General features: G+C 70.3%; 48 protein-coding genes and 10 pseudogenes. 22 read left to right on the plus strand and 36 right to left on the minus strand.

Annotated features, from left to right (window positions below; translation table 11 throughout):
- The first annotated feature begins 820 nt into the window (after positions 1–820).
- Complete coding sequence (locus ABTZ58_RS33105) at positions 821–1063, plus strand: hypothetical protein (RefSeq protein ID WP_351365050.1); 243 nt, start codon at positions 821–823, stop codon at positions 1061–1063.
- A gap of 175 nt (positions 1064–1238) precedes the next feature.
- Here the strand turns inward: ABTZ58_RS33105 and ABTZ58_RS33110 are convergent.
- Positions 1239–1659 (minus strand): annotated as a pseudogene (locus ABTZ58_RS33110) (ATP-binding protein).
- Between the two features lie 161 nt (positions 1660–1820).
- Here ABTZ58_RS33110 and ABTZ58_RS33115 point away from each other — a divergent pair.
- Positions 1821–2189, plus strand: a complete 369-nt coding sequence (locus ABTZ58_RS33115) for an STAS domain-containing protein (protein WP_351364901.1) — start codon at positions 1821–1823, stop codon at positions 2187–2189.
- Between the two features lie 682 nt (positions 2190–2871).
- Here ABTZ58_RS33115 and ABTZ58_RS33120 read toward each other — a convergent pair.
- Positions 2872–3720 (minus strand): helix-turn-helix transcriptional regulator, encoded by an 849-nt coding sequence (locus ABTZ58_RS33120; RefSeq protein ID WP_351364904.1) that lies wholly within the window; start codon positions 3718–3720, stop codon positions 2872–2874.
- A gap of 139 nt (positions 3721–3859) precedes the next feature.
- On the opposite strand from ABTZ58_RS33120, the gene ABTZ58_RS33125 reads away from it, so the two are divergent.
- Positions 3860–4639 (plus strand): NAD(P)H-dependent oxidoreductase, encoded by a 780-nt coding sequence (locus ABTZ58_RS33125; RefSeq protein WP_351364907.1) that lies wholly within the window; start codon positions 3860–3862, stop codon positions 4637–4639.
- A gap of 121 nt (positions 4640–4760) precedes the next feature.
- Here the strand turns inward: ABTZ58_RS33125 and ABTZ58_RS33130 are convergent, their stop codons facing one another.
- Complete coding sequence (locus ABTZ58_RS33130) at positions 4761–5813, minus strand: tyrosine-type recombinase/integrase (RefSeq protein WP_351364910.1); 1053 nt, start codon at positions 5811–5813, stop codon at positions 4761–4763.
- Between the two features lie 319 nt (positions 5814–6132).
- Positions 6133–7164, minus strand: a complete 1032-nt coding sequence (locus tag ABTZ58_RS33135) for an aldo/keto reductase (RefSeq protein WP_351364913.1) — start codon at positions 7162–7164, stop codon at positions 6133–6135.
- A gap of 153 nt (positions 7165–7317) precedes the next feature.
- Between ABTZ58_RS33135 and ABTZ58_RS33140 the strand changes: the two genes are divergently transcribed.
- The gene (locus ABTZ58_RS33140) at positions 7318–7911 is read left to right on the plus strand and encodes a TetR/AcrR family transcriptional regulator (RefSeq protein WP_351364916.1); all 594 of its coding nucleotides are present in this window, start codon (positions 7318–7320) and stop codon (positions 7909–7911) included.
- A gap of 185 nt (positions 7912–8096) precedes the next feature.
- Here the strand turns inward: ABTZ58_RS33140 and ABTZ58_RS33145 are convergent, their stop codons facing one another.
- The 5 genes and pseudogenes from ABTZ58_RS33145 to ABTZ58_RS33165 form a co-directional block, all read right to left on the minus strand.
- The gene (locus tag ABTZ58_RS33145; RefSeq protein ID WP_351364919.1) at positions 8097–9491 is read right to left on the minus strand and encodes a Tn3 family transposase; all 1395 of its coding nucleotides are present in this window, start codon (positions 9489–9491) and stop codon (positions 8097–8099) included.
- Positions 9492–9683: 192 nt separating this feature from the next.
- Positions 9684–11195: a DUF4158 domain-containing protein gene (locus tag ABTZ58_RS33150; RefSeq protein WP_351365026.1), complete on the minus strand. Its 1512-nt coding sequence runs from the start codon at positions 11193–11195 to the stop codon at positions 9684–9686.
- A 147-nt stretch (positions 11196–11342) separates the two neighbouring features.
- Positions 11343–11555, minus strand: a pseudogene (gene tpg / locus ABTZ58_RS33155) (telomere-protecting terminal protein Tpg); the annotation flags it as partial.
- A 276-nt stretch (positions 11556–11831) separates the two neighbouring features.
- Entirely contained in the window at positions 11832–12179 is a 348-nt protein-coding gene (locus tag ABTZ58_RS33160) for an ANTAR domain-containing protein (protein ID WP_351364923.1), read from the minus strand.
- Between the two features lie 601 nt (positions 12180–12780).
- Positions 12781–13239 (minus strand): winged helix-turn-helix transcriptional regulator, encoded by a 459-nt coding sequence (locus tag ABTZ58_RS33165; protein WP_351364926.1) that lies wholly within the window; start codon positions 13237–13239, stop codon positions 12781–12783.
- A gap of 109 nt (positions 13240–13348) precedes the next feature.
- On the opposite strand from ABTZ58_RS33165, the gene ABTZ58_RS33170 reads away from it, so the two are divergent.
- The 3 genes and pseudogenes from ABTZ58_RS33170 to ABTZ58_RS33180 all read left to right on the plus strand — a co-directional run.
- On the plus strand, positions 13349–14506 hold the full coding sequence (locus ABTZ58_RS33170; RefSeq protein ID WP_351364929.1) for an MFS transporter: 1158 nt from the start codon (positions 13349–13351) through the stop codon (positions 14504–14506).
- Between the two features lie 53 nt (positions 14507–14559).
- A pseudogene (locus tag ABTZ58_RS33175) lies at positions 14560–14855 on the plus strand (helix-turn-helix domain-containing protein); the annotation flags it as partial.
- Positions 14828–14932 (plus strand): annotated as a pseudogene (locus tag ABTZ58_RS33180) (IS5/IS1182 family transposase); the annotation flags it as partial. The pseudogenes ABTZ58_RS33175 and ABTZ58_RS33180, both read left to right, overlap by 28 nt.
- A 126-nt stretch (positions 14933–15058) precedes the next feature.
- On the opposite strand, the gene ABTZ58_RS33185 reads toward ABTZ58_RS33180, so the two are convergent.
- The 8 genes and pseudogenes from ABTZ58_RS33185 to ABTZ58_RS33220 all read right to left on the minus strand — a co-directional run.
- Positions 15059–15406, minus strand: a complete 348-nt coding sequence (locus ABTZ58_RS33185; RefSeq protein WP_351364932.1) for a hypothetical protein — start codon at positions 15404–15406, stop codon at positions 15059–15061.
- 1491 nt (positions 15407–16897) lie between these two features.
- The gene (locus ABTZ58_RS33190; protein WP_351365029.1) at positions 16898–17488 is read right to left on the minus strand and encodes an isochorismatase family protein; all 591 of its coding nucleotides are present in this window, start codon (positions 17486–17488) and stop codon (positions 16898–16900) included.
- A 40-nt stretch (positions 17489–17528) separates the two neighbouring features.
- Complete coding sequence (locus tag ABTZ58_RS33195; RefSeq protein WP_502996168.1) at positions 17529–18437, minus strand: urease accessory protein UreD; 909 nt, start codon at positions 18435–18437, stop codon at positions 17529–17531.
- Positions 18434–19132, minus strand: a complete 699-nt coding sequence (gene ureG / locus ABTZ58_RS33200; RefSeq protein WP_351364937.1) for an urease accessory protein UreG — start codon at positions 19130–19132, stop codon at positions 18434–18436. The genes ABTZ58_RS33195 and ureG overlap by 4 nt, the downstream gene beginning before the upstream one ends.
- Before the next feature lie 30 nt (positions 19133–19162).
- Positions 19163–19837, minus strand: coding sequence for an urease accessory protein UreF (locus ABTZ58_RS33205; protein WP_351364940.1), 675 nt, complete (start codon positions 19835–19837; stop codon positions 19163–19165).
- A 75-nt stretch (positions 19838–19912) separates the two neighbouring features.
- Positions 19913–21751, minus strand: coding sequence for an urease subunit alpha (locus ABTZ58_RS33210; RefSeq protein WP_351364943.1), 1839 nt, complete (start codon positions 21749–21751; stop codon positions 19913–19915).
- Entirely contained in the window at positions 21735–22397 is a 663-nt protein-coding gene (locus tag ABTZ58_RS33215) for an urease subunit gamma (RefSeq protein ID WP_351364946.1), read from the minus strand. Before ABTZ58_RS33215 ends, ABTZ58_RS33210 begins: the two co-directional genes overlap by 17 nt.
- Positions 22398–22710: 313 nt before the next feature.
- Positions 22711–23085 (minus strand): annotated as a pseudogene (locus ABTZ58_RS33220) (hypothetical protein); the annotation flags it as partial.
- 485 nt (positions 23086–23570) lie between these two features.
- On the opposite strand from ABTZ58_RS33220, the gene ABTZ58_RS33225 reads away from it, so the two are divergent.
- The 4 genes and pseudogenes from ABTZ58_RS33225 to ABTZ58_RS33235 form a co-directional block, all read left to right on the plus strand.
- Complete coding sequence (locus ABTZ58_RS33225; protein ID WP_351365035.1) at positions 23571–24248, plus strand: TNT domain-containing protein; 678 nt, start codon at positions 23571–23573, stop codon at positions 24246–24248.
- A gap of 14 nt (positions 24249–24262) precedes the next feature.
- Positions 24263–24508, plus strand: coding sequence for a hypothetical protein (locus ABTZ58_RS33230; RefSeq protein ID WP_351364951.1), 246 nt, complete (start codon positions 24263–24265; stop codon positions 24506–24508).
- Positions 24509–24723: 215 nt separating this feature from the next.
- Positions 24724–24891 (plus strand): annotated as a pseudogene (locus ABTZ58_RS40310) (transposase); the annotation flags it as partial.
- A 15-nt stretch (positions 24892–24906) separates the two neighbouring features.
- Positions 24907–25427: pseudogene (locus tag ABTZ58_RS33235) on the plus strand (transposase); the annotation flags it as partial.
- Positions 25428–26355: 928 nt separating this feature from the next.
- Here the strand turns inward: ABTZ58_RS33235 and ABTZ58_RS33240 are convergent.
- The 4 genes from ABTZ58_RS33240 to ABTZ58_RS33255 all read right to left on the minus strand — a co-directional run bounded on the left by ABTZ58_RS33240 (position 26356) and on the right by ABTZ58_RS33255 (position 29603).
- Positions 26356–26622 carry a putative antibiotic biosynthesis monooxygenase gene (locus ABTZ58_RS33240; protein WP_502996169.1) on the minus strand — a complete coding sequence of 89 codons (267 nt, stop codon included), beginning with the start codon at positions 26620–26622 and terminating at the stop codon, positions 26356–26358.
- Positions 26623–26711: 89 nt separating this feature from the next.
- On the minus strand, positions 26712–27746 hold the full coding sequence (locus tag ABTZ58_RS33245) for an NAD(P)/FAD-dependent oxidoreductase (protein ID WP_351364957.1): 1035 nt from the start codon (positions 27744–27746) through the stop codon (positions 26712–26714).
- Between the two features lie 426 nt (positions 27747–28172).
- Entirely contained in the window at positions 28173–29153 is a 981-nt protein-coding gene (locus tag ABTZ58_RS33250) for an MFS transporter (protein ID WP_351364960.1), read from the minus strand.
- Positions 29154–29468: 315 nt separating this feature from the next.
- Complete coding sequence (locus tag ABTZ58_RS33255; protein ID WP_351364963.1) at positions 29469–29603, minus strand: hypothetical protein; 135 nt, start codon at positions 29601–29603, stop codon at positions 29469–29471.
- A gap of 381 nt (positions 29604–29984) precedes the next feature.
- On the opposite strand from ABTZ58_RS33255, the pseudogene ABTZ58_RS40315 reads away from it, so the two are divergent.
- Positions 29985–30191: pseudogene (locus ABTZ58_RS40315) on the plus strand (transposase); the annotation flags it as partial.
- On the opposite strand, the gene ABTZ58_RS33265 reads toward ABTZ58_RS40315, so the two are convergent.
- Positions 30185–30781: a helix-turn-helix domain-containing protein gene (locus ABTZ58_RS33265; protein ID WP_351365041.1), complete on the minus strand. Its 597-nt coding sequence runs from the start codon at positions 30779–30781 to the stop codon at positions 30185–30187. The pseudogene ABTZ58_RS40315 and the gene ABTZ58_RS33265 sit on opposite strands and share 7 nt — an antisense overlap.
- Before the next feature lie 535 nt (positions 30782–31316).
- Here ABTZ58_RS33265 and ABTZ58_RS40320 point away from each other — a divergent pair.
- A complete protein-coding gene (locus ABTZ58_RS40320) occupies positions 31317–31898 on the plus strand; it encodes a YsnF/AvaK domain-containing protein (protein ID WP_502996170.1) in 582 nt (193 codons plus the stop codon).
- A 586-nt stretch (positions 31899–32484) separates the two neighbouring features.
- Here ABTZ58_RS40320 and ABTZ58_RS33275 read toward each other — a convergent pair.
- Positions 32485–32685, minus strand: a complete 201-nt coding sequence (locus tag ABTZ58_RS33275; protein WP_351365053.1) for a hypothetical protein — start codon at positions 32683–32685, stop codon at positions 32485–32487.
- Between the two features lie 814 nt (positions 32686–33499).
- Positions 33500–33979 (minus strand): ATP-binding protein, encoded by a 480-nt coding sequence (locus ABTZ58_RS33280; protein WP_351364966.1) that lies wholly within the window; start codon positions 33977–33979, stop codon positions 33500–33502.
- 163 nt (positions 33980–34142) lie between these two features.
- Here ABTZ58_RS33280 and ABTZ58_RS33285 point away from each other — a divergent pair, with 163 nt between their 5' ends.
- Both ABTZ58_RS33285 and ABTZ58_RS33290 read left to right on the plus strand, forming a co-directional pair.
- On the plus strand, positions 34143–34520 hold the full coding sequence (locus tag ABTZ58_RS33285; protein ID WP_351364969.1) for an STAS domain-containing protein: 378 nt from the start codon (positions 34143–34145) through the stop codon (positions 34518–34520).
- A 590-nt stretch (positions 34521–35110) separates the two neighbouring features.
- Positions 35111–35797: pseudogene (locus tag ABTZ58_RS33290) on the plus strand (SDR family NAD(P)-dependent oxidoreductase); the annotation flags it as partial.
- 46 nt (positions 35798–35843) lie between these two features.
- On the opposite strand, the gene ABTZ58_RS33295 reads toward ABTZ58_RS33290, so the two are convergent.
- The 4 genes from ABTZ58_RS33295 to ABTZ58_RS33310 all read right to left on the minus strand — a co-directional run bounded on the left by ABTZ58_RS33295 (position 35844) and on the right by ABTZ58_RS33310 (position 37201).
- Complete coding sequence (locus ABTZ58_RS33295; RefSeq protein WP_351365044.1) at positions 35844–36050, minus strand: DUF6199 family natural product biosynthesis protein; 207 nt, start codon at positions 36048–36050, stop codon at positions 35844–35846.
- Positions 36051–36251: 201 nt separating this feature from the next.
- Positions 36252–36545 carry a hypothetical protein gene (locus ABTZ58_RS33300; RefSeq protein ID WP_351364972.1) on the minus strand — a complete coding sequence of 98 codons (294 nt, stop codon included), beginning with the start codon at positions 36543–36545 and terminating at the stop codon, positions 36252–36254.
- A gap of 66 nt (positions 36546–36611) precedes the next feature.
- Positions 36612–36818 carry a hypothetical protein gene (locus ABTZ58_RS33305; RefSeq protein WP_351364975.1) on the minus strand — a complete coding sequence of 69 codons (207 nt, stop codon included), beginning with the start codon at positions 36816–36818 and terminating at the stop codon, positions 36612–36614.
- Positions 36819–37006: 188 nt separating this feature from the next.
- Positions 37007–37201: an antitoxin gene (locus tag ABTZ58_RS33310; RefSeq protein ID WP_351364978.1), complete on the minus strand. Its 195-nt coding sequence runs from the start codon at positions 37199–37201 to the stop codon at positions 37007–37009.
- Between the two features lie 290 nt (positions 37202–37491).
- Here ABTZ58_RS33310 and ABTZ58_RS40325 point away from each other — a divergent pair.
- A pseudogene (locus ABTZ58_RS40325) lies at positions 37492–37971 on the plus strand (YceI family protein); the annotation flags it as partial.
- Positions 37972–38117: 146 nt separating this feature from the next.
- Here ABTZ58_RS40325 and ABTZ58_RS33320 read toward each other — a convergent pair.
- Both ABTZ58_RS33320 and ABTZ58_RS33325 read right to left on the minus strand, forming a co-directional pair.
- Positions 38118–38750, minus strand: a complete 633-nt coding sequence (locus ABTZ58_RS33320) for an HAD family hydrolase (RefSeq protein ID WP_351365056.1) — start codon at positions 38748–38750, stop codon at positions 38118–38120.
- A gap of 83 nt (positions 38751–38833) precedes the next feature.
- Entirely contained in the window at positions 38834–40189 is a 1356-nt protein-coding gene (locus tag ABTZ58_RS33325; RefSeq protein WP_351364981.1) for an acyltransferase, read from the minus strand.
- 261 nt (positions 40190–40450) lie between these two features.
- Here ABTZ58_RS33325 and rfbH point away from each other — a divergent pair, with 261 nt between their 5' ends.
- Complete coding sequence (rfbH, locus tag ABTZ58_RS33330; protein WP_351364984.1) at positions 40451–41752, plus strand: lipopolysaccharide biosynthesis protein RfbH; 1302 nt, start codon at positions 40451–40453, stop codon at positions 41750–41752.
- Between the two features lie 87 nt (positions 41753–41839).
- Here rfbH and ABTZ58_RS33335 read toward each other — a convergent pair whose 3' ends face one another.
- The gene (locus tag ABTZ58_RS33335; protein ID WP_351364987.1) at positions 41840–43069 is read right to left on the minus strand and encodes a macrolide family glycosyltransferase; all 1230 of its coding nucleotides are present in this window, start codon (positions 43067–43069) and stop codon (positions 41840–41842) included.
- 46 nt (positions 43070–43115) lie between these two features.
- The gene (locus ABTZ58_RS33340) at positions 43116–43724 is read right to left on the minus strand and encodes a dTDP-4-dehydrorhamnose 3,5-epimerase family protein (protein WP_351364990.1); all 609 of its coding nucleotides are present in this window, start codon (positions 43722–43724) and stop codon (positions 43116–43118) included.
- A gap of 187 nt (positions 43725–43911) precedes the next feature.
- On the opposite strand from ABTZ58_RS33340, the gene ABTZ58_RS33345 reads away from it, so the two are divergent.
- Positions 43912–44895, plus strand: a complete 984-nt coding sequence (locus ABTZ58_RS33345) for an NAD-dependent epimerase/dehydratase family protein (protein ID WP_351364993.1) — start codon at positions 43912–43914, stop codon at positions 44893–44895.
- 108 nt (positions 44896–45003) lie between these two features.
- Here the strand turns inward: ABTZ58_RS33345 and ABTZ58_RS33350 are convergent, their stop codons facing one another.
- The 4 genes from ABTZ58_RS33350 to ABTZ58_RS33365 form a co-directional block, all read right to left on the minus strand.
- Positions 45004–45795 (minus strand): AfsR/SARP family transcriptional regulator, encoded by a 792-nt coding sequence (locus ABTZ58_RS33350; RefSeq protein ID WP_351364996.1) that lies wholly within the window; start codon positions 45793–45795, stop codon positions 45004–45006.
- Entirely contained in the window at positions 45789–46805 is a 1017-nt protein-coding gene (rfbB, locus tag ABTZ58_RS33355; RefSeq protein WP_351364999.1) for a dTDP-glucose 4,6-dehydratase, read from the minus strand. The genes ABTZ58_RS33350 and rfbB overlap by 7 nt, the downstream gene beginning before the upstream one ends.
- Positions 46806–46906: 101 nt before the next feature.
- Positions 46907–48154: an activator-dependent family glycosyltransferase gene (locus ABTZ58_RS33360; RefSeq protein WP_351365002.1), complete on the minus strand. Its 1248-nt coding sequence runs from the start codon at positions 48152–48154 to the stop codon at positions 46907–46909.
- Between the two features lie 46 nt (positions 48155–48200).
- Entirely contained in the window at positions 48201–48413 is a 213-nt protein-coding gene (locus tag ABTZ58_RS33365; RefSeq protein ID WP_351365005.1) for a ferredoxin, read from the minus strand.
- 398 nt (positions 48414–48811) lie between these two features.
- On the opposite strand from ABTZ58_RS33365, the gene ABTZ58_RS33370 reads away from it, so the two are divergent.
- The 4 genes from ABTZ58_RS33370 to ABTZ58_RS33385 all read left to right on the plus strand — a co-directional run bounded on the left by ABTZ58_RS33370 (position 48812) and on the right by ABTZ58_RS33385 (position 55838).
- Entirely contained in the window at positions 48812–50035 is a 1224-nt protein-coding gene (locus ABTZ58_RS33370) for a cytochrome P450 (protein ID WP_351365008.1), read from the plus strand.
- 60 nt (positions 50036–50095) lie between these two features.
- Entirely contained in the window at positions 50096–51316 is a 1221-nt protein-coding gene (locus ABTZ58_RS33375; protein ID WP_351365011.1) for a cytochrome P450, read from the plus strand.
- 7 nt (positions 51317–51323) lie between these two features.
- Positions 51324–52706, plus strand: coding sequence for an acyltransferase (locus ABTZ58_RS33380; RefSeq protein WP_351365014.1), 1383 nt, complete (start codon positions 51324–51326; stop codon positions 52704–52706).
- Between the two features lie 273 nt (positions 52707–52979).
- Entirely contained in the window at positions 52980–55838 is a 2859-nt protein-coding gene (locus ABTZ58_RS33385; protein WP_351365017.1) for a helix-turn-helix transcriptional regulator, read from the plus strand.
- The last annotated feature ends 205 nt before the right edge of the window (positions 55839–56043 follow it).

Raw genomic sequence — 56043 nt, forward strand, 5'->3', positions numbered from 1 at the left:
CTCGAAGTACAGCCACCGATCTTCGTCCTCGTAGTAGGTCCGGAACCAGGTCATCATGCCGCAAATACTGACCCACGACCTTGACCGAAGACATAGGGGCACCCCCCCGCCGCCACAACTCCCCGTGCTGTCTTGGTCCTATGGGCATCATCGAAAACCATCCGATCATGCTAAAAGCATGCCCGAAACAGCCATGCCGAAGGTCGAGCTCCCACCGCCAGACCGCCATCGCCAGGCGGGACGAGTGCTGCCATCAAGAAAGCGCCGCCCCCGGCTGCCTGCCACCGCTGGGTCACTGAAAGCCGTGCAAGTCGGCTGACTTACGAGGTCTCCCCGGCCGCCTTCGGCGGGCCACTCCTTCACCACCTGCACTCCACCCGGCAACGTGCGCCTGGCAAGATGTGGACGGCGTCGTGGTTCTCGTGGACAGCCAGCAGGCGCACCAGGCTGCGGAACACGGCGCGGCGTGCGTCTCTCGCCCCTGTGTCCTCGACCTCGTCGCAGAGACCGCTACCGTGCCCCCAGGCGATTGACGCGTACAGACGGCGCCATGCACCGGGCGCGGACTGGGTACGGCTGGTTCCGGTCCATGGCCGACGGCTCATTTCCTGCAGGTCAAACTTCCGGCATCTCGGCCCACACACGGGCGGCCATTGCCTCAGCCTCGTCCTGCGGTGTCCCCGCCCGCACCAAGATGATCCCCCGGGACTGGTCCGGGAACGTGACCTCCCGTATTGCCGTACCCAACGGGCCCGTCGGATCGTCCGACATGACGCCTCCCTTCGGCGGCTGCCGCCCACGTTGAAGGGATGCTGACCAGATGACGAGGACCCTCGCCCAGACGGAGGACACTGGGGCGCAGGCAGCATGGGATCACCTGCATCTGACGGACACCCAGCAGCACGGTTCCGGCAAGGACGTCGCGCTCTACACCACCGCCTCCGTCGACGCGATCGTCCCCGCCCACCCCGAGGTCGACTGGGAGCAGCTGCGCACCGTGGAGAAAGGCCGGCGCTCGCCGCTCGCGTCACTGCGCCCGAAACCGGCACCCGCGCAAGCCTGATGCAGGTGCAGCCCTCCGCACCCGGGTTCGTGGCCGCTCCGGGTGCGGAGAGTGGTCACAAGCAGCGGCTGCTCACCCCCGGGCCCCAGGGCGCGGGGGGTGCGTCGGGGCGCGGGTCGACCAGGGCATGGCCGCCGTACCACTGCGGCTGCCCGGTGGTCAGGACGACGCCGTCTTACTGGCCGGCAATGGCGCGGTCGGGGATGTCCAGGAGGGCGAGGCGGGCGGTGATGCGTTTGCCGACCGGTTCCGCTTCGCCTCGAAGCCCTGGGCGACGGCCAGGACGATCTCCAGGCCGTGCTGCCCGACCCGGCCGGTGTCCGCGGCCCGCGCGATCAGCAGTTCCGGGTCGGAGTCCCACACCACGATCTCCACCGTCTCGCCGGTGACCCGCAGTTCCATCAGCACCGGGCCGGGCGCGTACTTGCGGGCATTGGTAACCAGTTCACTGACCACCAGCTGGGTGAGGTCCACAGCGCGTGTCGCCAGGTGGCGGCCTGGGCGATGACCGTGCCGTCGCCTTCCAGGGCCACCGTGGTCTGCATGGTCTGCTCGCCTGGTGCGGCGCCGTCCTCATCCACAGGGACTGCTTCCATCACGGCCCGCTTTCGCCACCCCGTTCACCCACCGCGCGTACCCGCGCCCGCGCGGTACACGCTCCACTGTCCTGCGCCGGTTCCCCACCGGCACAGGAGCATCGCCCGGACGTGCAGGGCAGCACTTCAGGCGGAAGGTCTTGGTGTGTAAGTATCACCGAATGGCTGAGGGGCGAATGACGGACACCGAACAGGTCGGCGGACTGTCGGTCGTGGCCACCGCCACGGACGGCATCCGCATGCTGAACCTGACCGGGGAGATCGACCACCACACCGGCAACCAACTGCGCCGCGCCCTGGACGTCACCGGCACCGCCCGGCCCCGAATCGTGATCGACATGCGCCGGGTCACCTTCATGGACTCCACCGGCATCAACATCCTCACCGCCGCCTACCAGGCCGTGACCGAGGCCAGCGGCCGGCTCCGCCTGGCCGCACCCACCGACTCCGTCCTGTACGTCCTGCAACTCGTCGGGATCGACGACGTCATCGACTGCCGCGAAACCCTCCGCCAAGCTCTCGGCAAGTGAGCACTCCCCGAGGCACCGCGCAGCGGGGTCCGGCAAGGAGGCCTTGGCCCCCGCAGCACGTGGGGCGCGCAGCGCCCGCAGGGGCCGCGCAGCGAGGGCGGGAGCGCAGCGGACGCCCGGTGCCCCTGCCGCGTGGCAGGCGGCGGCCGGTGCCGCGCCCCGGCCCACCCACCCCGGAAAAAGAGGGCTGTGCCGCCCTGACGCCCTGCTGCGCCGCGGTTGAGCGCAGTTCCCGACCACTGCGCCGCAGGGCTTGTGGCGGGCGTTCAGGCGTCGGACAGGCTCTGGGTGGGGTGATAGTCAAGGGTCGGTGCCGAGGGGCACCCTGGAGGATGTGGTGAGCAGGAAGGCCCCCCGGTGCCGTCAGTGCGGAACGCTTCTTCCCGATGGGTCGAGGAAGAGCCGTCGGTACTGTTCGGCGAGGTGCAGAAGGAGGGCCTGGCGCACGATGAAGGCTCGCCGCGAAGCGATCGAGGCCGACGGGGCGGCACTGGAAGCGCTGCTCGAAGGTCGTCGCCATCCCTGGCCCTGGCTTTGTCCACGAGAACGGACAGCAGATGTACAGCACTTTGGGAGGCACCCTGCCGCACACGGAAATCGAACTGTCCAGCAGACTCGGCAGCGGGCTACACCATCCCGGCTTCTTGCATGGTGGGGGTTTCCGGCGGTGGGGGGCACTGAGTTACTCGCGGATCTGGGCGTTCACCTTGGGATGTGCATCACCGTTGTCCGCGCCCAGGTTGGCGAGCAGGCGTAGTCCGTCCTCGGCGGGGCTGGCGGGGGCCGCGTACAGCACCAGTAGCTCGATGCCTGATTCGTTCGGCAGCGCGAAGTTCTCATGGTGCAGTTCCAGCAGTCCGACCAGAGGGTGCCGGTACGTCTTGCGTCCATGGGTGCGGGCGCGCACGTCCGCGCGGGCCCAGAGACGGCGGAAGCGTTCACTGCCCATCGCCAGCTCGCCGATGAGTGAGGCCAAGCGGGGATCCTCGGGGTATTTGCCAGCGGCCAGGCGCAGGTGCCCGACCGCGTCGAGGGTGCAGTTCTCCCAGCCCGCGTACAGGCCGCGCTCGGCTTCCTCAAGGAAGATGTGCCGGGCGGTGTTCAGGCCCGGCATCGGGCGGCCGTAGAGGAGTTGGGCGAGGCGGTTCCCGGCGAGTACGTCCATGCGGTGATTCATGATCAGCGCCGGTGCGTCAGAGACCAGGTCCAGGACGCGCAGCAGCTCCGGCCGGACCCGCCCGCTCGGTGCCTTCGCGTGGTGGCGGCGCTGTCGGGCAAGCCGGTAGAGGTGTCCGCGTTCGGTCTCGTCGAGGTCGAGGACACGGGCGAGGGCGTCGAGGACCTGCTCGGAGGGCTGGGTCGCGCGGCCCTGCTCCAGGCGTACGTAGTAGTCGACGCTAACTCCGGACAGGTGCGCGACCTCTTCGCGGCGCAGCCCTTCGACCCGGCGGCGGTTGTCGGTGGGGATGCCGGCGGCCGCCGGGTCGACCCGGGAACGCCGGGTCCGCAGGAAACCCGCGAGATCGTCCATGTGCCCAGTATGGCTTCGGCAGGGGCCCGTGAGGGTGGTCCTGCCGTTACCAGGAAGTCCCGTCCGATGGATGAGGAGCCCCTGAATGCCGGACGGCGGGACGTCCAGGATCGGAGGCATCCGATCCGAAGGAGTTCCCATGAAGACGCTGATCGTCTACGCCCACCCAGAGCCGAAGTCGCTCAACGGCTCGCTGAAGGACCTCGCGGTGTCCACCTTGGAGACCGCCGGGCACGAGGTACGGGTGAGCGACCTGTACGCGATGAACTGGAAGGCGGTCGTGGACGCCGCGGACTACGGCCCCCACGCCTCGGACCCGTTGAAGGTCGCCCTCGACTCGGGCCGGGCCTTCGACGCCGGGGCGCTCACCCCTGACGTCCTAGCCGAGCAGGAGAAGCTGCTGTGGGCCGACACGATCATCTTCCAGTTCCCGCTGTGGTGGTACACGATGCCCGCGATTCTCAAAGGCTGGGTGGACCGGGTGTTCACCTACCACTTCGCGTACGGCGTCGGCGAGCACAGCGACACGAAGTACGGCGAGCGCTTCGGCGAAGGCACCCTAGCGGGCCGGAAGGCTCTGCTGTCGGTGACCGTCGGCGGCCCGGAGCCGCACTACGCCGCTCGCGGGATCAACGGCCCCATCGACGATCTGCTGTTCCCGATCCAGCACGGCATCCTCTACTACCCGGGCATTGAGGTGCTGCCGCCGTTCGTGCTGTACGGCGCCGACCGGACGACCACCGAGGACTACCCGGACGTCGCCAAGGCCTGGGAGCAGCGCCTGCTGACCCTGGAGTCGACCGAGCCGATCGCGTTCCGGCGGCAGAACTTCGGCGACTACGAGATCCCCTCGCTGTACCTGAAGGAGGGACTGGAACCGGCGGGCCGCACGGGTTTCGGGCTGCACGTGCGCGGTTGACCGCCAGCGATGGAACAGGACGAACTGAGGCGCGGACCCGAGAGCAGCGCCTAGAGGGGGCGTGACCGAGATTCGGGTCAAAGGGGCAACGGGATGATCTTGAAGCCCTGAGCGCTCGGACTCACTTGCGACGGCGAGCGGCGGGGTCTCGCTCGGCGACGTGTCGGGCGACCGCGTCGACGCCGGGGCGGGCGTACCGCTCCAGGGAGCGGACGGACGCGTGGCGGGAGCGGGCCAGCAGCATCGGCGTGGACGTGCCGTCTTCGGCGTCGTGTGTGAGGGCGCTGTGGCGGAGCCGGTGAAGGGTCCAACCGTCCAGGTCCTCGATGTCTTCGGGTGAGGCGAGCGGGTTGGCCAGCAGCCGGGTGTTCTCCTCGAAGACCTCCTCAGCCCGGCGGTAGGAGAGCCGGGCCCGGCCGGTCTCCGGGCACACGTCGAGCGTCGGTGTCCCGGCGGGTGCCTTGCGGTCGGTGAGGAACAGCGGGCCGCGGGTGCGGCGGGCGATCAAGCGGGGCAGCAGTTGGGCGGTGCCGGACTGCCAGTGAATCCACTCGGTCGCCCTGCCCTTGGCGGTGATCTTCCCGCGCTTGTCCTGCGGGTACAGGTCTTCCACGTTCAGGCACAGCACCTCGTCGGCCCGCGCCGCCGACTCGTAGAGCATCTTCCACTGCGTCTTCTCTCGAATCCCGACGTCCAGGCGCCACAGGGCGGCGATCTGGTTCTCGGCCAGGGCCTTGGTGCGGTCGGGCGGTGCCGGCCGCCGCTCGATGCCGATCGTCGGGTCCCCGTCGATCCAGCCCTGGCGCTGCCACCAGCCGATCGCCTTGCGCGCGATGGACAGTTCGCGGTTGACGGTGTCGGCGTCCATCTCGTCCGCCCGAGCCGCCGCCAGCTCGGCCAGCACTTCCGGCACTGCCGGGTCGTCGATCGCGGCGACGGGGAAGACGGGTGGCTTCGCGCCCCGGCGAGCCGGGCCGGTCGGCGCCGGTTCGCCGGCGAGCATCCACCCCCACGTTGTCAGCGAGATCCGGTAGATCCGCGCGGAGGACTTCGCGATGCCCGCGCCGGTGAGGTAGCGCTCTACCGCCGCGGTGTACGACGCAGGCGGGGCGGACAGGGGCACGACTCGGGCGCGCGGCAGCCGCACCGCGCCCCCGCCTCCGAGTTCGGTCACCGGTTCGATCGTCACGCCCGTCCCGCCCTTCCGGCACTGCCGCAGTAAATGCGTACACCTCACCCCGGCGGCCGGAATCGTCCGCCGCAGGTCGCGACGATCACGGTAGAAGGTCCGCCGCAGTAAATCCGGCATTTACTGCGGCAGATTACTGATGGACCGCCGGGTGATGAAAGTTCCGTAAGCCGACCATGAAGCGGAATTACTGCTACCGCCATCCATTGCCCGTTGGTCCTCATCCATGGCCCAAGGCTGGAGCCTCATGCTGAGCTACTTGTCACTTCGCAGCAGCTTCGGGATGTCGCGCACGTGGAGGCTGTTACTGGGACGATCGGCGGCGCCGCAGGGACGGGTCGAGCAGCGCGGGCGGGGTGTCGTTCTTCTCGTGTGCGGCGAGGTCGGTGCCGGGGGTGACGATGGCGTCGATCGCGTCGAGTACGTCGGCGGAGAGCGTGATGTCCGCGGCGGCAAGCTGCGAGTGCAGGTGGTCCAGTGTGCGGGGGCCGACGAGCGCGCTGGTCACGCCGGGGTGCGTGGTCACGAAGCTGAGCGCGAGCTGGATCATCGTCAGGCCCGCCTCGTCGGCGACCTTGGCCAGTTGCTCGACGGCGTCGAGCCTGGCCCGGTTGGAGGGAATGGCGGTGTCGAAGCGCTGCGGCATGAACGTTGAGCGGCTGGTGGTGATCTCACTGCCCTCGCGGATCGCGCCCGACAGCCAGCCCGAGGCCAGCGGGCTCCATGCCAGCACACCGAGCCCGTACTGCTCGGTCACGGGCAGCACATGGGCCTCAATGCCGCGCTGCAGGATCGAGTAGCTGGGCTGTTCGGCGACGTAACGGCTCAAGTGGTGCTCGCGGGCGGCCCACTGGGCTTGCACAATGCGGTAGGCCGGAAAGGTCGAGGAGCCGAAGTAGCGGATCTTTCCAACGCGCTGCAGGTCGGTCAACGCCGACAGAGTCTCTTCGTCGCTGGTGTTCGGGTCCCACCGGTGGATTTGGTAGAGGTCGACGTGGTCGACGCCGAGCCGACGCAGGCTGTCCTCCAGCGCGGTGACCAGCCAGCGGCGCGAGCTGCCCTGGCGATTGCGCTCGTCGCCCATCGGCATGGTCGCCTTCGTGGCCAGCACGATGTCGTCGCGGCGGCCCGCGATGGCCTTGCCGACCATTTCTTCCGACTCGCCGCCGCTGTACACGTCGGCAGTGTCGATCAGGTTGATCCCCGCCTCCAGGGCGGCGTCGACGATGGCGGTGACCTCCTCTTGGGTGGTGCGCCCGATCTTTCCGAAGTTCATCGCTCCGAGCGCGAGGGTGCTGACTTGCACACCGGTGCGGCCCAAGGTGCGGTACTGCATGGCCGTGTCTCCTTATTTGGGTGAAGCGTGATGCATTGCATGGCTTGGTTGCCGGGCCCTTGCTCTGACATCATGAGCAAAACGGAACCATGTTCCGGAACAATACGGAACCTTGTTCCGCTTTTGCAAGCGGTGAGTGGAAGGAGCGGCGCGGTGAACGACAGCGACGAGGGTGCAGGGCAGGCGGCCCCGGCCAGGCGGAAGGACGTCCGGCGCAACCAGAAGGCCCTACTCGATGCGGCCGCCGCGGTCTTCGTCACGTCGGGCGTGGAAGCGCCGGTACGCGAGATCGCGGCCAGGGCCGGCGTCGGGGTGGGCACGATCTACCGCCACTTCCCGACGCGAGCGGACCTCATCATCGCCGTCTACCGGCACCAGGTCGACGCCTGCGCCGAGGCCGGTCCGGCCCTGCTGGCGACTAGCCCTTCTCCGCACTCCGCACTAGGGCGGTGGATCAACCTCTTCGCTGATTTCCTGGTCACCAAACACGGACTCGCCGCAGTGCTGCAGGCCGACAACGCCAGCTTCGAGGCGTTGCATGCCTACTTCCTCGACCGCCTCGTACCCGTCTGCACCGAGCTGCTCGAAGCCGCAGCCGTCACTGGCGAGATCCGCCCCGACATCGATGCGTACCAGCTCATGCGCGGCGTCGGTAACCTCTGCATCGGCGCGGACAGCGATCCCCGCTACGACGCACGCCGCATGGTCGAACTCCTCGTCGCAGGGCTGCGCCGACCACACCACTGACCTCGGCGACATCGCGCGTGCGGCTCTACTGAATCGCGAGACTCACGCGGCTTGGCCGAGGCCGGCGGTGGTCAGGTCCTGCTCGCGCAACGGGGTGAAGTCGACGTCGAGCTTTGGGTTGTACGCGTCGGGCTGGATGCCGAGCTCGTGCGTGCTGTACTCGCCGAACCGGTTGATGTGCTCGGTCAGGTACGGCGAGATGTGCGCCAGGTCCTCCGGGTCGATCGCCCATCCCTCCTCAGCAGCTGGCGGACGATCTCCGCGATATCCAGGGCGTTGTGGAAGATCACCGCGTTCGTGAGCAAGGCGTTGAACTTCATCGCCTTCTCCTGCTCGATCGGGTCGTTGTCGGCGATGACGCCGCGGTTGCCGAAGCCGATCCACTGGGAGAAGCCGTTGAACGACTCGACCTTGTTGGTCGCCGCGGTCACCCGCCGACGCAGCGGTGCGTCGGAGAGGTAGCGCAGGAGCTGGACGGTGCGGATCACGCGGCCGACCTCGCGGAACGCGGCGTAGGTGGCGTTCTTCCTCGACCCGGAGCGCAGGCACTTGAGCAGTGTGGAGGAGGAGATGGTGCCCTCGCATACGGAGACGGCCACGCGCATCAGGTGGCGGAACTGGGACTCGATCAGGTCGAAGTCGATGACGTGCTTGCCCGGCTCCCCGAACAGGGCGTCGATGTGCACGTACTCCGTCTGCTTGCTCGGCCGGTAGAAGGTCAGTTCCTTCCAGTTTCTGATCCTGGGCATCAGATCGAAGCCCAGCAGGTGGGCGAGCGCGAAGACAGGGAAGCTCTGGCCTTGGGTATCCGCGTGCACGGTGGTCGGCTGCACCTCGCTGGTGTTCTTCAGCAGGCCCTCGATGATGTAGACGGCCTCCCACACCCCGCACGGGATGAAGTGCGTGAACAGCGCGATGTAGGTGTCCGAGACGTGGTGGTAGGCGATGCCGCCCGGCTTGCCGTACCGGACGCTCGTCTCGGAGAGCAGGTTGTCGAGATAGGTGTCCATGTGGGTGCCGTCCGCCGCCACCGTGGTGCCGTCGCCCCACGCCTGCGAGATGTCCAGGCGGGCATGCGCGTTCACCAGGTCGGCGATCGCCTCGTTCAGCAGCACGATCGAGAAGTGCTTGTTGGCGACGTACGACAGCTCGTGCCCGCTCACGCCCGGGATGTGCCGGGCGGCCTCGGACGGGCCCATGTTGGTGCCCTTGACGAACATGACGATCACGTAGCGGCCCAAGGGGTCGGTGAGCTTGGGCTCGTTGCCCGACGGCGGGCCGAAGCGGCGCCACCACTCCACCCAGTACGCGGTCCGGGCCACGATCCCCATCAGGGAACGCTCCGGCATCCTCGCCTTGATCTCCTGCTCCAGCCGCTTCGCCGAGGGCCGCTGACCGTCAGCCCGGAACGCCTTCAGCAACGGGATGCCCGTCTCCGGGTCGATGACCAGGCCCTCGTTCTCCGGGTACCCGGCATCGGCCGCCGCGGCGGCACTTCGCAGCTTGTCCTCCAGCTGCCGGCGGAAGGACTTCGCGTCGAACTCGGCGCTCTCGCCCGGCTCGGCGAGGCCGACCTCCACCAGGTAGGACCCCAGTGTCTCCTGGACGGTCTCCCAGTCCAGCAGCTGCTCGGACTAGTCGGCATACTCCTCCGAGCCGACCACCGCCACGTCGCCGGTACGCAGCTCCTCGGCGAGTGCGGTGAAGACCATCGCCTCGAAGTGCTTGCGGACGAACTGCCCGGTCCGGGTCTTGTCGAGGACGGCCTTGCGCTAGTTCTGGGTGGCGAAGGAGATGTCGACCTCTTTGCCCTCCTCGTTGAAGGCGGTGATGTACTCGCCGCGGGCCGCCTGGTGACGCTGGGCGTGTGCCAGCGCGTCCAGCACCCGGTTGTCCTCGCTGGTCGCGGTGAACACCAGGTTCTCTGCGCCGGCCAGGTCGAACATCACCGCCCGGTCCCGGCCGATCTGCCCATACAGCAGCACTTCCCAGAAGTTGCCGTGGTGGGCGGAGACCTTCTCGATCTGCTCGTACTGCCCCGCGAACCCGCCGAAACCCTCCACCGCCCGCCTGATGGCGCCGAGCCCGCCGGCCTGCACCACCTGGGCAAGGACGGCCGGGGAGACCCTGCCCTCCAGCCTTGTGGCGACCTCGTCCACCGACGCATCCTCGTCCAGGCCCTCCAGCGCCTGGCGGACCTCGGCGGTCATGGCCGCAGCCTTCGTGAGCGCCTCCTGGGCCGGACCGCCCGCATCGATGTACTTGAGCACCGTGCGGTAGTTCCCGATCAGGGCCTCGACGATCTCCCGCTCGGCGAGCCGGATCTCCTCCAGCTCCGCCTTGGCCTTCTTGATCTTCGTCGCCACGCGCTTGCAGAACATCGTCGCGAGGTCGTCCCGTACCCGCATCCGCGCCTTGTGCGTCAGGGCCGCGACCAGCGCGATGCGCTTGACGGGGACGAAGTCCCGCAGCTCCGAGGCATCTGCCGCGTCCGCCTCCCCGGCAAAGTCGGTGATCTTCCCCGCGGCGACTCCATCCATCCACACATCGCTGTCGCCAAGACCGTCCAGCCATTCCAGACGCTTGGTCAGGTTCTTGAAGTGCGACCAGGTCGGGCCCTTGGCGGGCTTCTTCAGCCGGTTGAACAGCATCGTCCCGTCGCTGTCGCGCTCCTCCAGCAGCCGCATGAGCCCTGCCCGCTGAGCGGTGCTCATGCGGTCGTGGATGCCCGTGCGGATCGAGACGTTCACCTCGGTGCGGATCTTCGAGGCCATCTTGTCGAAGGTGGAGAACCCGGGCAGCTCCAGCCCCGCCTCCACTACCTTCTCCAGCGCGATGTTGATCAGATCCGCCGGGCGGTTCTTCGCCGCGGCCTCCTTGCGGATCGACTGCTCGACGATCCCCCGGGCCATGGCCTGGTCGTACGTCACGCCGACCCGCTTACGGACCAGGCCACGGTGATGCTTCGCCGTCCTCTCCGCCCGGTACACCGGCAGCGTGCCCTCCGGCAGCTCCACCGCCCGCCGCACGAAGTCCACCACCATCACCGGGACGTCCTCCAGCGCCGGGAAACACCCCATGCGCCGGTACGACTTCAACATCGCCAACAGGGCCAGCAGATGCTCATCGCAGTCTGTGGCATCAGCCGCCCACTGAAGCTCATCGCGAGTCGGCGAGAAGAACAGATGCAGCTCATGCGCGGTGATCAGCCGCTTGAACCGTGGATACGCGGTCCGTTCGATCGATGCCACAACCCACCCCAGGCCCCAGACGACGCTCAACATCACCACCAACGACACTGAGCCGAATGGGTGACGGCCGACGGCGCTCAGGGCTTCAAGATCATCCCGTTGCCCCTTTGACCCGTATCTCGGTCACACCCCTAGAGGTCGATTCCCAGCTGCTCGATGTCGGTGAACCACACGTCCAGGCCGGATGCGGGCGTCGTCGGTGGTGCCGGGTGCGGCGGTGAAGCCGAACCGGGCCCGGACGTCGATGACGAGGCCGGTGTTGGTGGCTGCCTGCTTGCGGGCCTGGGCGCGCACCCGCGGCTGCCAGCACTCGCGGACGGAGTCGGCCAGGCGCTGGGCGAGGTCGGCGCGAGGCCGGCGGATCTGGTCTTTGACGTACCGCTCCACGGTGCGCCCCGGCCCACCCACCCCGGAAAAGAGGGCTGTGCTGCGCCCTGGTTGGAGGCAGTGCCCGGGCACTGCGTCGTGGGGCCCGTGGCGGGCTTCCAGGCGTCCCGTGAGCCGCAGGTCGTGGGCAGCCCTACAAGAGCCGCGGGCGGGATAAACTGATGGAGTCCTCTTCGTGAGGACCTTTGGTTGGCCGGTGCCCTTGCCACCCGCTTCGGCGGATTGGGTACCGGCCGCTCTCGTCTGTCGATAGACGCTGCGCCGAGCGCTGGTCTTGGCGTGTCAGTCGGGTTGGTTCTGCCTGGTGCCGGTTCGTGGGTGCCGCTGCAGGGCCTCCTGTAGCTCTCGGTCGAACGGCGGCGGCAAAGGCTCCTCGCACAGTGCCCACTCGATGACTGCTTCGGCGACCACGTGCAGCTTGATGTTGGTGTGCTGGGACACCTCACGCAGCACGTCGAAGCCGACCGCGGGCTCAAGCCGGTGCACGGTGAGCAAGACGCCGATGGCCTGGTCGACCCTGGCGTGGGATTCAACCGCATGGCGCAGCCGCGCGTTCTCCCGCTCCAGCCGGGCCACCACGTCCTCATGACCGTTCACGGGCATGCGGTGCTGTGGGCGGGAAGTCGTCATCGCCGGGGTCTCCATCGTGGGGGCGAGGGCTGCTTCCAGTACGCCTGCCCGGTCACGGAGCCACAAGACCTGCCACCTGCGCGAAGATCACATGCAAGCCGTGAGGGTTCTTCGCCGGCCGTGCCATCCGGCCGGCGAAGAACCCGAGAGGCTACGTCCCAACCCCTCACCTGCCGAGTCACCCTCAGCGGTGCGCCGACACGCCTGTGCGGGATGAAGCGCGGCCTGGCTGTGAAGATCCAGTGCGCGAGCGTGACACACCGCTTGGACGTGTCGCTGAAACCGGGCATTGCGCCATGAATGCCCCCCTTTGCAGATGCGTGAACAGGGTGTCCGGCCTTGCCTCGGTCCGGCCCCTGGCACGGCGCCCGGCCCCCATCTCCTCGCGGGGTTCGGGCGCCAGCTGCACATAAGCGCCTGCTTGTTGCGGGCCAGGAGGTTGTTGACGCTGGCCGTACGGGGCCGCAACCGTCGGGCTTGCTCTGCGCCAACGGCGCCGTGACCCACGGAGAGGCGTTACCCCATCATCTCGCGGTTGTCGCGGCGTTGATGGCGGAACACGTCGCCGGCCGCCGGAAGTGTCAGGTGGCTTCCTTTGTGGTCAGCAATCGTGCAGCACAGAGGTCGTATCGACATCCACAGGCCTGCCGTGCGCGTCGGTGGGACGCAGCTCTGGGATCGGGAGACCGCTTTCATCAACGAGAACCGAGTGAGTTTCAGCTGGCGCGAAGGCGTGCCGTTCGCCCCACTGACGCGCAGCCACGATGACGGTGAAGAGGTCTCGGCCCGCCTCTGTGAGGACGTAGTTCTGTCGCCGCCCCGTCGGGGCGGTCTGCCGATCGAGGATCCCTCGTTCCACCAAGCGACGCAGCCGGTCGGTGAGGATGTTGCGCGCGATTCCGGTGCGGTGTTGGAAGTCGGTGAATGCTCGCGCACCGTCCATCGCGTCGCGAATGATCAGCAGGCTCCATCGATCTCCGACCAGGTCGAGGGTGCGCGCGACGGGGCAGGCGGGGTCGGTCCAGGACATCCCCTCGGCACGGGGCGCTGTGCGAGCCATCACTCCTCCTGAAGAGTTGCGGATTGAAACCATTCTGCCGTACCTTCATTTTGGTTGCAATTTGCTACTCATAGGAGGGGTGTTGGTGAGTCTTACGTCTGGCCGGAGGATGCTGTTCGCCGTGATCTGCGCGGTCGCGGTCGCGACGATCTACGTCGCGCAGCCCGTACTGGCCCAGATCGGCGGTGACCTGGGCCTGCCGGAAGCCGACTTGGGATGGATCGTCACCACGGGGCAGCTCGGCTACCTGATCGGCTTGGCACTTCTTGTCCCTCTGGGGGACATGTTCGACCGGCGCAAGCTCATTGCCGGGCATCTTCTCCTCGCTGCGGTCGGCATGGCACTGGCCGCAGTCGCTGCCCAGCTATGGCTCCTGCTTGCCGGGCTGGCTCTCGCCGGCCTGTTCGCGGTCGTCGTTCAGACCACGGTGGCCTTCGCCGCCGACCTGTCCACGGCAGCGGAACGCGGCCGCACACTCGGAGCCGTGACCTCCGGTGTCATCATCGGCATTCTCGGAGCACGCGTGCTCGCTGGCAGCCTCGCTGCACTCTGGGGATGGCGAAGCATCTACGCGGTATTCGCCGTGCTCCTCATCGCGCTCTCCTGCTTCGTGCTGAAGCTCCTACCATCCGACCCGCACGACGTCCGGGCCACGTATGGCGCGGTGCTGATCTCGCTGGGTCGCCTGTTCCGTGAGCGCCTGTTCGTCTCGCGGGGACTGATTGCATTCTTCCTGTTTGCTTCCTTCGGCGTGCTGTGGAGCGGCCTGGCTCTGCCGCTCGCAGCCGAGCCATGGCACCTGAGCACGGCCCAGATCGGCCTCTTCGGGATCGCCGGGCTCGCCGGGGCGCTGGGCGCCTCTCGAGCCGGGCGGGGGGCCGACGCCGGCCGCGTCAACGTCATCACAGGCGGTGCACTCGTGCTCCTGGCCGCTTCATGGTTGGCGACCGGACAAGCGTCCTGGTCGCTCTGGGCGGTCGTCGTCGGCGTGATCGTCCTCGACTTCGCGGTGCAGGCAGTACACGTCAGCAATCAACACCTGCTCACGGCCGCATATTCGCACCAGACGAGCAGCGTCATCGGCGGCTACATGCTCTTCTACTCCTTCGGCTCCGCCGTCGGAGCAACCGGCACCACCGCGGTGTACTCCGCCACAGGGTGGGCTGGATCCAGCCTCCTCGGCGCCGCCTTCGCCCTCTGCGCACTCATGATCTGGGCCGTCAACCGACAGGCAGCCGCCGACACGCAACGAGACGTGCTCGTGTAACTGCCTCGTCCTGTCCCGCGAAGCCCCGGCCTATATGGAAGGCGAATCAATACATGACCCATGCGAACGCACCGCTGTCCGTGCAGGGTAGGCGCCGGTTGATCGAGCGGTGCCAGACGCGGCCGATCGCTCATGTCGCCGCAGAAATGTTCATTTCCCGTGCTGCGCGTCGAAATGGGTCAACCGCTACCGCCAGCACGGTGAACTCGGTCTGCTTGACCGTTCCTCCACACCTCGACGCCAGCCGACAGCGACCAGCTCCCACGTCGTGGCCACGATCGAGGCACTCCGCCGGGCAGAGAAATGGTCGGCATCCCGGTCATACGGCCGCAGGGTGGCGGGCGGCGTCGGGCCGGTGACCGCGAATGCCTGGCAGTGGTCATCTTCGTGGCCACATCGGGCTGCACCGGGCGGCAGCTGTCGCCAGTAGTGCTGGGCATCGTCGGGCAGTGGGCACCGGGTGCGGTGCGCACCACGGTGGCGTCCATCGTGGTGCGCACCGGAGTGGAGGCCACTCAGTGGGCTCCACCGAGTGGACGGTGTCCGACATCGTCACCACAGCCAGGCGTTGGAGTGCCGCAGCCGGGACAGGGCGCGGGCGTCGCGACGTGCGGCCGCGCTGCCGATCCGGTTCTGCCGGGAGTGGGGCCGGCGGGACTGTCCGGTGGCGAGACGACGCCGCCCGGCTTTCTGGAGTCGCCGCTGCTGCTTGCGCAGCTCCTGCTTCTTCGCCGCCTTGGACTTCGGCTTCCGGGGGCGCTTCCAGATCGGCTGCCATCCCAAGGGCTCATCGGGCTCGGGCTCTTGATCCTCGGTGAGCGCGGCGGCCATCTTCGCGCAGGCCGCGTGGGCGCGAGCGAGGACGTCCTCAAGGCTGGGTTGTTCTTCCGGGGTGCTCACGTGACTCCTCCTGTGGTCCGGCCCGGTGTGTGCTGGGTGCCGGGGCTGGGTGTGACGCGGGGCCGCCGCCGGGGCGGGCTGCGATCGGGGGCCGTGGGCGAGGGCGCGCTCCCGCTTGCCGTCCTGGAGCTTTGCGGCCAACTTCGCGGCGGCTTCGAAGGTCCGGCGGGTCTGCTCCACCGTGTCGACGCCGGTCTCCGGCTCCAGGAGGCGGCCATCCTTCCGGCCGGAGCGCAACGGCCGCAGGTGCGACCCCGAGGCAGCGGGCACGGCGACGGTGCGCGGCCGGGCGCGGAGCGCCCAGGCGCTCCGCGCGGCGCACCACGTGGACCCGGGCGGCCAGGACGGCGGAGGCGGGCCCGCTCGTACGGCGAGGCGGTCCGCTTGCGAGTCAGCGGGCGCAGCACGGCCTGGTCCTCGGTGTCGCGGCGGGCATGACCCGACTCATCACGGTGGCCGCCATGGCGGCCACCGGACCGTGACCGCCGCGCACGCCCCTGCCGCGGAGTGCGCGACGTACTGGCGCGCGGTCCAGCGCGTCGCGGTCCGCCATCCCGACCACCTGGACGGGCCGGTCGCCACCATGCAGTCATCCGTCCACCACCTGCGCCGCGGGGAGGTCGTGTGCTCCTGTGTGAACTCCATCGGCCGCAACAACAGCGGCCCGGCCTACCGGGCCTGCGGGGGTGAGGGGCACGTCTGGCGTGTCATCCCCGGCGGCCAGGCGCGCGGTGATGGCGTACTGGCCCGCCCGGCTGCCGCCCACTCCCCGGACGCTGCTGCGTCTTGCGACGGGGCCCTCGGGCGTCCGGCCACCAGGGTCCCTCGCAGACTGCCGCCGTGCAAAACCGAAGGCCGCGCGGGAACGAGGGCTGTCCGACTTCATCCACGCGTGATTGCGCCGGCTGTGGACGGCTTCACGAGCCCGCCTATATGGCGAGCCGGCTCTCGGCAATGTCGTGGCAGACAGCCGCAACATGCATGCAGACTAGGGGGTGCCTGCGCCCGCTTGGCGGGTCATCGAGGACCTGGCGGGCCCAGCGCGTCCGAGGGCTTCGTAACGAGGCCGGCCTCCATCTGATCCGACGGGTCGCAACTGCGGTCGGTGGCGCCGTCGTCGCGTACGGCGGCCTCTGGATCCAGTCGCGCTGACAGCCGCCAGAAGAGCGAAGTGTGGCCGATGGCAGCCTGTATCGTCGTCGGTCCGCTGCGGGCGATCCTCTATGGCGTTTAGAGACGGCGCAGCGTTCCGAGAACAGCGCGGGCCTGGCATCGCCTTCCTGCTAGGCCCGCGTCTTGCTCTGCCGACGGTGGCATCGGGTTGGTCTGCGGTCAGTCGCTGGTCCAGCGCGGCACTTCCGATGTTATCGATCAGGCCTTGTAAGCAGGGCCCACCGGGTCGGCTTCACAGCCGGGCACGGGGGCGGGGAAGGTCAGGGCCGCGGAGGACTCCGAGCGGGCCCCACGGGACAGTGCGCTGTCGCGGTGGCGCTAACTTTCCGCAACCACCGGTGTGCCGGACAGTTCAACCCCCGCTCGCCGGAGTTCGTCCCGGGCCTGCTGGATGGTGTCGCGGTGCACGCCGGCGGTCAGGTCGAGCAGGACGCGCGTGGTGAATCCTGCTGCGGCGGCGTCCAGGGCGGTGGCTTTCACGCAGTGGTCGGTGGCGATACCGACGACGTCCACGGCGGTGACCCCCTGCTCCCGCAGCCACTCGGTCATCCCCGTCCCGTTTTCGTCGGCGCCTTCGAAACCGCTGTAGGCGGCCTCGTAGGCCCCCTTGTAGAAGACGGCGTCGACGGCATGTACCGCGGGGAGGAAGTCCGGGTGGAATTCGGAGCCTTGCGTACCGGCCACGCAGTGCACGGGCCAGGAGGTTTTGAAGTCGGGGGTGTCGGAGAAATGGTCTCCGGGGTCGATGTGGTGGTCGCGGGTTGCCACGACGTGCTGGTACCCGGCTTCCGCCGCGCCTCCGACCAGGTCGCGGACTTTTGCGGCGATGTCGGCTCCGCCCGCAACAGCGACACTGCCGCCTTCGCAGAAGTCGTTCTGCACGTCCACCACGATCAGTGCTCGTCCCATGTTCCTGTCTTCCGGTTCGGTGTTCACGTCGTTCTCGGATCTACGGCTGGCCTTCGGCGTCTGGTCTCGGTGTCTCGTAGACGTATGCCAGGGCGGTGTCCAGGAGGTGGCGCAGTTGGGCCGGTGTCGGGGCGACGGCGGTGGCGATGAGCGCCTGGTGGTCGGCGAGGGGGGTCAGTACCGCGTGTCCCTCTGCCGGATCGTCGCTGACGACGTGTGGTTCCTGGGGCGTGTGCAGCTTCGGGTCGACCAGCAGGAGCTGTCCGGTGGCGTGGTGACTTCCGAGGACGGCGGGGCCATCCCATGCCGGTGCCGGGTCGCCGTAGGCGGTGTGCTGGTCGAGGAGCGGTCGTCCACCGCGGCGGACGGTCAGCCGGGTGGTGAGGTGGCCCGGCGGTTCGCCCGAGCGGCCCAGGAGCTGTTCTTCTCGCATGAGCAGGTGGGAGGTGGGGGCGAGGTCGACGGCGAACGCCTGGTGCAGGGTGCTGTCCCGGGTACTGATCAAAGGCTCGGGCAGCCAGTGCAGGGACGCGTCATCGTCCACCCTGATCCGTACGTCGTAGGTGGCTGGGGTGGTGGTGGGGCCGCGCAGGGCGATGGTGGCGGCTGCGCTGGTCACCTCCAGCCGGGCGCGTGTCTCGACGGTGATGTCGAGGGCGAGCCGGTCTCCGCCGAGCGGTGCGCTCATGGCGGCGAGTACGCACACGCGTGCCTGTTCTCCGTGGGACCGTAGCCGGCGCAGGTGGAAGGGGCCGTCGTTGTGGAGGAGGGGGACGGTTGTGGTGCGGCCGTTGTGGGTGGCCCGGATTCGGGCGGTCGCGGTGACTGCGGACGGGTGCGCCGGGACGGGCCCGGCGGGACGTCGGCCGTGTGCCCCGCCGCCGGCTTTGAGGGGTTCATTGACCGGCGCCGGGATCGCGGTCGGCGTCTGCGCGGTGGTGACGTTCACCGGGTGGATCCGGTGGTGTGCCAGGCGGTGAGGCAGCCGGTGACCCAGTCGGCGACCGGTTGGACGCCGTCGGTGCTGGTGAGGCTGGTGAAGGCGTACGGAAGGTCTTTGCGCTGCTTGCGGGTGTCGGTCCTCATGGTGTCCAGGTCGACGCCGACGTAGGGGGCCAGGTCGGTCTTGTTGACGACGAGGAGGTCGGCGGTGGTGATGCCGGGGCCGCCCTTGCGGGGGATGTCGTCGCCGCTGGCCACGTCGATGACGAAGACCTGGGTGTCGACGAGGCCGCGGGAGAAGGTGGCGGTGAGGTTGTCTCCGCCGGACTCGATGAGGATCAGGTCGAGCGGGTGCAGCGTCTGTTCGAGGTGCTCGACTGCTTCGAGATTGGCGGAGATGTCGTCGCGGATGGCGGTGTGCGGGCAGGCTCCGGTTTCCACTGCGGTGATCCGCTCCGGTGGCAGTACGGCCTCGCGGCGCAGGAAGGCGGCGTCCTCCTGGGTGTAGATGTCGTTGGTGACCACGGCGATGGAGAACCGGTCGCGCAGGGTGCGGCACAGTGCGGCCACGGTCGCGGTCTTGCCCGAGCCGACGGGCCCGCCGAAGCCGATACGCAGGGCGCGGCGGCTGCCGTCGGCGAGTAGCGGCTCGGCGCTGTGGGTGTGGCGGTGCGGCATGGTCACGGGGTGGTCGAGATGCACAGGGATGCTCCAGGCGCTGGTCAGGGCTGGTCAGGAGGCGAAGAGCCGGACGGTCCAGGCGGCGTGCTGCTCACCGGTGATGTCCAACAAAGGAGCCGAGGCAGCGGGCAGGGCGGCGGTCCCCTCCGCCGCTGTCCGCGTCGCCGCGGCGGTCGCGGTGTCGGCGACGGCGTCGAGTTCGTCGGCGAGCCGCGCCAGGACCGCGGTGGCGTCGAACGGGTCGAGGCTCAGCAGGCGCACCGCGGCGGTCGCCGGACCGCTCACGCTTTCGTAGGCGGCGGCCTGTGCGGCGTCGAGTGAAGTGAGCTGGGCGGCCCTGGCGGTGACGCCGAGCACGACCGGCTGGTGGGCGCCCTGGGGCCGGTGGCGGGCGAGGTGGTCGAGGTCGGCGCTGGGCCAGGTGGCCCGGGCCGCGCGCATCAGTTGCCGGCCCAGGCGGCGTGAGATGCGGCGCAGCGCCGGTACGGGGGTGCGGGTGTCGGCGGCTTCGTCCAGGGCGAGGGCGTCGTAGCCGTCGGCGGCGGCTGCGGCGAGGCCGGCCGCGACCAGTCCGGCGGTGTGCAGCCGCCCTCGGCAGAATGCCTCCAGGCTCGCGGTGTCGTGGACCCGGCCGGAGGCGACGGCGGCCTCCATCCCGCCGGAATGGGCGTGCCCGCCGGCGGGGAAGCGGCCGTCGGCAAGGACGAGCAGGGCAGTGCGGCTCATGGGGCGGCGGGACCGCCTTTCGCTAGGAGGTTCCGGTGCCGTCCGCGCGGGCGTGACCGGCACCGGCCGTGGTGGTCAGAACAGGAAGTAGCGCTGCGCCAGGGGCAGCTCGGTGGCGTAGTTGCGTCCGACTTCGTGCCCGTCGACCGTGGTGCGGACGTCGGAGGTGGTTGCACCGCCGATGGTGACGTCGAAGGTGTCGGGGTCGATGTCGATCTTCGGGACACCGTTGTTGTGGATCATGTCGGCCTTGGTGACCTCCCGGGTGGAGCGGATCGCGCGCAGGGGCTTGAGCAGCCCGATCGCGGAGAGTTCGCCGTCGAGGGCGGCCTCGGCCACGAAATTGAAGGAGTTCGCCGCCGGGGCGCGGCCTTGGAAGCCCCAGACGGGGCGCGGGAGGTAGGGCTGCGGGGTGGGGATGGAGGCGTTGGCGTCGCCGATCTGGGCGTAGGAGATCTGGCCGCCCTTGATCACCATGTGCGGCTTGACGCCGAAGAACTTCGGCTCCCACAGCACCAGGTCTGCGAGTTTGCCTGTCTCGACGGAGCCGACCTCGTGGTCGATGCCGTGGGTGATGGCCGGGTTGATCGTGTACTTGGCGACGTAGCGGCGGGCCCGGAAGTTGTCCGCGTGCGCGTCGTCCTCGCGCAGATGACCGTAGCGGGACTTCATGACATGCGCGGTCTGCCAGGTCCGCATGATCATCTCGCCGATGCGGCCCATGGCCTGGGCGTCGGAGGACATCATCGAGATGGCGCCCATGTCGTGCAGCAGGTCCTCGGCGGCCATGGTGGAGGGCCGGATCCGGGAGTCGGCGAACGCCATGTCCGCCTCGACCTCCGGATTGAGGTGATGGCACACGATCATCATGTCGACGTGCTCCTTGACGGTGTTGACCGTGAAGGGCCGGGTCGGGTTCGTCGACGCGGGCAGCACGTTGGGCTTGCTGGCGAGGCTGATCATGTCGGGGGCGTGGCCACCGCCGGCGCCCTCGATGTGAAAGATGTGCAGGCTTCGGTACTTGGCCTTTTTGCCCTTGCGGTCCTTCCTGGTCGCGGCGAAGGTGCTCTGGACGAAGCCGGCTTCGTTCAGCGAGTCGGCGTGCAGCGCGACCTGGACGCCGGTCTCCTCGCACACGGTCAGCGCGGCGTCGATCACCGCCGGGGTGGCACCCCAGTCCTCGTGGATCTTGAGGCCGAGGGCGCCGGCCGTGATCTGGTCGTGCAGCGCCTTCTTCGAGACGGTGCTGCCCTTGGCAAGCAGGCCGATGTTCACCGGGAAGGCGTCCAGGGCCTCGAACATCCGCTGGATGTGCCACTTGCCGGGCGTGACGGTGGTGGCCGTGCTGCCCTCGGCCGGGCCGGTTCCGCCGCCGATCAGCGTCGTCACACCCGATGCCACCGCCTCGTGGATCTGGTTCGGGCAGAGGAAGTGCACGTGGGTGTCGACGCCGCCCGCGGTCAGGATGCGGCCCTTGCCGGAGATCACCTCCGTCTCGGGCCCCACGACGAAGGCCGAGGCACGCGGGTCGTCGTTGTCGGGGGGCGTCATGGTCTCCGGGTTGTACGCCTTGCCGATGGCCCGGATGCGGCCGTCGCGCAGCCCGACGTCGGCCTTGACCACTCCCCAGTGGTCCAGGATCAGCGCACCGGTGATCACGGTGTCCACCGGTTCGCGGGGGTCGTCGCGAGGGATGTGCGACTGGCCCATCGACTCACGGATCACCTTGCCGCCGCCGAAGACCATCTCGTCGCCGCTGCGTCCCGGGCCACCGCACCAGTCCGCGTCGATGCGCAGGACGAGATCGGTGTCGGCCAGCCGGACCCGGTCGCCGGCGGTCGGGCCGTACAGGTCGGCGTAGCGGGAACGCGTCAGTGGGTCCCAGGGCTTGTCCTTCTTAGCCTTGTCCGGCATCGAGGTGCTTCTCCTCATCACTCTTGTCGGCCTGGAGCCCGTGGACGATCCGCTCACCGGTGATCGGCACGAGCATCACGGTGCGCTTGTCACCGGGCTCGAACCGTTCGGAGGTGCCGGACGGGATGTGCAGCCGCATCCCGCGGGCCGCCTCACGGTCGAACTTGAGTCCCTCGTTGGCCTCGGCGAAGTGGAAGTGGGATCCCACCTGGACCGGGCGGTCCTTGGGGTTGTGCACGACCAGCGACACGGGCGTCGCGTCGTCGTTGAAGGCCACCCGGTGTCTGTCCTCGTCCGGCAGCAGTTCCGGCTTGCCGGGGTGGACGTCCACCTTCGTGGACGCCTCGTCGAACGGCTTGCTGATGGTCACCAGCTTCGTGCCGTCCGGGAACGTCGCCTCGACCTGGACGTTGTCGACCATCTCCGGCACACCGTCCATGACCTCGCTGCGTTGCAGCACATGGCGCCCGGACTCCATCACCGCGTCGACCGTCGCCCCGGCCCGCGCCTCCTCGTAGACATGCGCCGTCAGCAGCGCCATGACCTCGGGATAGTTCAACAGCAGACCGCGCTCACGCCGCCGCTGGGCGACATCGGCCGCCACGTGGATCATCAGACGCTCTTGCTCGTGCGGAGTCAGATGCATGCCGGTCCCCCTCTCGTGTTCGCCAGTTCACCTGTGCGGCATCCATCACGAAGCGGCGTGACGTTGCCGCCCGTCGCACCTGCCGCAGACCGATCTTGCGAGAGGGAAAGACGCACGGGCGGCGAAACGGGCCGATCGGCCCTGATGGAGTGAAGCGGGGGCATAGAGCGCATATGGGAGCGCAGCACCGCGTACATCATGGAGATGCGACAGCGGCCTCCGTGAGTACACCTCACTGTCTGCCACGCGGTGGAGACGGTTCGCTGCCTGGCGCCCCACTTCTGAGACTGATCACCCCGGCGTGGAGGGGCCATCACCCGGGCGCCATGGCCGGAGAAACCCGATGACAAATCCCGTTCGGCGGGCTGCATCCGCCAGGACCTGTTTCTTTGACCGTCACATGCACCGCCTGCGGCCGCCCGCCGATCACCACCAGAACAAGCGCCGGAACCTGGTGAAGCGCTACGAGGTGCCGGCCCCGGGCGGTGGTCCCGAGGCCGGGGCCGGCATGGGACGGAACGGCGAGCGGGCCTCCCAGGTCCTGCCAGTCCGCCCAGCCCGACCCTTCGGTCCATGACCGGAACGTGATCTTGTTGGTGGTGCCTCGGGCCACCACCGTCAACCGCTCCGCCACCCGCGATGCCGCGCTCGGCACGGAGATGATCACTCCGCCGACGTCTTCCCAGTCGCTCCAGGTTCCCCATGCGCAGTGGTCTCCCCTTCATGGTGCGGTGTGGTTGCGGCACCTCATGCCGCCGACGCCCCGGTCACGAGCGCCGCCGAACCGGATGCTGCGCCGTTCATACAGCGGGCGAACCGGTCAAGCGGAGCGGTCCATTCGGCCGGGTGAATAGGCCCCTATCGGACGCCATCACGGCCCGGCGTCTGCTAGTTCGCCGTCGCCGACGGTGCGGGGGACACCGCACGCCCCTGCGCTCGCAACAGAGGTGAACGCCTGTCCCGGCGCTCACCTCTTCGGTGTTCTCGTCCGCATCACCGCTCACGCCGGCTGCATGCTGCTGACACGAAAACAGGCAACAGGCGCCGGGCAGTGTCGGGCGGGTCCATACCGCCGCACCCGGCCCAGGGGTGCCTGACGCATCCGCATGACGGCCTGCCCCCCGGGGGGAGAGCCGCCCGACGACCAGCGGAGTACGACACGTGAACAACCACATGCGCGTTGCCCTGCCGTCCCTCGCCCTGGCACTGACCGCCGCCCTCACTCCCGCTGCGCAAGCCGCGGCACCCGACCAGGAGCCGCGCACGGTGTCGGCCGAGCCGCGCCCGGCTCCCTGTACGGGCAAGTACCAAGGTGATGCCCGGCTCGGGCCCGAGCACCTGCCCCGCACTTGGGAAGCTCCGGTCGGCCCGCTGCTGAGGCACTATCAGCGCACCGGCGGCCTCTCCCCCCGGGCATTCCTGGCCAAGTACTGGAAGGAGGAGGACTCCTCAGGCCCGGGCGGATGGAAGTACCCGTCCAACGACGGGTTCGCCGAAATCAACGGTGAGATCGACAAGCACGTCGAGGTCCTGGAACCCGGAGAGGACCTGGACCGCTTCGGCTCGGAGTACGGCTCCTACCTCGCCCCGGCCGGCGACCCCTACGCCAAGCGGGCCCTGCCACCGCAGAACCTCAACACCCGCGACGCGAAGTACCCCTGCGACTACCACCGCTACACCGTCAAGCAGCCCTTCCCGGTCTGGCAGGGTCGCATCGCCCCCTGGTTCGAACAGCCCGGCGGCGGCCAGCAGATCCAACTCGACCCCGCCCTGCTGCCCCCCGGCGACGGCCAGCGCCTGAACGTCAAGTGGCTCCTCGACCACGGCTACCTCGCCCCCGCCGCAGGCTGACCCCGACCAGCCTCGTGGACCGCCGCACCCTGCACACCGTCCTGCGCTCCAAAGGAGTGCAGGACGGCTACTACTACATCGAAGGCGTCCACGAGCCCACTCCCCTGCCCACCGACTTCCTCTACCTGCGCTCCTCCCCCGCCCACCCCGGCATGTGGGAAACCGGCGCCTATGAACGCGGCACCTGGCAGGCCGTCACCGAACACACCAGCGAAGCAGGCGCCTGCACTCACCTGCTGCATCTGCTGACCGCCACCTGAACAACCACATAGGGCCGCCCGTCCACACCAAGGCAGGCGTTCCGGCGCCGGCGCAGACCGCAGGCGGGCAATCCTGCCTGCAACGCATTCCACACCTGCCAGGCATAGAACGACCCGATCCGGCCCCAGATCGGTCACGGTCGGGGCAGCTCTTCCGATTTCTCACTGGAGTACTAGGCCGGTTTCGTTTGGATCAGTCGGTCGTTGGTCCGGGTGTGCCGTTGACAGATGCGCAGTGGGCGCGGATCGAGCCGTTACTCCAGGTCCGGACGCCGAAGCGGGGTGGCCGTCGGCGGGATCACCGTGAGGTGATCGACGCGATAGCCTTCCAGTTCCAGACCGGAACGCAGTGGGTCCATCTGCGTCAGAAGTACGGCAACTGGCGGGCCGTCTGCAACCGTCTGCGGATGTGGGCCGTCGATGGCACCTGGGAGCGGGTGTTCACCGCGCTGATGGCCCAGGCCGACGCCGATGAGGGCCTGCCGTGGGTTGTGTCCGTGGACTCCTCGGTCGTGCGAGCTCAACAGCACGCGGGCCGGGTCCCGCAAGAAGGGGGCACCAGCCGGAGACCCGGGCGACCACGCCATCGGATGGTCCCGCGGCGGACTGACCACGATGTTCCACCTCGCGGCCGACGGCAACTGCCGACTCCTCGCATTCGTTCTCACCGCAAGACAGGCCGGCGATGCACCGAGCTTCACCCGATGTCATGGCACGCCTGCGCGTTCCCCGGCGAAGAGGACGGCCCCGCACCGGACCGGACCAGGTCCAGGCGGACAAGGCCTGTTCGTCCCGCGCAATCCGCGCCCACCTGCGCAAGCGCGGCATCCGGACGGTGATCCCGGTCCCGGCGGATCAGCGTGGTCACCGGCTGCGACGAGGCAGCCAGGGCGGCAGGCCATCCGACTTCGACCTCGAAACCGCCTCCCCGGCAACCGGTGCGGTGACGTAATTGCAGAAGGGCACCCAGCAAGTGGGGTCTCAGGAGGTGAGCCCGCAGGAGCGTCAGGTAGCCGGTGCGGGTGGCGAAGGATCCACGCTGCCGCGAGGGTGCACACGGGAGCCTTTCGAGCCGGCGGTAGCCGGGTACGGGAACAGGCTTGTCCAGGGCGGCGAGGATGTCATGCGCCGGGGTGAGTACGGAGTCGGTGCCGGGCGTGGTGGGACGGTGCATCTTCCGGCGTCTGGGGAGTGTGCGGCCAGGGCGGCGCGGGTGTGGACCAGGTCGTCGCCGGGGTCGAGGCTGACGGTGACCGGGGGTGCGTTGTCGCAGCTAAGCATGGTCAGACGGCCTGCCGTGCGGAGAGTTTGACTCCGCTCCTGCCGCATCTGAGTCCGGCGCCGCCGGCGGACGAGCCGCAGAGCCACGCCGCTCCCCCGGTTCCCTGTCCTATGGGAAGGCGGGAGGAGCCGTACGTCCGCCGGCGTCCTGCGCGGTGTTCGAAGAAGCCAGGAGCGCGTCGTCCGCCGGGTCCGATGCAGGTCCGGGCGAGCGAGGGAGCGGTCCTGGCCCGATGGCTGCCCTGGATACGGCCCGTCGGCGTGCACAGGCCGACGCCAACGGGTTCGTCCCGGGGTGGACGAGGCTAGCGGCAAGCGCAGGGCCAGCGCCCACACCGGTCTGCCAGCGGACCCGTTGGCCGACGGGTCCGCTGCGGGCACTCTTCCCGGCCTATCACCGTCGCGGTGTGGACGCCTGGCCGCGAGTGGCTCAGGGTCCTCCGCGAACCGGCGGACAGTCACCAGGTGGGTTTCCGCCGGGCGCGATTGCCATACCTGCTCGCGTGGTCATCGCGCACCCGGCATCCTCACCGGTCGTCAGGAGCGTCACTCCCGGTCCGACAGCGTCATGCCCGCGCCCGGCGGTGAATCAGGCGGGTGCGCAGACGTTGCAGCGGTGGCAGAACGCCGTAGACGACGATGGGCACTGCGACGGTAACCAGGATCAGGGTGCGCAGGACGACGGGAGCGTCTTCCAGCAGGCCGAGGCCCCGGAGCAGCAGTTGCAGGACGGTGAGCGTGGGGAAGACGGCCACCCAGATCATGAGTGCCATGTGGTGCCTGGGTGGCGGCCCGACGCGCAGGGATGGGTGAGTGGTGGAGCGTTCGTTCATGGTGGGATGTACCTCCCCGTTGTAGCGGTCAGTTGTACGTGCGGGATTCGGAACCGATGACACAGCAGTCGAGCGGGGCGGCGCTCCCCTTATGAGCGCCGTGTACCGCTGTCTTCCAGGCCGTGCCGACGGTCGTCGAGGACAGCCTCGGCGACACGACGTTCCATCGCGGGGGAGAACGCGTCGGAGCAGGCGCGGCGATCGGCGATGGCTCGCCGGACGTCCTCCTCGACCAGGTCGGCGTTGAGCGCGATCGCTGCGGCCGATCCCGCGCCGGCCGCGGTGACGACCTGTGCGCGCGGGTCGACTGCGTTCCCCGCGGCCAGGACGCCGGGCACGCTGGTGCGGCCCGCCCGATCGGCGATCACCCATCCGTCCTCGTCCGTGGCACATCCCAGATCGGTGAGCAGCCCGGAGTTGGGCAGGAAGCGAGGAAGGACGAACACCGCCGCACACGGCACGACGGTTCCGTCGGCCAATTCGACGCCGTGCAGCCGGTCGATGTGCGGCCGGGTACCGTCTCCGTCCGTCGCGAGCCGCGCCACGGTGCCCTCGACGACGCGAACACCACGCGCGGTCAGCTGTTCACGCTCGTCGGGAGTGAGCTGCCCTGTGTGGGCGAAGTAGGTGACGTCCCGCGACCACTGCCGCACCAGCAACGCATGCCGGACGGTGCCCGGCGTACCGCCCAGCACCCCGAGCGGACGGTCACGGACCTCGTAACCGTGGCAGTAGGGGCAGTGCAGGACGTCGCGTCCGAACCGCCCGGCCACACCCTCAACGTCGGGCAGTTCGTCGCGCAGACCGGTGGTCACCAGGATGCGCCGTGCGGTCAGTTGTCCGCCGTCGGCCAAGTGCACACGGAAGCCGGGCTCGGCCCCGACCACCGTGCCGTCAATGAGGCGAGCGCCGTATGCGGTCACCTCGGCCCTGCCGGCGGCGAGCAGTTCCTTCGGCGGTGTCCCGTCCTGGGTCAGATACCCGTGCACGTGGCTGGCTGGCGCGTTGCGCGGGGCCCCGGCGTCGACGACGGCTACCCGCCGTCCGGCCCGTGCCAGCACCAGAGCGGCACTCAGCCCGGCAGGACCGCCGCCCACTATCGCGATGTCGTATTCATCCGTCATGCGGCCAGGGTGGGGCGCCTGGGGCCGCAGCAGAAATTCCGTTGCTGTTCCCGGGAAAACACCGCTGGTGCGGGACGACGGCACGGCAGCACTCGCGCCTGACCGGGCATGGCCATCGCCATGCCGTGGAGCGTGCTGACCTGCCCGGGCGGCGCCGATAGCTCGTACTGCAACTGCTGTTGTCCGGCCTGTGCACGCGCTCGTTAGTCGCGTTGTACCGTTCCAGCACGGTCGGTGAGGACGTCCGACGGGTGCCACCGCGCTGTCCCACGCCACTCCGGCCGTCTCGTAGAAGGGCACCCGGTACAACCAGGCGAGGACCGGGGGCAAGTCATTCGGAAACCGATCGGGAGGCCGCTGCCGCTCCGTCCCGCAGCCGGGTGACGCCCCGGGTCCGAGCGGGACCAGCCGCCAGGTGCCCTATCGCTAGGACGATACCGAGGCAGAACACCCCGCTCCACAGTGCGTCCGTGCCCAGGTGCCCGACGACCGTGCCGCCGAGTGTCGGGCCGAGGAACATCGCCCCGTCACGCCGAGTCCGAACACACCTTGGTAGCGGCCCCGGGCGCCTGGTGGTGACAGCTTCACGGTCAGGGCGGAGTTCGTCGGCGTCATCAGCATCTCGCCCAGAGTCCACACCGCGACGGTGCCTGCGTGCGTCCGCAGCGAGTCGGCGGCAACGGCCAGCCCGAAGCCCTCTCCGACGAGCGCGGCCGAGGCGGCCAGCACATGCTCACGGCGGAACCGGGCCACCAGTCGGGGAAGGAAAAGCTGACCGGCGACGATCAGAACCATGTTCACCGCGATGACCTGCCCGTACGAGGTGACGTTCAAGCCCGCCGAGACCATGGAGGCAGGCAGCATCTTGTTGGTCTCCACCATCGCCCAACCGAGGGTGGTCAACACGACGAAGCACATCAAAGTCCAGTCCCGGAAGACGACACCGATCCCGGCCCTGCTGACCGCTTCGAGCCCGACGGCAGTCCCCACCGGCCTTGACTCAGGCACCTGCAATGCCAACAGCAGTGCCGAGCACAACAGTGCGCCGGCATTAGCGGCGAACAGCAGCATGGGCTCGGTCCTTGTCAGTAGTCCGGCGAACGGGGCGGCGGCTGCCGAACCGAGGTTGTACGCCCAGTAGCTCAAGTTCAGGGCCCGGATCCTGTCGCCGCCGGGGACCACGTCGATGATCGCGGCGTTGAACGCCGACCGCACGATGCCCAGGAACACTCCCAGGAGCAGAGCCAGTACGAGGATCACCGTCCGGTCGGTGGTCCGGCCGAGGGCCAGCATGGTCACAGCGGCAGGAACGGCCGGTACGAGCACTGCGATGAATGTCGTGGCATCGTCCCAGCGGATGCGCAGGCGACGGAGGCCATGTAGCCAGGAAGATCCTCCGCTCGACAACCCAGCGGAAGGTGCTCAGGCCGATGCTTGGCGCTGGCCGCGCTGGGCGATCACCGGGCGGATGCCTCGTGCGCGAAGGAGTCGGCGGTACTTGTCGTGGTCGTAGCCGCAGTCCGCGAAAAGCATGTCCGGGCGGTGCCAAGGCCGACCGACCACCCCGGCCTGGTCGTCGGCGATGACGTGGTGCTTACTGCCCGGGCGTGCGCGGTCGACGGGGCTGGGCCCGCTTTCGGGCCGAGCCGGGCTGCTCTGACGGGCGAGGAGTCGATCACCGCGCGCGACCAGGCAACTCGAGTTCCTGGGGCAGGTATCCCACTAGATGCCCGTGTGCAGCACGAACAGGGTGCTGCACAAGGCCTGCCGGTCGGGTACCCGCAGTCGTGCCTCGATCTGCTTCGGCGCCGGTCCGGGCAGCAACGACTCGTTCCACAACCTCAGTTTGTCCGACACGGCCCACGGGAGCAGCGATGCTTTCCCATGCCCCTGTCAACGAGCCACCAGGCCGACAGTCGCATGAGCAACCCGCTTCTGGATCAGCGACTGATCATTTCATGATCTTGTGCGCGCTGGATTGTCTGCGGCCTACGCAAGGGTGTGACCTGGGCCGCTGTGCCGACCGGGGACGATCGGCTACGCCGGGGTGACGTGCTGGTGGCGCCTGCGGGACCGTCCCGAGGCCGGCCTCTGGCCCCGCCTGCACGAGAAGGCTCCTCGCGGAACTTCGCGGGACGGGGCTGAGGGACATCAGGACGCCGTGGTCGATGGCTCGCACGTCCGGACCCTGAAAGGAGGGCTCACACCGGACCCTCGCCGGTCGACCGAGGCCGCCTCGACAGCAAGCACCATGTGATCATCGACCGGCTCGGAACACCTCATGCGGTGTCGTTGACCGGCGGGAACCATCACGACGTCACCCAGTTCATGCCCTTGCTGGACGCGATCCCCCGCATCCGCGGCCTGGTGGGGCAGGCCACGTCACCGACCATTTCATACGCCTGCGGATCCGCTACGAGGTACGAGCCGACCTTCGATCAGTAACTCGTTGTGTGGTCGGCATGCTTGCGGCGGGGCTTGGCACGGACGTGGAGGCGCTCGCCCTGAGGTCCGAAAAGGCTCAGTATCTCCGCAGGGCGGTCGCCTGTACTGCCGAACCAGTGAGGCAGCCGTGTGTCGAAGTCCGCCGCCTCACCGGGCCCCAGGACGAGATCATGGTCGGCCAGCAAAAGTCGCATGCGACCAGAGAGGACGTAAAGCCACTCGTACCCCTCGTGCGTTTTCAGATCCGGATCGACCTCGGAGGCGGCTATGACGATCTTCCATGCTTGAATGCCGCCGGGCTGCCGGGTCAGTGGAATCACCATCCGTCCGTTGACGTGCCGGGGCTTCAGTCGCACGCGGGGGTCTCCTGCCTCGGGCGCTCCAACCAGTTCGTCCAGCGGCACGTGGTAGGCCTGCGCGAGTGGCAGAAGCAGCTCAAGGCTGGGGCGCCGCTGCCCCGTTTCCAGTCGGGACAGGGTGCTTTTCGAGATACCGGTCGCGGTCGCCAGGCCGGTCAGGGTCATACCCCGCTGCCTGCGCAGTCGCCTCAACCGCGGGCCGACCTGATCGAGTGCGGCGGCGATCATCATCGTCGTGTCCTTCACGTTCCCATCCCACGCCTCGCTTCCCACAAGCCGCAACCTTTGTTGCCGATTCCGGGACGAACGGCGTCGGACCGGCGGGACGCGGACTCCCCGGCTCGTCTTGTAGTCCGGGCAGCCATGTGACCGGGACGTCCGCGCTGGAGCGGACATGGTCGGCGCCGACACGCGCGACCTGGGCGGCGCCCACGGGGGTGACGGTGATGCGTGTCGGTGATCGTAAGGCGGCGGGTACGGACATCATGGGCTGCGTCCTTTCCTGTCGGGGTTGGGACGTGAGAGGCGCACCCTCGGGCTTGACAGGCGAAGCGGGGTGCGCCTCTTGCTGTGTGCGAAGGCCCGGTGCTCGGGGCGCGGGGGCGGAGGCGCATGCTGGAGGTGCTGGGCGTCTCGTGACGAGACCGTCCGCCCGGGGGCGGTCGTCCTGCCTCTACCCGATGCTGCGGCCGTCCCGGGGCCTCTGCAGCTGGCGCCGATCCGCGCGGCCGGACGGGCACGCCCGACGCATCCCGGCGATAACGCGATGACGCGCTCGGAGGAGCGCATGCACGTGGGCACCGAGCGCCGTGAGGCGGGCCGGGCGCGGCTGCGCAAGTACGTCGTCACCGAGGACGTGCAGCAGACGGTGCCGGTGCGCCGCGAGGAGGTCCGCGTCGAACGGGAGCCGATCACGGACGACAACCGGGATGCGGCCCTGTCCGGGCCCGACATCACCGAGGCCGGGCACGAGGTCACCCTGCACGAGGAACGCCCCGTGACCGAGACGGAGACGGTCCAGGTGGAGCGGGTGCGGATGACGACCGAGGAGCACACCGACCAGGAGACGGTACGCGGCCAGGTCCGCAAGGAGCAGATCGACACCGAAGGCATCGACGAAGACGGAGACCGGCGGGGCCTGTGGAAGCCTGCCTGGAAGGGGCATGTTGTCGGCCCGCCCGGTTCCAGCTCGGGCGGGCCGACACCTGTGTTCTGGCCGGCCCCAACCAGCGCACACACAAACCATGCCGCTCAGGCCGCCGCCGCGGCGCACCCAGGACCGCACCTGCTCCCCCTACCGTTAACCCGACCACACGGGTGTAATCCTCACCGCTGGCCGAGGCTGTGATTGCGCCAACACGGGCCTCCGCCTTCAGAGCAGTTGCACAGGAATGAGCCACCGTGCGCGGGGCACCTCCCTAGCCAGAGCACACGCCGGGTGAAGGAAATCGGGGAGCGTCATGCAGGCCGTCTCGTCCCGCGATGTCTTGATCATCACTGCCGCAGCAGCGGCGGGAGCCAGCCTCACCGCGAACTGGTGGGCCCGCCGTGGTCGGCGACCCCACAACGACGCGAGCGTGTCGACTCGCGACCGGGTGGAAGAACTGCACTATGCCTACCGAGACCGCACAGCGCCGCCTGTCGGCCTTTCGACACGACGCTGGCAGTAGGTGTGGGGGCTGTAGCCGTACTGGACGGCTGGGCGTTGCGGGACAGTGCGTTGGTGTTGACCACCATCTGATTGAACAGAACGCTGCTGATGTGGTCGACCGCCTCCGGGTTGACGACCTTGCAGTGCTGGGGCTGTCCGCATTTCCTAAGCGGGGTGGTCAACTGAGCGCGCGGTAAGGCGCATAGCGTGGCGCAGCGGACCACCGGACCGTCCGCGCAGAGCAATGCGTCCACGAGCTCGAACAGGCCGTCTCCGCGCGCGGTCAGACAGTCGAATAAGTCATCCCGGAGGCGTGACGCTGCACCCGATCAAGACGAAGGCCGTGAAGGTGAGTCTGCTGCCTGACAACGGTCCCGGGAAAGCGTTCACGCAGCAGCCGGGGCACGTCCACGTTCCCGCGGTTCAGCGCGTCGTACATCGCACCGTGCCCGCGCCGGCGCTCGGCCACCAGCGTCAGGTCCACCGGCGAGGTCCTTGGTCGGAGCACATGATCAGACGAAGGCCGTGCTCAGGTCTGGGAAACCCCCGCACGACGATCTTGTTCGATGTGCTGTTCGAGGCCGACTGCAACGGGCGATCCCGGGGCAGAATGGGGTCGTATGGACCCGACTGCCTTCCAGCTCGCCGCTCACGGCCTCATACTTCGTCAAGGGACGAGTGACGACCGCTGGACATGGCTGGTGATTGTGGCGCACACCCAGCTGCGGCTCCTCCGTCAGGCCGCCGCGGACCTTCGCCGCCCCTGGGAGGAGCCCGCCGAGCCCGGCCGTCTGACCCCTGCCCGTGTCCGCCGGGGGTTTTCCGAACCTCCCATGGAAACGACGGCAGGCCTGGGCTGGCAGTAACGGAAGGGCCAGCCGGCCGTGTTGGTGCGGTGGACGCGTCGGACGGGTTCACCTCGCTGGCGAGGGACCAGCCTGGCGTCTCTGCGACAGCATGCAGGCGATAGTGCAGGCTGCGGTGCCAGGGCTCCTTCTCCAAATGGGACACACCGTCACGGAACCGTCCGACGGCGGTGACCTGCTAGTTCTGGCTGATCAGTAGGTCAGACGGCTGACCGTTCCAGCGCCCGAGGGGTGATGATCATCAGTGATACACCTCACCCATAACGGAACGCACGAGTGAACCGTCGCGGCTTCAGATGCTCCACTTCGCTTTAGCGTGGCCCCGCAGGCGACGACGGCCCTCACGCAGAGCGATGGCTGAAACAGCGGTGGAGGAGTGACGGGAGGCAGAACGACGCCGGGGTGAGGAAAGGCGGCCGCCTCCGCCGGACGCTACAGAGGGCTGCGTCCTGCGATGGCTCCACCGGGGTCGTCCAGCAGGGCGATACGGGCGGTGATGCGCTTGCCGACCGGCTCGCGGTGGACTTCGAAGCCCTGAGCGACGGCCATGACGATCTCCAGCCCGTGCTGTCCGATCCGTCCGGCATCCGCGGTCCGGGCCACCGGCAGCACCGGTTCGGAGTCCCATACCGCCACCTCGACCGTGTCGCCGACGATGCGCAGGTCCATCAGCACCGGGCCGGGCGCGTACTTGCGGGCGTTGGTGACCAGCTCGCTGACCACCAGCTGGGTCAGATCCATCGTACGCTGCGAGACGGGCAGGCCCTGCTCGCTCTGGACCCGGGTGAGGAACTGCGATGCCAGGTGGCGGGCCTGGGCGATGACCGTGCCGTCACCTTCCAGAGCCACCGTGGTCTGCATGGTCTGCTCGTCTGGTGCGGCACCGTCCTCATCCACAGGGACTGCTTCCATCACGGCCCGCTTTCACTAACCCGTTCACACCCCCGCGCGTACCCGCACCCGCGCGGCACACGCACCACTCCCCCGCGCCCGCACCCCCACCGGTGCGGCAGCACCGCCCGGACGTGCAGAGCAGCACTTCGGGCCGAAGGTCTTGATGGGCAAGTATCACCGAATGGCCGAGGGACGAAAGACAGGCACCGGGCGGGCCGCACCGGCCGGAGGGCTGTCGGTCGTGGCCACCGCCACGGACGGCATCCGCATGCTGACCCTGACCGGGGAGATCGACCACCACACCGGCGACCAACTGCGCCGCGCCCTGGACGTCACCGACACCGCCCGGCCCCGCATCGTGATCGACATGCGCCGGGTCACCTTCATGGACTCCACCGGCATCAACATCCTCACCGCCGCCTACCAGGCCGTGACCGGGGCCGGCGGCCGGCTCCGCCTGGCCGGAGCCACCGACTCCGTCCTGTACGTCCTGCACATCGTCGGCGTCGACGACATCATCCAATGCCACCCCACCCTGGATGAAGCCCTGGCCGCCTGAGCCCTCACACCCGTTCACCGGCACCCGGAGGACACCCGGGCAAGGCATCCAGGCAGGACATGATCCATACCTCAGCCGACGCTCACCGCGGCCGTGAAACAGAATCGGCCTGACGCCTGGCTGGGCACCCGAGCGAAGTCCTCACCCTGCGCCGCTCCTACAACAAGGCCTGGCCAACCGATCCCGAAAATCCCGCCTGGTATAAGGAGCAGAACCTTCGGGGCACGCTGACCCAAGCACTGATCAAGCACACGGAAGCAGCACCGGGACCAGGAATCGGTCCTCTTCCAGGACACGCCTCTAGGTGTAGAAGCCCTTGAGGGCCTTGCCCGCATCGGTGTTCTGGCAATACGCGCGGCAATCGACCTCAGCAGTGACACGGGCACCGTGGCCGCGGTGACCGAAGGCTCGCGGGGACGTACTGCGGGCTGGAGGCAATCCCCGCCCACTGGAGCCAGCCGCTGGCTCATCAACGGCTTTTGCCTGCACTGACTCCTGGCCGTCCAAGCGCCCGCCGGACGAGGGCTGCGGCACGCCCGCACCCAGACGTCCAGGCCCACCCACCCCGTTTTCGCCAACGCCGGGCACACCCTGATCGACGGGTGGAGGACGCGCTAGGCCCGGCGAGTGTGGTGGTGGCCAGCGCCGGCATCGCAGCCGCAGGGCCTTTCACCAGTACCCCGGCCGACCTGTGGCAGCGGGTCGTCGACGTCAACCTCGTCGGCGCCGCCAACACCGCCGAAGCCTTCCTTCCGCAGCTCACCCGCACCCGCGGCTGCTTCCTGCAGATCGCCTCCACGGCCGCCTTCGGCTCCGCGACCATGATGAGCGCCTACTGCGCGTCCAAGGTCGGCGCGGAGTCCTTCGCCCAGGCGCTGCGCGGCGAGGTCGAACCCGACGGGATCGACGTCGGCATCGCCTACCTCCACTGGACGGGCACCGACGTGGTCGCCGACATCGACGACCACCCCGTCCTCCAGGCCCTCAGACGACATCAGCCCCGCTTCGCGCGGCGGGTCCACTCCCCCGGCCAGGTCGCCGACTGGCTCACCGACGGCATCACCCACCGCTCACACCGCGTCTACGCACCACCCTGGCTGCGCTGGTGCCAGCCCTTGCGGCCGGTGTTCCCGGCGGCCGTCGCCCGCATCACCCGACGCGAGCCAAGGACCCGCTCCCGCGCCGAGCCGGCAGCCGACGTCGGTGTCCTGGGGGTCGGCGGTGGCGCCGACTGGAGCTCTCACCAGTCCGCCTCCCGCTCCCCGACCATCCGGTGAGCGACAGCGCGCTTCACGTCGGCGGCGGAGCCCCTGGCTCGTTCCGTCAGATCTGCTGGACCAGCATCCACGTGGCGACCGCCAGGAAGAGCACCCCGGTCACCCGCTGCAAGGCGTAGCCCTTCGCAGTGGGCTCGGTCGCGTCCGGATCGTTGCCCCACCCCCGCTGGAGGTTTCTGTTCAGCTTCCAGAGCAGTTGCGGGCGTATGACTTGCACCAGTCCCATGGCCAGGAAGAGGCACAGGATCGGGATGAGGACCGGGCTGCTGCCACGTCAGAGGCGGCCTGGATCACCACATCGCGCCTCATGCCCTTGCTGATGCCCTGGCGTCGACCGAGGAAACGAGGTCAGAGGGGGCCAGTGGGTGCGTGGTCTGCGCCTCGACGGTGGGCGGGACGGTCTCGACGAGGCTTCAGCACTGGGGCACCCATCGGCACACCCTCTGACGGTAGGTCAGGCATGTGCGTGGCGCGGTGCGGCCGTCTTCCGTGAGGCGGCGTGGTGCGCGGGCCTGGCCGAAGCCGCGGCCTCCAGGCGTCGCAGCCACAGGGACGCCGTGAGCAGGAGGCCGGTGAAGACGATCAGGAGGAGGGTGGACACCCACATCTGACGGCTCCCGGGGGCTTCCAAGCCCGTCCAGGCGGTGGACGCCGCCCACAGCAGGAGGCCCGCCGTGTAGAAGGCGCGGATCCGGCGCAGCTGCCGTACGGCCCGCAGGGACATGACGCGATCAGTTTTCGATGCCATGCCGGCCCGTGTACCCCGAAGTGCGCCGCTCACCGATCAGACATTCGGCGTTTCCTGCCGTCTCCGTCATCCGTGGTCGCCCCTGGCGGCGGACTGCTCGGTGCGTCCTTCGAAGTCGCGTCGCACCGCCGCGCCCTGGTCTTCGACCAGCCCCGCTTCGTCGGGGAGGTGCAGAACGGATCCGCAGTGCTTGCACAGCTTCCCGTCCGCGGCCGGCGTGCCGCACGCCCTGCAGAACCGGTTGCCCGTCTCGTCCCGGGTGTTCTCCGCCATGGCTCTCCCAGCAGACGACAGTGGAGGATGCGGGGGGATGCGGGGGGATGCGGGGGGATGCGGGGGGATGCGGGGGTACCCCACGACATGGGCGTCGAACTCGCCCTGTTCCGACGGTGGACGTGGTGGTGAAAGCGGTTGGCTCCCCGGCGCCTGCGCCGGGGAGCCAACCGCGCTCGGAGTGAGGCTCAGCGCTCGGTCGCGTCGCCGCTTCCGTAGGAACGGCGCACCGCGTCGGCGCCCTTGTCGGTCTGGGCGTCGTACTTGTCGCCCGTGCGCTCGTCGATCACCCGCTCGGCGCTCGCAACACCCTTGTCGGCCTGGTCCGGGTGGCCCTTCGCCATCTCCTTGGCCTTGTTCGCCATGTCGCCCAGCTTGCCCATGGGTACCTCCCGCGATAGCTCGTGCGTCGTACGCAGCCGTCAGTACCCCCCGAAGGGCACTCATCACCTCCGGGTCCCGATACCCCCGCGGCTCGCCCGGTGCCGCCCCACGCGCCGGCCGCGGGAAAGAACGGCCTGCCCGGTCGACGGGAGCCCGCCCATGTCTGTCGATCCCGTGCGGCTTTGCAGTTGACGGCATGGAATCCGGACGAGGCCACTCATCTCGCTGGGGGGGCATCCGACGACCTCGTGATCACACGGGCGATCAGAGAGAAAGGGCCTGCGACCTCATGGGTATCTTCAACCGCCGCCAGACAGCCGTCATCGAGCCGACGCCGGCTGTCGGTACCAGCACGCCCACCGCGGAGGCCCCGACCAACGGTGTCGCCCTGGACCCGGCGCTGCGGGCTCTGACCGGGCGATGGACCATCGACCGCGCGCACAGCCGCATCGGCTTCTCCGTCCGGCACGCGATGGTGACGACGGTCCGGGGGGCTTTCACCGGCTACAACAGCACCCTGTACCTCGTCGGCCGCGACTTCTGCCACGTGCGGCGCTACCCGGAGATGGTGTTCCGCAGCACCTCCACCACCCACGAGGGCCGGGGAAAGCTTCCGGATGAGCGGAGACCTGACCATCCGCGACGTCACCCGGCCCGTCGATCTGCAACTCGACTACCTCGGGTCGGTCATGGACCCTTCGGGTACGAGCGAGCCGGCTTCGACGGCACCACCACCATCGACCGCACCGGATGGGGCCTGGTCTACGACCAGCGCCTCAAGACCGGTGGCGCCATGGTGAGCGAGAAGGTCCGGCTGCAGTTACATCTCCGCGATCCGGTCCACGTCCCAGCCGGCCCGAGCGCCGGCACGGACGCGCCGGCGGCGGTGAGCGAGGTCGGCCGTGCGGACGTGCGCTACCTCGTCCGGGCGGCCAGCCGCTCCAGTGCGGGGATGATCGTACGCAGGTCGTCGCCGTCCACGGCCGTGGTCGCCAAGGCGCGGACGTCGTCCGGAGCGTTGAAGGCGATGCCGATGCCCACCACGTCGAAGAGCGGGCCGTCGGCTGGGCACGCCCCGACGGCGGCGCAGTCGGTGAGAGGCACACCGAGTTCGTCGGCCCGTCGGACCGCGAACTCGCGTTGCGTCATGACCCGCACCGGGGCGGTCGCGCGGCCGGTGAAGTGGCCCGAACTGACCTCCAGGGGCCGGCCCGAGTAGGAGTGGAAGCCGAACCGGTCGGCCAGGTGAGCGGCGATCGGCGTCCAGGTGAGCGACAGGGCGACCGGGACCAGTCCGCTGCGCCAGCACCAGTCGGTGGTCTCCTGGACGCCGGGGAGCGGCGCGAGGTCCTCCAGTTCGGCGCGCAGCGCGTCCTCGGACACTCCGGCCCAGCGGGCGGCGTCGGGGCGCGCGTCGTCCGGCTCGGCCTCGGTCGTGGACGCGCGCAGGCCGAGACGCTCCTCGACTACATGGGTGAGGGTTCGTCCCCGCACCAGGACGCAGTCCAGGGAGAAGAAGACGGCGCCGACGTGATCGACCATGGACACGATCCAATCATGCCATCGTCGGCGCGGCCCCTGCAGAAATGTGCACGATCGCTCCGCAAAGCGTGCACGGACGGGCAGGCGGCTCAGGGGCGGTCGCGCGAGCGTTCCCCGGGGTGCAGGCGTCGTGACCACTCGGTGGTGCGCAGAGCTTCGGCCGCCTCGCGGGGGACGCTGAGGTGCACGTCGCGGCTGTGGTCGTCGTCCGGTGTCGGGGTGATGAGGACGGTCCACGGGATGGGGATCGCGGGGTACTCGAACCAGAACGGCCGGCCGGCGCCGAACTCGATCGCGTACACCGGCAGCCGGCTGACGTTGTTGAGGGCGACGGTGCCCTCGAAGGCGTCCAGGGCCATGCGGCTGAGTACCCGGTTCGTCCGGCCCGCGCGCCGCTGCGCCTCCAGGAACGCGGTCTCCTCGCTGATCCGGCGCGCGGTGACACGGTCGAGGGCCTCACGGACCGCTGACGCGGTGTGCGCCAGGGGTTCCTCCCGCAGCGCACGGGCCGGCAGTGCGGCGGTGGTGTTGGAGACGGCGTTGCCCCAGTACCCGTGCGGCAGCCGGTCCGCCAGCGCGGTGCGCAGACCGACCACGATGCCCAGTCGCTCCGTCGCCTCCGGGTCCCGGTCCCGCAGCCGGCCCAGGACCCGCCACACGTGGGCGCTGAGGGCGTCACCGCTGGACGCCCGGGTGCCGTCGCCTCCGGTGCGTGCGGTGTCCCGCAGCGCGAGGACCTCCGCCGAGGAGAAACGGGTGGTGAGGGTCTGGATGCGGCGGGCACGCGCGTTGACCCGCCAGAGGAAGCCGAACTTGCCCCGTCCGGTGACCACCGTGTACTGCGGGTCGTCCGGAGCGGGTGGCGTGCCGGCGGCGAGGCCGTCCAGGAGGGCGCGGTCGTGGGACGGCGCCGGATGGTCCAGTCCCCGGTGCGTGCGCGACCAGTGCAGGAGGAAGTCGAGGTATCCGCCGCCGTCGACCAAACTGTGGTTGATCGTGACGCCGAGGACGGAGCCGCCACGCAGGTGCGTCACCTTGACCGTCAGCAGCGGGGTGTCGTGACCGACGACCCGGAAGGGGTTGACGGAGTGGACGTAGTGGCGCAGATCGGTCCTGGCCGATCGGCCGGGGCCGTAGTCGGGCATGGGCCGGTCGCGGTGGCCTTCGGCGAACACGGCACCGGCGTCGTTGCAGACGACGCTCAGGCCGCCGTCGGTGTCCCGTTCGAGGCGCCCGGTGAGCAGGGGGTAGTGCACGAGGGTCCGGCGCAGCGACTCCCGCAGGGCGGCGGCGTCCAGGCGCTGCCGGTAGTAGAAGGTGCGGGCCGTGGCGAAGGTGCCGGTCATCAGGTCGTAGACGCTCAGCCGGACGCGTTCACCACTGGCCGCTCCGGAGCGCAGGAGCACGGTACGGTCGGCGTCACCTTCCGCGGGGCCGCGTTTCATGAGCGTCTCCAGATGGTCGGTCGGAGGGGCGGTGGCCGGACGCTCCAGCCTGACCGGTACGGGGCGAGGAAATCCCTAGACCCGGCGCGGGGCCCGCCTTTTGGTGGATCCCTAGAGTTGTCCGGCAGCGCTGGCCCACGGGTGCGCCCGCGTGCTGGTCTGGGGTCCCCCGATCGATCGATACGGGCGTGGGGACCCGCTTCGACTGCGAGCCGGCCGTACGTCTCGTCCCCACCGGCACACACAGGAGGCCATCAGCCGATGGGGTACGACAAGACCGAAATCCTCGATCTGGTTCGCGCATACCACCGCTCCAGCGTCTCGTCGGGGTTCGTGCCGGGTGTCACCCCGGTGCAGGCCTCCGGCGCCGTGCTCACCGAGGACGACCGCGTGGCCCTGGTCGAGGCGGCGCTCGACATGCGGATCGCCGCAGGTGTCAGCACACGTCGGCTGGAACGGTCACTGGCGAAGTACTTCGGCCTGCGCAAGGCGCACCTGACCAACTCGGGTTCCTCGGCGAACCTGCTGGCGCTCAGCTCGCTGACGTCGCCGCAGCTGGGCGAGGACCGCCTGCGGCCCGGCGACGAAGTGATCACGGTGGCCGCCGGCTTTCCCACGACGGTCAACCCGATCCTGCAGAACGGCCTGGTGCCGGTGTTCGTCGACGTGGAACTGGGCACGTACAACGCCTCGTTCGAGCGGGTGGAGCAGGCGATCGGCCCGCGCACCCGGGCGATCATGATGGCGCACGCGCTGGGCAACCCGTTCCCGGTGCGGGAGATCGCCCAACTGGCGCAGGACAGGGATCTGTTCCTCATCGAGGACAACTGCGACGCCCTGGGCAGCACGTACGGCGGGCAGCTGACCGGCACCTTCGGCGACCTGGCGACGGAGAGCTTCTACCCCGCGCACCACATCACGATGGGCGAGGGCGGCTGTGTGCTGACCGACAACCTGGTGCTGGCCCGGATCGTGGAGTCGATGCGCGACTGGGGGCGGGACTGCTGGTGCGAGCCGGGCGAGGACAACCGGTGCTTCAAGCGTTTCGAGCATCAGATGGGGTCGCTCCCCCAGGGCTACGACCACAAGTACATCTTTTCCCACGTGGGCTACAACCTGAAGTCGACCGACGTGGCAGCGGCCCTCGGACTCCAGCAGCTCGGTCGTATCGAGGAGTTCGGTGCCGCGCGCAGGCGGAACTGGGCCAGGCTGCGGGAGGGGCTGGACGGGCTGCCGCACCTGCTGCTGCCCGAAGCCACCGCGGGCAGCGACCCCAGCTGGTTCGGGTTCGCCATCACCGTGCGCCCCGACGCGCCCTTCGCGCCGGGTGCGCTCATCGATCACCTGGAGTCCAGCAAGGTCGCCACCCGGCGCTTCTTCGCGGGCAACCTCACCCGTCATCCCGCGTACGAGGGACGGGAGTTCCGGGTCAGCGGGCCGCTCACGAACAGTGACATCACCACCGAGTGCACGTTCTGGATCGGCGTCTACCCGGGCCTGACCGACGAGATGATCGACCACAGCATCAACACGGTGAGCGAGTACGTGACGCTGCCGCACTGACGCCACACCTCCTCCCCTGTCCGCCCGTGGGTCCCGGCACCGGTGCCGGGACCCACGGGCGGACGCGCGAGGGAAGCGCGGGAGTGTTCAGCCGACGGCCCGGACCACGTGGCGGTCGGCGGCCCAGGTCTCCAGCAGGTCGGCGGCCCGGGCGGCGCCACCGGCCGTACGGACCGCCTCCCGCATGCGGGCGAGCGCGGCGGGCGTCTCCGGGTCGGCGAGCAGACCGGCCACCGCGGCGGCGAGACCGGGTGCGGTCAGTCCGGACCGGGGCAACGAGCGGCCGACGCCGCACCGTTCCAACTGGTCGGCGCTCAACACCAGTTCGTGAGCACGGGGCAGTGCCACCACGGGCGTCCCGTAGTACAGGGCCTCCATGAGGCTGCCCATGCCGGCGTGGCAGACGAAGACGTCGGCGTGCGGCAGGACCAGCGGATGCGGCAGCCAGGGGTGCGCCTCGACGTGCGCAGGCAGCGGCCCCAGCGCCTGCGGATCGCTTCCGCGCCCGAGGGTCATCACCACGTGCCAGTCGGCCGGGTCGAACGCCTCCGCGCACAGCCGGAAGAAGTCGCCCCGGTCCCCCGCCTCGGTCCCCAGGGACACCAGCGCCACGCGCCGGCCGTCGGCGGGCGGCGTCCACCGAGCGAGGCCGGGGGCGGGCTCGGCGAAGGTCGGGCCGACGAAGGCGAACCGGTCGTCGAAGCTGTCGCCCTCGATCTGGAAGGCTCGGGGCAGGAACACCAAATTGCGCCGGTCCCACTCGGCGCCGTAGCGGGCCATCTCGTCGAGGCCGATGCCGTGCTCGCCCATGAAGTCGACCATCACCTTGGCGCCCCTGGCCATCACCGGGTGGTCGGCGCCCCACATCTGGGCACGCATCGAGAACGACTCGTTGGCCGCGTGGCTCGGGCACAGCTGCACCGGCACCGCGTCCAGCACCCGGGCGGCGACCCGGCCGGCGGCGACCGTCTCGAAGTCGTACAGGACGACGTCGGGCGGGTCGGCGGCGAACGCCCCCATGGCCGTGGGGAAGACGGTGCGCACGGTGTCGACGAGCAGGTCGTAGCCGTCCTCGGCGAGCCGGTCCGGGGTGGGATCGGCCGCACGGTAGAAGTCGCCGCGGGCGGAGGTGTAGGTGACGGCCTCCGCGCCGATCTCCTCGACGGTGGCGGCGAACTTCTCGTCGACGACGTAGGTGACGCGGTGTCCGCGGTCCAGCAGCTCGCGGCTCACGCCCAGCGTGGGGGCGATGTGACCGAAGTCCGCGAAGAGCAGCAGGGCGTAATGCAGGTGGGGCGCGGGGGTGCCGGGCGGCATCGGCTCTCCTAGGGGTCGGGCGGACGGCGAGGCCGGCCGGCCGTGATCAGCGGGCGGCCTCGCGGAGCGCCGCGTAGTGCGCCAGGCACTCCTCGTACCCCGCCAGGATCCCGGCCCGGCGGGCCTCGGCGACGGAGATGGCCGAGGAGTCCTTGGCCGACATCAGCGGCGCCTCCGACAGGCCCCAGGGCAGGTCCAGTTCGGGGTCGAAGGGGTCGATGTCCACCTGGGTGCCGGGCACGAACTCGGTGGAGCACAGATACGACACGCAGGTGTCGTCGGTGAGCGCGAGGAAGCCGTGGACCAGGCCCTCGGCGACGAACAGCGTCTCGCCGGTCTCGGCGGACAGCTCGTTCACCTCGTGAACGCCCCAGGTCGGCGATCCGACCCGCAGGTCGACGACGATGTCGAGGACCACGCCCCGCACCACGCACACGACCTTGGCCTGTCCCGGCGGGAGCAGTGTCCCGTGCAGCCCGCGCAGGGTGTGGCGGCGCGAGACCGAGTAGTTCACCTGCGCGACGGGCACGGGGCGGCCGATCTCCTCGGCCAGCCGGTCGCGCCGGAACGACTCGTAGAAGCTGCCGCGTGCGTCACGCAGGTGACGCGGGGTGATGTGGTACGCGTCCGGCACGGCCATCTCTCGAACCTTCATGGTGGCAACACCGTAGGCAACCCCGGTCGAGGACCGATCCAGGACCGGCCGTGAACGGATCGGGTCGACGGAGCCTCGAGGGATCCTGGACCGGCGGGTGCCAAGGTGGCTGCCGAGCCCCGCGCGTCCGCGTCGCGGGTTCCGGAGACGAACGGGCACGCCTCGGCGGGCCCGGGAGGAGAGCGGCATGACGGAGGTCGGTGTCCGGGGACGACCGGACGGGCCGGATCCCGGGTCCGGCCGGGTGGTCGTCCTCGGAGCGACCGGTTTCGTCGGCGGGCACGTGGGAGCGGCGCTGGAGGCGGCCGGGTACGAGATCCTCGCCGTCGCGCGCCGCCCGCTCAAGACCCCGGCGTCCTGGCGGTTCCGGCCGATGGACCTGGCGCACGGCGACCCGGAGGCGCTGACCCGGCTGATCGGGACGGAACGGCCCGTGGCGATCGTGAACGCCGCCGGCGAGGTGTGGTCCCCCGATGCCGAGGGGATGCGCCGCAACAACGAGCTGCTCGTCGACCGGCTGCTCGCGGCACTCGCCGCCTCCGGGGCGCGGCCGCGGCTGATCCAGCTCGGGTCGGTGCACGAGTACGCGCCGCAGCCGCACGGGGTGTGGCTGACGGAGTCGTCGCCGGAGGAGCCGGTCTCCGACTACGGGCGGACCAAGCTGATGGGCAGCCGCGCGGTCCTGCGGGCCGTGCGGGCCGGGGACGCTGACGCGGTGGTCCTGCGGCTTTCCAACGTCATCGGCGCCGGCACTCCCAGGGCGAGCCTGCTCGGTCAGGTGGCCGCGCAGCTGCTGGCCGGCGGCGGGGACGGGGCGCCGGCGCAGGTACGGGTCTCCCCGCTGCGCAGCAGCCGTGACTTCGTCGACGCGCTGGACGTCTCGCGCGCCGTGGTCGCGGCGCTGCGGGCGTCCGACGCCTCGGGTCGGGTGCTGAACATCGCCAGCGGCACCTCGCAGCACGTCCGGGACATGGTCGATCTGCTGCTCGCGATCAGCGGCCGGCGGGCCACGCTGGTGGAACGGGGCACGGCGGAGCTGCGTCCGGCCGCGGACAACGACTGGACGGGGGTGGACGTCTCGGCCGCGCGCGCGGTGCTCGGCTGGGAGCCGCGGCGTACCCCCCGGGACATGGTGGAGGACCTGTGGCGGGCCGCGGCACGGCAGGAGTGACCGCCCCGGCGCCCGGGGCACCGGGGCGTGCCGTCGCGCCGCAGGCGACGGGGCACGGACGAGGACGTCCGCCCGGCGCGGGCGCGGGGCGCCGGCGGTGGGCGCGGCTCAGCCGGGGAGCAGGTCGAGGTCCGCGGTGCTGACCCTGTCGGTCAGGACGTGCTGGCGCAGTTGCTGGAGTCCGGGCGAGGGGTCGAGACCGAGCTCGTCCCGCAGCACCACGCGCAACCGCTGGTAGACCTCGAGTGCCTCGCTGCGCCGGCCGCACCGCTGGAGGGCGATGATGAGGGAGCCCTGGAACCACTCGTGCAGCGGGTACGCGCACGCCAGTTCCTTCAGATCGCCCACGAGTTCACGATGCCGGCCCAGTTGCAGGCCGGCGGTGACGCGCAGTTCCTGCGCCTGGAGGTGCAACTCCCCCATGCGCAGGGCGTACCCGCGCAGCAGGGGGCCGTGGGCCACGTCCGCGAAGGGCGGCCCGTCGCACAGGTCCAGCGCCCGGCCGGTAAGGGTTTCGGCGGTGGTGGGGTCGCCGCAGGCCAGCGCGGTGCGTGCCTCGCCTGTCAGCGAGGTGAACTCCTCCGCGTCGCACTCGCCGGGGCCCACCCGCAGCAGGTAGCCGTGCGCGTGGGTGGCCAGCGGCCCGCCGTCGGGACCGTCCGGTTCCTCTCCCTCGTGCAGCGCCTTGCGCAGCTGGTAGGCGTACGTCTGCACGGTCGTGACCGCGCTGCGGGGGGCCTGGCCGGACCACAGTTCCTCGGCGATGGCGGCCAGGGGTACGACGGTGTTGCGGCGGGCCAGCAGGAGGGCCAGGACCTGGCGCACCTTCGGCGCCGTCGGAGTGACGTCCCGGCCGTCGCGGGTGGCCCGCAGCGGGCCCAGGGTGCGCCACCTCAGCACGGCACCGCTCCCGAGGACGGCTCGGGGAGGGCGGCGCGGCGGGCGGCCTCCCTCCACACGTCGGGGTTGTCCCGGTACCAGGCGACGGTCTCGGCGAGGCCCTCGGTGAAGTCCTTGCGCGGCGTGTAGCCGAGTTCGGCGTGCGCCTTGCTCCAGTCGACGGAGTAGCGGCGGTCGTGTCCCTTGCGGTCGGCGACGTACTCGACGCTGTCCCAGTCCGCGCCGCACGCCCGCAGCAGCAGTTGGGTGAGCCGGCGGTTGTCCAGTTCCGTGCCGCCGCCGATGTTGTAGATCTCGCCGGCCCGGCCGCGGGTGCGGACGAGTTCGACGCCCCGGACGTGGTCGTCGACGTGCAGCCAGTCGCGCACATTGAGTCCGTCACCGTACAGCGGCACCTTCGCGCCGGTGAGCAGGCGGGTCACGAACAGCGGGATGATCTTCTCGGGGAACTGGTGGTGCCCGTAGTTGTTGGAGCAGCGGGTGACGCGCACGTCGAGTCCGTGCGAGCGGTGGTAGGACAGGGCCACCAGGTCCGAGGCCGCCTTGGACGCGGCGTACGGGGAGTTGGGGTGGAGGGGGTGCTCCTCGGAGGTGGAGCCTTCGGGGATCGAGCCGTAGACCTCGTCGGTGGAGATGTGCACGAACCGGTCGACGTTGTGGCGCAGGGCGGCGTCCAGCAGGATCTGGGTGCCCAGCACGTTGGTGCGCACGAACTCGGTGGCGCTGGACAGGGAGCGGTCCACGTGGGACTCGGCGGCGAAGTGCACCACCTGGTCGTGTTCGGCCATCAGCGCGTCGACCACGGTGGGTTCGCAGATGTCGCCGACGCACAGGCGGTAGCGGGGCGAGTCCTGGACGGGGTCGAGGTTGGCCGGGTTGGCGGCGTAGGTGAAGGCGTCGAGAACGGTGACGGTGACGTCGTCGGGCCCGTCGGGGCCGAGCAGGGTGCGGACGTAGTGGGAGCCGATGAAGCCGGCACCGCCGGTCACCAGGATGCGCGTCTGACTCATGTGGATGCGGCGCGTCAGCGGGCGGTGCCGAGCGTGCGCCGTCCTCCTTCCTCTTCGGTTGTGCGGTGGGGGCGGCCCGGTGGGCGCGAGGCCGGCGCGCCTCAGTTGCCCGTGGCCAGGTCGGCCAGCTCCGGCACGACGTCGTAGGGGCTGGGCATGGCGGCGGACTCGTCGCGCAGGCGGCGGGCGGCGGCGGCGTGGGAGGGGTCGTCCAGGAGCCGTCGGGCTAGGTCGGCGACCCGGTCGGGGTCGCTGACTGAGTGGTGCAGGAAGAATCCGGCGCCGGCCTCCTCCAGGGACCGGCCGCGCAGTTCCTGGTCGGCGACGAGGGTGGACAGCGCCAGCTGCGGCACGGCGTGCACCAGGGCGGTGGAGAAGGTGCCCCAGCCGCCGTGGTGGACGACGGCGGCGCAGCCCGGCAGCAGCGTGTTGAGGGCGACGCCGCTGACGGCCCGTACGTTGGGGGGCAGTTCGCCCAGGCGCCGGGTCTGCTCGGGCAGCAGCGCGGCGACGACCTCCACGTCGAGCCGGGACAGGGAGCGCAGGATGTCCTCGACGCCCACGTAGTCGCCGCCGTACGCCTCGGTGTTGGTGCGTCCCAGGGTGACGCAGATCCGGGGCCGCTTGGGCTCCTCGCGCAGCCAGTCCTCCTGCACGGCACGGCCGTTGTAGGGGACGTACCGCATGGAGACGGTGCGCAGGTCGGTCGCCGGACGCAGGCTCGGCGGCAGGGTGTCGAGCGTGAACTGCCCGTTGAGGAGCTCCTCGTCGCAGCGCACGCCGTACGGGCGGCCCCGCTCGTCGATCCAGTCGGCGAGGGGGTCCACGCGCTGTTCCTCGGGCATGTCCCGGGCGAGTTCGACGAAGGTGGCGCGGGCCCGGCCGTAGACGTCCGCGCACCACAGCAGACGGGCGTGGGCGGCACCGCAGGCCCGGGCGGCGATGCCGCCCGCGTAGGCGATGGGGTCCCGTACGACGAGGTCGGGCCGCCAGTCGCGGGCGAGGGCGACGAGGTCGTCGAGGATCGGGTCGTTGTAGCGGGCGAACCCGTAGGGGACGCTGATGCTGTAGCGCTGGACCAGGCCGGCGTGGTCGACGTCGCCGTAGCCGAGATGGCTCCAGTTGGCGACGTCGGCGTCCTGGGAGTCGCGGGCGACCGCCATGTCGCGGTGCAGGTCGTGGTCGTCGCCCACCGGCGCGGCGACCAGGCCGGCGCCGGTGATGGCCTCGGTCAGCGACGGGGCGTTGGCCATCAGCACCTCGTGCCCGGCGGCCGTCAGGGCCCAGGCCAGCGGCACCATCGTGTAGACGTGCGACTTCTCCGGCAAGCCGGCGAACAGGACGCGCATTCGTTTCTCTCCTCGTCGGGGCCGCGCAGGCGGTGCGCGACGGACCTCAGTCCGTCGGCTCCCGGTCCTCACGTACGGATATGGCGCTCAGCGGGCACGACTCGGCCGCCTCGCGCACCGCGGCGTGCTGGCCGCTTCCGGGCCGGTCGACGAGCAGCACGGCGAGTCCGTCCTCGTCGCGCTGGTCGAAGACGGCGGGTGCGACGAGCGCGCACTGGCCGGCGCCGATGCACCGGTCGTGATCGATGGTGATGTCCATGCCGCCCCCTGTTCGCCGGTCGGTCCGGTCACGTGTGCCGGGTCGTGCCCATCTTGGGGGCGTCCCGGGGCAATGGGGCGCGCGGAGCGGCGCTGTCTGGGGTTTCCTCCAGTGATTCATGCGGAGCGCCTGGCTCCGGGGGCGGAGGTGACCGGCCGGTACTCGGAAAATCCCTAGAGTGCGGCGGCGCCGCTGGCCGGGCACGCCGCGGCCGTGCTGGAGTGGCCGGCAGCAACGGCAGCCCGTGGGAACGCAGTTGGTGCCGGCCACCGTGCCTGGTGCAGCGCGCTCCCGGACCGGCCGTCGTGGTGCCCGTGGCCGGTACGGCCGCGGACGGCCGCGGACGCGACGCGGGACGCGAGCGACCGTACGAACACTGTCGTGAAAGGGGAATCCGGGTGGCGCAGCAAGGCACTTCGGACGTGCTCGACCCTACGCCCGCGGCGGCCCCCCGGCCCGGCCGCGCGCCGTCCGTCGAACCGGACGGCGGCGCCACCCTGCTGGCGTGGGCGGCGCGGATGCGCGAGGAGCAGCGGGCCTGGCGGGACGACTCCGGTCACGTGCACGTCTTCCGGCACGCCGACGTGCAGCAGGTGCTCTCCGATCCCGCCACCTTCTCCTCGGACACGGTGGGCCGCCTGTCGGGCGGCGAGAAGAAGGCACCGCGCGGCACTCTCCTGCTGCTGGACCCGCCGCTGCACGGGAAGATGCGCCGGCTGGTGAGCAAGGCGTTCACGCCCGGTCTGATCGCCGGGCTGGAACCGTGGATCACGGAACTGACCGGCGAGTTGCTGGACGCCGTGACGGGGGACCGCTTCGACCTGGTGGACGCGCTGGCCAACCCGCTGCCGGTGACGGTCATCGCCCGCATGCTGGGCGTGCCGACGCAGGACCGGGAACTGTTCCAGGGCTGGGCCGACCAGTTGCTGTCCACCGATCCGGAGGACCCCGAGAGCGTGCGCCGCATGGAGGAGACCGCGGTCACCATCACCGCCTACCTCCAGGGCTTCATCGAGGCCCGGCGCGAGGAACCCCGAGCGGACCTGCTGGGCACCCTGGTCGGCGCCGAGGTCGACGGGGAACGCCTCGAGGACGAGGACATCGCCAGCTTCGCCACCCTCCTGCTGCTCGCCGGGCACATCACCACGTCGGTACTGGTCGGCAACGCGCTGATCTGCCTGGACTCCGACCCGGACCTGCTGGCGAAGGTGCGCGCGGACCGTTCGCTGATCCCCGCGGTCATCGAGGAGACGCTGCGGCTGCGGCCGCCGTTCACCCGGATCGAGCGGGTCACCACGACCGCCACGACCGTCGCGGGCCTGGAGGTGGGCCCCGACACGCTGGTGCACCTGTGGCTGCTGGCCGCCAACCGCGACGAGCGGGTCTTCGAGGCCCCGGACGCGTTCCGCCCGGACCGCGCCAACGCCCGGCAGGCGGCCTTCGGTCACGGCATCCACTACTGCATCGGGGCCCCGCTGGCCCGGCTGGAGGGCCGGATCGCCCTGGAGGCCCTGCTGGACCGCTTCACCGGCATCCGCGTCGACCCCACGGTCCGGCTCTCGTGGCACGGCACCAACGTCTTCGGCGCCCGGCACCTGCCGCTGTGCGTGGAACGCGCCTGACGTCCCCCGCACCACCCGCCCTGCCCGCACGCCATCCTCGCCCTGCGACGGAGTGATTCCATGAAGACCCGCCCCGATCCCCCGGTCATCCCTTCCGAGCGCGGCACGTGCCCCTTCGACCCGCCCGCCGCCTACGCCCGGCTGCGCGCCGAGGAGCCGGTCAGCCCGATCACCTTCCAGGTGGCGCCGAAGGACCCCTCCGGCTGGCTGGTGACCCGGCACGACCTGGTCCGCCAGATCCTCGCCGACGACCGCTTCAGCCACCGCAACGAACTCCTCGCGCACGTCGTGGCCCCGCCGTTCCCGATGACCGAGTACGCGCCGCAGCCCTCGCCGCCCGGCTCCTTCGCCAAGACCGACGCGCCCGAGCACACCAAGTACCGGCGGCTGCTGGCGGGCCACTTCACGCTGCGCAACGTCCAGCGGCACGAGCCCCGGCTGGCCCGCATCGTCGACGACGCCCTGGAGGAGATGGCGGCCGAGGGCTCGCCGGCCGACCTGGTGACCGCCTTCGCCGAGAAGGTCGGCCTGCGGTCGACGTGCTCGCTGATGGACGTCGAGCCGGAGCTGATGGACGGCATCCAGGAGCACTTCTCGGTACTGATGGCGCTCACCTACACGCTGGAGGAGTTCATCCACCACGTGGAGGCGATGGACGCCCTCATCCGCCCCATGATCCGCGCGCGCATGGCCGAGCGCGGGGACGACTTCTTCGGCAGGCTGGCGGCGACCGGTGAACTGACCGAGGAGGAGCTGGTCAACCTGGCGGTGCTCACCCTGGCCGGTTCGCTGGACACCACGCCGAACATGCTGGCGCTGAGCACCTTCGCCCTGCTGGAGCACCCCGACCAGCTGGCCCTGCTGCGGGAGCGGCCCGAGCTGTACGCGCAGGGGGCGGTGGACGAGCTGCTGCGCTACCTCACCATCTCGCACATGGGCTCCAGCCGGTGCGCGCTGGAGGACGTGAAGATCGGCGGCACCACGATCAAGGCGGGCCAGACGGTGGTGCTGTCGCTGCCGGCGGCCAACCGCGACCCCGAGGTCTTCGACGACCCGGACCGGCTGGACGTCACCCGGGTGCCGCGCAAGCACCTGGCGCTCGGCTTCGGCGCGCACCAGTGCCTGGGCCAGCACGTGGCCCGCGCCAGCCTGCGGATCGGGCTGCGCGCGCTGTTCGAGCGGTTCCCGACACTGCGGCTGGCGGAGCCGGCCGAGGAGGTGCCGCTGCGGGACCGCGCCGTGCACTACGGCGTGGACCGGCTGCTCGTGGCCTGGGACTGAGGCGGCCGTGGCGAGAAGGAAGACGCCGCCGTTCCGGACGGTGGTCGACAGCCGGGTCGAGAGCGTGCACACGGTGCGGGCCGGTACGGCCGACGGCGACCGGATCCGGCTCACCCCCTACGACCTGCTGACCGGTCCCTGGTACACGCCGCTGACGTTCTTCTACCGCAAGACGCTCGACGGCGCGGCGCTGCGCGACTCACTGGCCCGCACGCTGCTGCGGTACCCGCTGCTGGCGGGGCGGCTGCTGCGGGACGCCGACGGCGGACTGAGCGTGCTGTGCAACGACGCGGGCGTGCGCTTCACCGAGGCGTCCAGTCCCGAGCCGATGCGTGAGTACGGTCATCTGCTGCGCGCGCAGCCGGTCATCGGGGACGTGCTGCGCGAGGTGAGTCCCTTCGGTGTGGTCGACAGGGACACTCCCCTGCTGAAGATCCGGCTCACGCAGATGCGCGGTGGCGGGTCGGTGCTCGGCGTCCTCGTCAACCACAGTCTGGCGGACGGCGGCAGCACCCTCGCCTTCCTGGAGAGCTGGTCGCGTGAGCACCTCGGACTGCCCTGGGAGGCCCCCAGCCACGACCGCGGGGCGCTGGAGGCGCTCGGCCGGCTGTCGGACCGTCCGGAGACGCGGGACAACCGGGCGTTCGCCGGGGTGGGCCGGACACGGCGTCTGCTGAGCACCCTGCGCCCGGGGCTGCGCAAACGCGCCACCGTCACCACGCGGTTCGAGGCGGCCGAGCTGGCCGCGATGAAGAGCGAGGCGCTGGGCGCCCTGACGGACCCGGGCGCGTGGGTGTCCACCAACGACGTGCTGACGGCCCATCTGTGGCGCGTGCTGGGCGAGTTGCGGGGGCACCCGGACGAGGCGGTGGAGTGGCTGGGCCTCGTCGTCGGCGCGCAGTCCGTACTGGGCGGCGCGCTGCCGTCGTCGTACTGGGGGAACTGCGTCACGAAGAGCTGGACGTCGCTGCCGGCCGGAGACCTGCGCGGCCGGTCCCTGGGCGCGGTGGCGGGCGACGTGCGGCGGTGCCTGGGGAGCAACACGGAGGACAAGCTGCGCGACGAGATCGCCTTCCTCGGCTCCTACCGCCGGCACGGCGTCTCCCGGCACGTGATGTCGGTACGCGCCCTCGACGTGTCCGAGACGTCCCTGTCGGTCAACAACTGGTCGCGTTTCCCGCTGTACCGGATCGACCTCGGCGCGGGGCAGCCGTTCTGGTACGAGTTCCCGGACCTGCCGGTCCCCACCGTGCACGTCACCCCGACGCCGCAGGAGGACGGGGGCCGGGACGTGTACCTGTGCCTGTCCGAGGAGCACGCGGACCTGGCCCGCTCCCCGCGCTGGCAGGAGCGGCTGCACCCGCACGCGGTCTCCGGCCGCGCGGGGTGAGGTCCACGCGCGGTACGGTGAGCGGCCGTGGACGAGTGCGGCGGGTGGCCGGGCGGCATACCCCTGCGCCGGGAGAACGGTGGGGACGGACCACGCCGGGCGGGAAACGGGAAGTCGGCGACGACGGCCGTGCTGGTCTGAGTCAAGATGGCGACCAGCGCAGGGGCCGTCCGGCCGGACCGCCGGGCGCGCGCCGGCGGCAGCCGGCCACGGCGGCCCCGGTGCGTGGGATGCCTTGCGACGCCGGGAGCACCGGGAGAGAGGGACACGGTCATGATCGCTGCCTCGGAGGGTCACGACTCCCCGGAGCCCCCGCCACTCGTGGAGCGGGAACGCGAGCTCGCCCTGTTCGGTGAGCTGGTGCGACGCACCGCGGCGGGACGCTCCGGCCTCGTCGTCCTGGAGGGCCCGGTCGGCATCGGGAAGACGGCCCTGCTGCGGGCCCTGGTCGCCGAAGCGCGCGGCCTGGGCCTGCGCGTCGTTCACGCGGAGACCGCCGACGGGCACCGGATGCCGCTCAGTACCGCGCACGCCCTGCTGTCCGGCCTGCCGGACAGCGCCGGGCCCGGGCAGTCCGTGGCGTACGGGCTCGCAGACCGACGGCCACCCGCGCTGCTGTGCTGCGACAACGACGTCAGGGACGTCTCGTTCGGTGTGCTGACGCGGCTGCACGACGTCATCCGGCGTGCCGCCGCCCGGACCCCGCTGCTGATCGCGGTGGACGACGCGCAGGAGGCCGACCCCGCCTCCCTGCGCCTGCTGGCGCACACCGCGCGGCGGCTGACGGGCCTGCCGGTCCTGCTGGCGCTCGTGGGCCGCAGCGGTTCCGACGCGCCGGCCCTCGCCGAGATCACCACGCTCGCGTCCTGCCGGGTGCTGCGGCCCCGCCCGCTCACCGGGGCGGGCATCGGCCTGCTGGCCCGCCGCCTCACCGGAGCCGAGACCGACGCGGCGTTCCAGCAGGCGTGTCTGGCCGCCACCCACGGCAACCCGCTGCTGGCGACCCGGCTCATCCGGACGCTGAACGCGGAGGACCTGCCGCTGACGGGCGCCGAACTCAGCGCGGTGAGCGAGCAGGACATGCAGGCCTTCGGGGCCCGGGTGGTGCGTCTGCTGCACCGGCAGGCGCCGGCCACGGTGAACGCGGCCCGTGCCATGGCGGTGCTCGGGGACGGGGCCGCCCACGAACTGTGCGCGCGTCTGGCCCTGGTGGACGCCGCCTCCTTCGACCGGTCCCTGCTGGTGCTGGGCTCCCTGGGGCTGGTGAACGGCGGTCACGCCGCGGGCACCTGGGCCTTCACGCACGCGCTGGTGCGCCGCGCCGTGCTCGACGACCTGCCGGACGACGAGCGCGCCGCCGCACACGGCCGGGCGGCCCGTCTGCTGCACGACATCGGCGCCGGAGCGGCGGACGTCGCCGACCACCTGTGCCGGTCCCCCGCCACAGCGACCCAGCCGTGGGCCACGACGGTCCTGCGGGAAGCGGCCCGCGAGGCGATGCTGCACGCCTCGCCGGGCATGGCGGTCATGTTCCTGCGGTCCTGCGTTCCGGACGGTGCCGCGGACGACTGCGACCCCGGGCTGCTGATCGAACTGGGCACGGCCGAGGCGCGGCTGGACCCGGAGGCCAGTGTCCGGCACCTGACGGCGGCCCTCGACCGGACGACCTCCGCGGACCTGCGGTTCAAAGCCGTCAGCACCCTCGCCGACGCGCTGACCCGCCAGGGCCGGATGGACCGTGCCTTCGACCTGCTCGACCGGTACCGCTCGGACCCGGCCCTGCTGCCCCTGGGGACGCAGAGCGTCCAACTGCTGGAGGCGCAGCTGCTGATGGCCGCCACGGTCGACCGGGCCGCCTACCGGCGACTGCTCGACACGGTGCCCTTGGACCTCGCCCTGCCGGGTGACACCGCCCCGGAGCGGGCGCTGCTCGCCGCCCGGGCCGTCATCTCGGTGGCCCGTATGAACCGGGTGGCGGAATCGGTGGCGGCGGCACGCCGGATCACCGGGCGGAGCGGCCCGACCGAGAACTCCCCCGCCTTCCTCACGATCGCCGCGTCGGTGCTGCTGTACGCCGACCTGCCGTACGAGGCGCAGGACGTCTACCGCCAGCTGATCGACGGCACCGACCCGCTGCTCGACCAGATCCACCCCAACCTGCTCGCGCTGAGCGCCGAGGCGCAGGAACGGCTCGGCGACCTCGACAGCGCGCTGCGGCACACAGCCGAGGCGCTGCGCGGCACCACCGTGGCCCGTGCCAACGCGCACGACGCGCTCCCGCTGTCCGTGCGGCTGCACACGCTCCTGGACCGCGGCCAGTTGGCGGAGGCCGAGGAGCTGTGCGGGCGTGTGCCCGATCCGGCCGGGAGCGAGGCGTGGCAGTGGAACGAGTTGCTGTGCGCCCGAGGCCGGCTCCGGCTGGCGCAGGAGGACGCCGAGCGCGCGCTGGCCGACCTGCGGGAGTGCGGACGCCGGCAGGAGGCCTGGCAGCGCACCAACCCGGCCGTCTCGCCCTGGTGGTACTGGGCCGGCCGGGCGCACCTGGCTCTGGGTGACGAGCGCGCGGCCCGCGCCTTGGCCGAGGAGGCCGTCGCCGGGGCTCGGTCGGCGCGGCTGCGTCTCGCCCTGGGCACCGGACTGGAGTTGTGGGCCGCGACGGCCGCCCCCGACGAACGGGCGAGGCTGCTGGAGGAGGCGGAGGACGCGCTCGGTGGGACGAGGGCAGCTCTGCTGACGGCACGGGTGAAGGTCGCCCGGGGCCGCGCGCTGCACGAGCTCGGTTACCGCAAGGCGGCCCGAGAGGTGCTGCGGCAGGGGTGGGAGGAGGCGTACGCGCTCGGCGCCCGCCCGCTGCACGAGGTCGCCCACCGGGCGCTGCTGGCCACGGGTGCCCGTCCGCGCCGGCCCGTGTCCCGGGGGCTGGCGGCCCTCACCCGCAGTGAGGCCCAGGTGGCCCGTCTGGCGGCGGACGGGCGTTCCAACGCGTGGATCGCGGAGACCCTGTTCGTCACCCAGCGGACCGTGGAGGTCCATCTGACGTCCGTGTACCGCAAGCTCGATCTGTCCGGCCGACGGGAGTTGCGCGACGCCATGGAGTCGGCGGACGTCCACGGCGGGGGCCGCCGGATGTGATCGCATGAGCCGTCCGCCGGGGTGGACCGCACGGCACCCCGGTGGACGCCGTGCCGGCGGCCGTACCCCGCCGCCGCGTTTCTGTCGTGTTGCTGTCAATTCCGGGCGGGCCCTCCCGTCGGACGGAATCGTGTAGTAGAGGTGGCGGGTAACCCGTCCGTCCCACCGGCCGGCAGTGCCGCCTTTCCTGCCCTACCGCAATGTG

This window comes from Streptomyces sp. NPDC094143, assembly GCF_040303825.1.
GTDB lineage: Bacteria > Actinomycetota > Actinomycetes > Streptomycetales > Streptomycetaceae > Streptomyces.

Bases quoted from the DNA above. Each gene is read 5' to 3' on its own strand.
- ABTZ58_RS33240 (WP_502996169.1), bottom strand. From the start codon at position 26,622: ATGAACGAACGCTCCACCACTCACCCATCCCTGCGCGTCGGGCCGCCA.
- ABTZ58_RS33285 (WP_351364969.1), top strand. From the start codon at position 34,143: ATGGCCGAGGGACGAAAGACAGGCACCGGGCGGGCCGCACCGGCCGGA.
- ABTZ58_RS33360 (WP_351365002.1), bottom strand. From the start codon at position 48,154: ATGCGCGTCCTGTTCGCCGGCTTGCCGGAGAAGTCGCACGTCTACACG.
- ABTZ58_RS33345 (WP_351364993.1), top strand. From the start codon at position 43,912: ATGACGGAGGTCGGTGTCCGGGGACGACCGGACGGGCCGGATCCCGGG.
- ABTZ58_RS33265 (WP_351365041.1), bottom strand. From the start codon at position 30,781: ATGATGATCGCCGCCGCACTCGATCAGGTCGGCCCGCGGTTGAGGCGA.
- ABTZ58_RS33305 (WP_351364975.1), bottom strand. From the start codon at position 36,818: ATGGCGGAGAACACCCGGGACGAGACGGGCAACCGGTTCTGCAGGGCG.
- ABTZ58_RS33280 (WP_351364966.1), bottom strand. From the start codon at position 33,979: ATGGAAGCAGTCCCTGTGGATGAGGACGGTGCCGCACCAGACGAGCAG.
- ABTZ58_RS33245 (WP_351364957.1), bottom strand. From the start codon at position 27,746: ATGACGGATGAATACGACATCGCGATAGTGGGCGGCGGTCCTGCCGGG.
- ABTZ58_RS33210 (WP_351364943.1), bottom strand. From the start codon at position 21,751: ATGCCGGACAAGGCTAAGAAGGACAAGCCCTGGGACCCACTGACGCGT.
- ABTZ58_RS33325 (WP_351364981.1), bottom strand. From the start codon at position 40,189: ATGAAACGCGGCCCCGCGGAAGGTGACGCCGACCGTACCGTGCTCCTG.
- ABTZ58_RS33160 (WP_351364923.1), bottom strand. From the start codon at position 12,179: ATGACGACTTCCCGCCCACAGCACCGCATGCCCGTGAACGGTCATGAG.
- rfbH (WP_351364984.1), top strand. From the start codon at position 40,451: ATGGGGTACGACAAGACCGAAATCCTCGATCTGGTTCGCGCATACCAC.
- ABTZ58_RS33205 (WP_351364940.1), bottom strand. From the start codon at position 19,837: ATGAGCCGCACTGCCCTGCTCGTCCTTGCCGACGGCCGCTTCCCCGCC.
- ABTZ58_RS33125 (WP_351364907.1), top strand. From the start codon at position 3,860: ATGAAGACGCTGATCGTCTACGCCCACCCAGAGCCGAAGTCGCTCAAC.
- ABTZ58_RS33165 (WP_351364926.1), bottom strand. From the start codon at position 13,239: ATGGCTCGCACAGCGCCCCGTGCCGAGGGGATGTCCTGGACCGACCCC.
- ABTZ58_RS33135 (WP_351364913.1), bottom strand. From the start codon at position 7,164: ATGCAGTACCGCACCTTGGGCCGCACCGGTGTGCAAGTCAGCACCCTC.
- ABTZ58_RS33335 (WP_351364987.1), bottom strand. From the start codon at position 43,069: ATGCCGCCCGGCACCCCCGCGCCCCACCTGCATTACGCCCTGCTGCTC.
- ABTZ58_RS40320 (WP_502996170.1), top strand. From the start codon at position 31,317: ATGACGCGCTCGGAGGAGCGCATGCACGTGGGCACCGAGCGCCGTGAG.
- ABTZ58_RS33170 (WP_351364929.1), top strand. From the start codon at position 13,349: ATGCTGTTCGCCGTGATCTGCGCGGTCGCGGTCGCGACGATCTACGTC.
- ABTZ58_RS33190 (WP_351365029.1), bottom strand. From the start codon at position 17,488: ATGGGACGAGCACTGATCGTGGTGGACGTGCAGAACGACTTCTGCGAA.
- ABTZ58_RS33375 (WP_351365011.1), top strand. From the start codon at position 50,096: ATGAAGACCCGCCCCGATCCCCCGGTCATCCCTTCCGAGCGCGGCACG.
- ABTZ58_RS33310 (WP_351364978.1), bottom strand. From the start codon at position 37,201: ATGGGCAAGCTGGGCGACATGGCGAACAAGGCCAAGGAGATGGCGAAG.
- ABTZ58_RS33340 (WP_351364990.1), bottom strand. From the start codon at position 43,724: ATGAAGGTTCGAGAGATGGCCGTGCCGGACGCGTACCACATCACCCCG.
- ABTZ58_RS33150 (WP_351365026.1), bottom strand. From the start codon at position 11,195: ATGTTGAGCGTCGTCTGGGGCCTGGGGTGGGTTGTGGCATCGATCGAA.
- ABTZ58_RS33120 (WP_351364904.1), bottom strand. From the start codon at position 3,720: ATGGACGATCTCGCGGGTTTCCTGCGGACCCGGCGTTCCCGGGTCGAC.
- ABTZ58_RS33215 (WP_351364946.1), bottom strand. From the start codon at position 22,397: ATGCATCTGACTCCGCACGAGCAAGAGCGTCTGATGATCCACGTGGCG.
- ABTZ58_RS33300 (WP_351364972.1), bottom strand. From the start codon at position 36,545: ATGGCATCGAAAACTGATCGCGTCATGTCCCTGCGGGCCGTACGGCAG.
- ABTZ58_RS33225 (WP_351365035.1), top strand. From the start codon at position 23,571: ATGCGCGTTGCCCTGCCGTCCCTCGCCCTGGCACTGACCGCCGCCCTC.
- ABTZ58_RS33105 (WP_351365050.1), top strand. From the start codon at position 821: ATGACGAGGACCCTCGCCCAGACGGAGGACACTGGGGCGCAGGCAGCA.
- ABTZ58_RS33365 (WP_351365005.1), bottom strand. From the start codon at position 48,413: ATGGACATCACCATCGATCACGACCGGTGCATCGGCGCCGGCCAGTGC.
- rfbB (WP_351364999.1), bottom strand. From the start codon at position 46,805: ATGAGTCAGACGCGCATCCTGGTGACCGGCGGTGCCGGCTTCATCGGC.
- ABTZ58_RS33115 (WP_351364901.1), top strand. From the start codon at position 1,821: ATGGCTGAGGGGCGAATGACGGACACCGAACAGGTCGGCGGACTGTCG.
- ABTZ58_RS33385 (WP_351365017.1), top strand. From the start codon at position 52,980: ATGATCGCTGCCTCGGAGGGTCACGACTCCCCGGAGCCCCCGCCACTC.